The sequence below is a fragment of the Edaphocola flava genome (assembly GCF_004118155.1).
GTDB lineage: Bacteria > Bacteroidota > Bacteroidia > Chitinophagales > Chitinophagaceae > Edaphocola > Edaphocola flava.
The window spans coordinates 288,357-346,027 of the sequence record NZ_SAIQ01000002.1; the positions used below are offsets into that span (position 1 = coordinate 288,357).

A 57,671-nucleotide genomic window follows, 5' to 3' on the forward strand; every position below is an offset into this window, starting at 1 on the left:
TCAGCCTGTCTCAGGTTGATCGTTTGCTGACGGCTGTCTACCTGTGCAACAGTACCACCCTGGCTTACATAGCTACCCAGGTTGAAGTTTACAGAAACCAGTTTACCGCCAGATACCGCCATGATGTCCGCTTCGCGGTTAGGGATCAGGTTACCAGTTTTGGTCAGTGCATCAGTTACCATTTCTTTTGCTACAGTGGCTACTGTAACCGGAATAGCTACTTCAGATTTTACCTCAGGCTTATTCTTGTCGTCTATTTTCTTTTTATTCGAAGAAAGTTTCCAGCCGATCGCAACAGCTACTACGATCAGGATGAGTACAGGAAGGATGATTCTCTTATTCATAACTAAATGATGATTTGTTTTGTTTGTTTTAAGTATTGATTATAGTTGCTCAAAATATTCGTCTAAGGTTCCGTTCGCCTTCTTCAGTTCTATCTCGGCCAGGTAAAAATCCAGCAGCGACTGTATATAGTTGTTCTGTGCCTGCTGGTAAGAGTTTTCCGCATTCAGCAGATCGGTCAGTGTAGCGATACCTTCTTTATGTTGGGTCGAAACATTGGCATATACTTCGTTAGCCAGGTCCATATTAGCCTTATTGGTAGCGATGGTGCTTTGTGCACGGTTATAAGCCAGACCTGCATTCTGGTACGTTAGCGTTTGTTGCTCTTCGCTCAGTTTCAGGTTTTCTTCTGCATTTTTGTAGTCGATATCCGCCATTTTGTATTGGGCATCTCTTCTGAAACCGGTAAACAGGCTCCAGTTGAATTTCAACCCTACCACAGCAAAGTCATATAATGAACTGTATGCAGCACCAACGTTGTTGCCGAATCCGTTAGCCCCGTAGCGTGCATAAAAAGCAAGGGTAGGGTAGCGGCCATCGCGGATATTTTTACGGTTGATGTCCAGCAGGCTCAGTTGCGTCTGATTCAGCCGGTAATCAATCGTTTTCTTGTAATCAAATCCAGGAGCGCCACCGGCCAGTACGGTTTTCGGATTCAGCCATTTGGCCGTATCGCTCAGCAGCAGTTCTTCTGTCATTGCCTTACCCAGGTGAAACTTCAGCGTGTTCAGTGCCAGTTCATAAGAGTTGCGGGTTACAGAGATCTGTGATTCCGTATTGTTCAGGTTTACCTGTACCTGTTTTACATCAATCTTTTTTGATACCCCTTCCTTCGCTCTTAATTGTGCGATCGCCAGGGTTTTCTCCATGCGTTCTTTATTATCCTCCAGCAGATCCAGTTGCTTTTGGGTAATGATGATTTTATAATATGCAGTAGCAATATTATAGATCACGCCCTGGCGGTTCAGCTCTTCGTTCAGCGCAGCCATTGCAATATTGGGCTTACGTGCTTTCAGACCGGTAATCGCAGCCTGGTTGAAGATCGGTTGGTCCAGCTGTACACTATGAGTAGAGTTGTACTGGGTACCGAAGCTTACCTTCTGGGCCGGAGTACCCGGGCCAAATGTTCCGGCAGGAATAACAGTTACCGGAAGTTTCAGGTTATCGTCCAGTCCCGCATTAACATTTACCTGTGGCAGGTAAGTAGAGAGTGCTTCTCTGGCCTTTTGTTCTGCCTGCAGGCGGTTATTATTATAGATCGTAATGCTGCGGTTATGTTTCAGTCCGTATGCAATGCTCTCTTTCAGTGTAAAGGATTCTTGCGCATATGCGCCGGCTCCGGAGGCAAGTGTAGCTGCCAGGAGTAAGGTTTTGAAAGTTAGCTTCATCTTATTGGGTATAATTATGAATGTTTGATAGGTTGACAATGATGATCGTACTGTAAATCGGGTAGGCCGGCAATCATATTATCGGCCAGGGTTTTGAGGGAGCTTGTCAGCTGGTCCAGATCTGTAGTCGCTATTTCACGCAGCGTATGATCTACTTTATTGATCACTTCATTGATCAGGTGTACCGCATGTTCTCCTTCTTTGGTAAGGCTTACCTGGTTGGCACGCTTATCTACAGGATTGGGTTTGATGGTTACCAGGCCGTTTTTTTCCAGGTTACTGATGGTCCTCTTTACAGAAGCCTTATCTCTGCACAGGGTATTGGCTACCTCTTGCTGAGAAAGATTCTCATGAAGATAGATCGCCATAAATACCGGCAACTGATCTACCTGGATGGGTATCTGGGACTCGGAAATAAACTTGCTGGTCATCCTGTGAGAGGCTACCAATATTTTCCTGAGCTGCCCGAAGAACGAGTTCTCGAGGCCTTCCAGGAAATTTTTCTTAATACTATTCACGCTTGCAAAAATTTTCGCAAAGGTAAATTTGGTTGATATGTCAACCAAATTTATTTTATCCCTGAATAGGAAATGTTTTGTGTAAGGAATTGATTTTCAATGTAAAATTGAACATTCGACACTTTTTGAGTAAGTGTTTATAACAAAATATTATGATTTTGCCTTAAGGACGGACCAAAAGCTTTTCACATACCACTTTGCTGAATGTCTCCGGTGCATTACTGCCCACGGTCAGCTGCATACTGCCATCATAAGGTTCTATATGGTGCACGGTAATGAAATCGCCAAGTTTGATCTGCTTCGTATTCAGAAATTTAAGAAAATCGTCAGAAGAATGGGTTACAGCGCTTAATACTACCTTATCGCCTTCCTTGCACTCGCTCAGGTTTACATAAGACAGCCACTCGATCTCCCCGCTTTTATTAGGTATGGGAGAACCGTGCGGGTCCGCTTTCGGAAAGCCGAGCATAGCGTCCATCCGGTCAAAAAAAAGTGGTGCGTGCAGGTGTTCAATCTGTTCTGCTATTTCGTGTACCTCTTCCCACCCGAAGCCCATTTTATCAACCAGGAACATTTCCGTAAGGCGATGCTTGCGTATGATTAACGCAGCCTGTTTTTTCCCTTCTTTGGTCAGTTTTATGGGTTTGTAACTTTCGTATTCTACCAGTTTTTTCTCAAACAGCTTTTTCATCATACTGTTTACCGTGGGCATTTTAATATTCAGGTGCTTACTCAGGTCATTGACATTAACAGCACCCGATTCTCCGGCAATCAGGTATAAAGCTTTGAGATAATTTTCTTCGGCTAAAGAATACATGGCACAAAGATATAGATAATGGTACTAATTGTCACACAGTTGTGCAGCTTTTCGGTAAATAGCCCGGTTAATGCGGCCAGATCAATTATATTTGTGTATGCAATACGCATAAGTCTTGTATATGAAACAAAATATTAAAGTAGCCGTAGATGCCATCGTGTTTGGATACAGCAACAACCAGCTTATGGTATTGCTGATCCGGCGCAAGTATGGCGAGCAGAAAGGGCAATGGGCACTGCCCGGTGGCTTTGTTAAAGACGATGAGGGGCTGGATACAGCCGTGGTGCGCGAGTTGCAGGAAGAGGCAGGTATATCGGTCAGCTTCCTGGAGCAGTTATATACCTTTGGTGACCAGGTAGACCGTGATCCCCGTTTCCGGGTCATCTCTGTTGCTTATTTTGCCCTGGTCAACCCTTCCAGGCTGGTGCTGAAAGCGGATACTGATGCCGATGATGCACAATGGTTTCCGGTACAGGAATTGCCTGTACTGGCATTTGATCATGCAGACATCATCCGCATGGCAGTGGCCCGACTGCAGTCTAAATTAAAATACCAGCCCATAGGCTTTGACCTGCTGCCGGAACAATTCTTATTTTCTGATCTGGAACAATTGTATGCAACCATACTGAATCAGGACATAGACCGGCGCAACTTTCGTAAAAAAATACTGAGCCTGGGTGTAGTTGAGGAAACGACGCAGAAGGTACAGCAGCAAAGCGGCCGTCCGGCCATGCTTTTTCGCTTCAATAAACGTAAATACCAGAAGCTTCAGAAAGAAGGAATCTCCTTTGAAATTAAATTTGCGTAAAAATTACGCTAAATAATTTGGCAGTTCACTAAAAAGGTTTTTATATTTGTGTAGAAATTACGCAAACTAATGCATATGATACTTAATCTCGATAGTACATTCAGACCGGTAGCAGGACCGGAAATAGCAGCAGAGCGCAAAATATTCTCCGGCGGAGAGCCACATATCAGGATTATTACTGAAGTGCCCGCCGGTACTGCCGTAACGATCACACACCGGCTCAACTCTTTCGAAGCACTGGGCATGCTCTGCCTGGCTGTAGATGCCTTACAACGTATGGATGTGGTGATCAGCAAACTGATTATCCCTTACTTTCCTGCGGCCCGCCAGGACAGGGTTATGGTTCCGGGAGAGTCACTGTCGGTAAAGGTGTACGCCGATATCATTAACCGTATGTGTATACAGAAAGTAGTAGTCTTCGACCCGCATTCTGAAGTGACACCTGCTCTGCTGGACAGGGTGGTAGCCGTACCCAATCATGCTTTCGTAGCCAAGGTACTGGAACACATCACTGCACCGGTGCAGCTGGTAGCCCCTGATGGTGGTGCACTGAAAAAGATCTATAAACTCTCTGAATACCTTGGTGGCATTAATGTAGTAGAGTGCAGCAAGCGGAGAGATGTGAAAACGGGTAAGCTGAGTGGCTTTGAAGTGTTCGCAGAAGAGGATCTGAAGGGTAAAGACTTCCTGGTGGTAGATGATATCTGCGATGGTGGCGGCACCTTTCTGGGACTGGCGCAGCAACTGCGCAAGCATCAAGTAGGTCGTCTGTTCCTGGCGGTATCTCATGGCATTTTCAGTCATGGGGTGGAGGAACTGGCACAGTATTATGAAAAGATCTTTACGACCGACTCCTTCCGGGACATTAGCCATGAAAAAGTAGTGCAGATTGCCTTAAAAGATATTTTATGAGCAGAACATTAGTCATCGGTGATATACATGGAGGGCTCAGGGGCCTGGAGCAGGTTATGGATAGGGCAGCGGTAACAACCAGCGATACACTTATCTTCCTGGGCGATTATGTAGATGGCTGGAGCGAATCGGCACAGGTCATCCGCTTCCTGATGGCGGCTGGCAAACTGCAGCATTGCATCTTTATCAAAGGCAACCATGATGTAAAATGTGAACAATGGCTGCGTGGCGAGGTGGATATGAGCATATGGGCCAAGAACGGCGGACTATCTACCATAAAGAGTTATGAGCAGGTGAGTGATGCAGAAAAGCGGGAGCACCTGGAGTTCTTTGAACGGATGAAGCCCTATTATATAGATCAGGATAATCGCCTGTTTGTCCATGCCGGATTCACGGCCCAGTATGGTGTAGACCATGAGGCACATCAGTCTGCTTTTAATACCGATCGTACGCTGTGGGAGATGGTTGTGGTTATGGACCGCAGGGTAGAGCAGCACTCCGCCTTATATCCTAAGCGGCTGAAGCTGTACCACGAAATATATATCGGCCATACCCCTACACTGAACTATGGCCAGCGTGTACCTATGCAAGCGATCAATGTATGGAATGTCGATACCGGATCTGCATTTGACGGCAGCCTGAGCCTGATAGATGCCGATACCAAAGACTTCTGGCAGAGCGATCCTTTGCCCCAATTATACCCCGATGAGCGGGGCCGTAATGCCAAACCTTTTAACGAACAATAATTCTTCAAGCATAAAATTATTCTATATGAATCCTTTACTGATGACAGATGGGTATAAGGTGGATCACCGCAGACAATATCCTGAAGGTACTACGCTGGTATATTCTAACTGGACACCCCGCAAAAGCCGTATCGAAGGGGTAGAAGAGGTGATCTTCTTCGGGCTGCAGTATTTTATCAAGAAGTATATACTTGAAGATTTTGAAAGAGATTTCTTTAGTCAGCCAAAAGATAAAGTGGTGGCACAGTACAGCCGCAGGATCAATAATTATCTCGGCCCCAACAGTGTAGGTACCGAGCATATAGCCGCACTGCATGATCTGGGTTATATACCTATGGTCATCAAAGCACTGCCAGAAGGTGCTGCGGTGCCAATCCGGGTACCGATGTTTACCATGTACAACACACTGCCTGAGTTTTTCTGGCTCACCAATTACTTTGAGACATTAGTCTCCTCAGTAGTCTGGATGCCCTGTACCTCGGCTACTATAGCCCGCGCCTACCGCCGCATCCTGGATCGCTATGCCGCAGAGACCTCTGTAGCACCCGGTTTTGTGGACTGGCAGGGACATGACTTCTCTATGCGGGGTATGGCGGGCATAGAAGCAGCAGTACTTTCCGGCAGTGGACACCTGCTCAGCTTTTCCGGTACCGATACCATACCGGCTATAGACTTTCTGGAGCAGTATTATGGTGCCAATTCAGATCAGGAACTGATCGGGGGCTCTGTAGCGGCTACAGAACACTCTGTAATGTGTATGGGTACAACAGAGGGAGAGCTGCATACATTTAAGCGACTCATTACGGAAATATACCCTTCCGGCATCGTATCTATCGTGTCCGATACCTGGGACCTGTGGAAAGTATTGCTGGACTATCTGCCACAATTAAAACAGGTAATCCTGGACCGCGAAGGCAAGGTCGTGATTCGTCCCGATAGCGGAGATCCGGTCGATATTCTCTGCGGTAAGGCCGATGCTACTGAAGTTCATGTACGCAAAGGGGTGATAGAGCTGCTTTGGGACACCTTTGGCGGTGTGGTGAATGAGAAAGGATATAAAGAACTGGTGCCGCAGATAGGGGCCATATATGGCGATAGCATTACCCTGGAACGTGCGGTACAGATCTGTGAGCGGCTGAAGGCCAAGGGCTTTGCCTCTACCAATGTGGTATTAGGTATAGGCTCCTTTACCTACCAGTATAATACCCGCGATACCTTTGGCTTTGCGATGAAAGCTACCTATGGTGAAGTAAATGGTGAGGGCCGGGCTATATACAAAGATCCGGTTACGGATGATGGTACCAAAAAATCGGCCAAAGGCCTGATGAAGATTGTACGTACAGATGGCCGATACCAGTTGCAGGACGAAGTCAGCTGGGCAGAAGAAAAGACCGGCGAACTGAAAGAAGTATTTCGTGATGGTAAGCTGCTGATCGATGATACTTTAAGTGCTATAAGAGCCAGAGTGCGGGCTGCAGAGCAGGTATTGCAGGATTAATTAGTGTATTGTGGACACACGCGGGGCGCGTGCGTCATCAAAAGTATAATAAAAATGAATTGCCTGTTCTTAGTGTTCCTCGGGAGCACTAAGAACAGGCAATTTTGTCCCGCTAGCGCACGCGCCCTCGCGTGTGCCTGTTATATCCCCATCAACTTTACAAATCCTTTACCGCCACAATAATCGATAGCGCTGCTATACTTCCAGTGATGTGCTTCTGTTACATGACCTGCTGCAACAGGATTCTGATGCAGGTAATGCATCTTTTGTTCAAAAACAGCTGCACTAAATAACTCGACTGGCTTATTATGGTGTTGCCATAACATCCGATTGCTAACATTGCTTGTATTGGCAGCAGCATGCTTCATCATCCATAAGAGCCATTCTCTGCGGCTTTCACCCGGATGCTCAATAATGGTCTGTTGTAGTGATTTTGATGTGTAGGATTTAAAACGACCAAGTAACTGATCTGGTTGGCCGTTTTGGTCCCGGAAGATAAGGTGTATATGACTGGGCATAATACACCAGCCGAAAATCTCCATACCTTTCGATGTGTAAAAATTAAGATTGTTGACAATACATTGGTTATAATCTTCTCTTGTAAACAGATCGATCCAGTAAACGATCGCAAAACTGACGAAGTACATGCCATCGCCATTATGAAACTTATACTTTCGGCTCATAGATATTGGTTTAGAGTCTAAAAATAACATATTGCAATTGTTGGCCATGTACCGGATTAGTTAATGAATATTAAAGACACACGCGGGGCGCGTGCGCCAGCAAAGGATTTCTCGGCTCCGCTACGCTCCACTCGGAAGGACGGGAACACCCACTCAATTCATTTAAGGCACCAGCCAGGGTTTTGGCCACCACTCGTCATATCGACCGAAGCGTTAGCGTAGTGGAGATATCTCCTGATCGATTGAAGAATAGAGGAGATTTCTCGGCTCCGCTGCGCTGTGCTCGAAAAGACGGGAACACTCAATTTATTGAAGGCACGCGCCGGGATCGCGCGCCAGCCAGGGTTTTACCTTTCTACATAATTTAATGCCAATGTTTTGCGTTAGTGCAATGAAACAGCAGGAGCAGTATATGCTTTGTATTACTGCTACCGTATGTATCATTTATTTTATACTTTTGCGCACAAATGAATACTATGCCCCCACGTCTGGCCATTGTAATACCTTGTTATAACGAAGAGGAAGTACTGCCCGAAACCTCGAAGAGGCTTAAGGTTTTACTGGATGATTATATAGGCAAACAATTGATTGCTGTAAACAGTTATGTACTGTTTACAGACGATGGCAGTAAAGACCGTACCTGGGAGCAGATTGCCCGCCTGTACTCTTCACATCAGTACTTTAAGGGATTGAAATTGTCCCGCAATTTTGGCCATCAGAATGCTTTGCTGGCGGGGTTGTTTCATGCCGATGATGCTGATATTATTATCTCTATCGACGCTGATCTGCAGGACGATCTTAATGCCATGGAGGAGATGATACAGGCTTATCTTAAGGGCTATGATGTGGTATATGGGGTACGCGATGACCGCAGTACCGATACCCGTTTTAAACGCAATACTGCCCTGGCTTTTTATAAATTATTATCGGTGATGGGGGTAGAGTCTGTGTATAACCATGCCGACTACCGCCTGCTGAGCCGCCGGGCTATGGATGCTTTCAAGTCTTTTGAAGAAGCAAACCTGTACCTGAGGGGTATGGTACCCATGATTGGTTTCCGCCAGACCAGTGTGTACTATAAGCGTGGTGAACGATTTGCCGGAGAGAGCAAGTATAACCTGCGTAAGATGCTGTCTTTTGCCTGGAATGGTATATCCAGCCTGAGCATAAAGCCGCTGCGCTTTGTAACCTTCTGTGGCTTTATCATTTTTGCCATTACGATCTTATTGAGTATCTACGCACTGGTGGCCTATATGACGCACCATACCGCTACTGGCTGGGCATCTACCGTAATACCGATGTATTTCCTTGGTGGTATACAGTTACTGTGTATAGGGCTGATAGGTGAGTATGTAGCCAAAATGTATAAAGAGGTGAAACACCGCCCGCGCTTCATTATAGAAGAGCATTTACAATAAACTATCTTCCGTATCTTCTGATATATAGACCTGTACAGATAAGTCATCTGTACAGGTTTTTAGTAATTCCGATACGCTGAGGCCGGATACCGGATGCACATAATCAGCTGCAATATCGGCCAGCGGCTGCAGTACAAAGCGGCGCAGTTGCATCCACGGGTGCGGTATCTGCAGATCCGGTGTATGGATCACTTCGCGGTTGAAGAAAATAATATCGATATCGATTTTGCGGCTGCCCCATTGTATACTGCGGGTGCGGCCCAGCAAATGCTCGATCTCCAGCACATGCGTCAGTAATGTTGCAGCATCGAACTCCGTCTCCAGCTGTATCGCCTGGTTCAGGTGCGGAGGCAGGTCTTCCTTGCCCCAGGAGGCGGTTTCGTATAGCGGAGACAGGTTTATGATATGCCCCACCGTACGGCGCAGCATTTGTACGCATTGGTACAATGTAGCCTCACGGTTGCCCTCATTGCCTCCGATCAGCAGGTAAGCAGTATTCATCTGGTATATTAGTTCTGGTTTTGCAGTTGCGCGCCGAAAATGTCTTCAAAATGCTTCAGGAAGGTCTGTTTAACAGCCGCCTCATCTACAGGTCCGTTCAGCTCTTTCTGCATACTGGTTACGCCTTTGTCGGTAATGCCGCAAGGCACGATGAAGTTAAAGAAGTTAAGATCGGTATTCATATTGAGCGCCAGTCCGTGAATAGTGATCCAGCGGCTGCAACGCACGCCCATAGCACATATTTTACGGGCTTTTGCCGGATTGTCTGCATCAATCCATACGCCGGTAGCCCCTTCCAGTCTTGCGCCGGTAATGCCGTATTCGGCAATGGTACGGATCACGACTTCTTCCAGGGAGCGCATATACCAGCCCAGATCGGTTTTGAAGGCTTCCAGATCCAGTACAGGGTAGGCCACCATCTGGCCGGGACCATGATAGGTAATATCGCCGCCACGATTGGTTTTATAGAAGGTTACTCCCAGCGATTGCATATGCTGGTTGTTGATGAGCAGGTTTTCCACTGCGCCGCTTTTGCCCAATGTATACACATGCGGGTGCTCGCAGATAAAAAGGTGTTGCCCGATCTCCTTGCCCTGGGCCAGTTCCGGGGCAGAAACGCGCTCTGCTTTAATGTCCAGTCCCTGCTTCATGATCCGCTCCTGCATATCCCAGGCATCGCCATATTCTATATTGCCTAAATCCTTAAATTGTACGGAGACCATAACCTTTGTATATTTTAGTTTGCAAAATTCGGTAATTATTATGTAAAAAATAAGCGGGCAATATTGAAATTGCCCGCTTAGGTATAAAAAAGATTGATATTTTAGGGTGCTGTAGCTGTATCTTTCACACCGGTAAACTTACAGTGCTGTCTTTCGCCGGAAGCCAGTGTCAGAGATTCCAGGTATACATAGATCAGGTTACCATCGATCTGGATGGTTGGGTGAATGCTTACCACACCGTTATTAAAGGTATTGAAAGTAGTATTAGGATTATCGGCAATGCCTTCAAAACCAGCAATGGAAGTATTACCTGCATACATCACCAGGCTGATCTTGTTCGGATCCTGTACCAGTTTAATCTCTACGCTGTCGGCAGTAATAGGGAATACGACGTTGTCGTGTGTACAACGGGTTGTACCTCTGTACTTACCTACAAAGCGGCTTGCAGTCTTAATCTCACACTCTGCACCTTCATATCCTGTAGGGCATTGACACAGACCATCTGAACAGCTGCCACCGTTCTGACACAGCAGTGTAGTACATGGGTCCTGCTCGCAAGAGCTGCTTAATACCATACCACCGATTGCAAAGAAACCAAAGCCGGCTAATAATATAGATTTAATTCTTTTCATGTTTTTGGATTTGATCATACCACATCGATCCCGCCACGGGGATCAAAAGCTAAAGTTAAAATAATTTTTATAAAATCCTCTACTTAGCCCAGGAAATATTTTAACAGGTGGCATTGCTCTTTGGTCTGCAATTTGCAGATTGCTTTATCCTTAATCTGTCTTACACGCTCTCTGGTCAGTCCGAAATGTGCGCCGATATCTTCCAGTGACACTGCATGGTCATACCCGATACCGAAATACATTTTTACAACAGTACGTTGCTTGTCTGACAATACATTTAAAGTACGGTCAATCTCTGTTTTTAGCGATTGTTTGTTCGTGATCTCGTTATCTACAGATGAGGCATTTTCATTGGCCAGCACATCCAGCAGGCTACCATCTTCTGTGTCGGAGAACGGAGCATCTACGCTGACGTGGCGGGTAGATACACCTATTGTACTTTCCACCTCTTCGATGTCGATCTCCAGTAATGTGGCGATCTCATCTGCAGATGGTTCTCTTTCATATTCCTGCTCCAGTGCAGTATATGCTTTACCTATTTTATTGGTCAGTCCTACTTTGTTCAGCGGCAGGCGTACGATACGGCTTTGTTCTGCCAGCGATTGCAGGATAGACTGGCGAATCCACCATACTGCATAGGAGATAAATTTAAAGCCTTTAGTTTCATCAAAGCGTTGCGCGGCTTTAATGAGGCCAAGGTTACCTTCATTGATCAGGTCGCTTAAAGAAAGGCCCTGGTTCTGGTACTGTTTTGCAACAGAAACCACAAATCTTAAATTGGCTTTGGTAAGGCGTTCCAGCGCTTTCTGGTCGCCCTGCTTTATCCTGATAGCCAACAGCACTTCCTCCTCAGGAGTAATGAGCTGTACCTTTCCGATTTCCTGCAGATATTTTTCCAGGGATTGACTCTCCCTGTTCGTAATCGATTTGGTGATTTTAAGCTGGCGCATTGACATAATTGTGTATATTTTTATCTTATAACAGAACTGTTTTAAGGGTGATTTAAAGGATTTTTAACATATTACGATACCAAATTTAACGATTAGTTAATGTAATTCCAAAAAAAATATATAACAGTGCAAAAAAATGTTAGAGAAGTTCCAAAAATTAAAAAAATAAATGAAAGACTTGTTTATGTCGTTTTTTTTATTCTTATTGCAGAAACATTTTTCGCGTTTAATTTTTTTGTATGAGTAAAAAAAATCAATATACTATAGAGATACCAATACGTTGCAGTCCTAGTATTTTATATGAATTTTTGTCAACTCCAGCGGGTCTCCAGGAGTGGTTTGCAGATGAGGTGAATCAACGTGATCAATCTTTTTTCTTTAGCTGGAAGGGTGTAGAAGACGAAGCGGAGTTACTTGAAATGGCTGAGAACGAATTTGTACGTTTTCGCTGGGACTATTATGATGATGATGAATATTTTGAATTCCGTATTACCCAAAGCGATGTAACCAATGAAACGATTTTGCAGGTAACTGACTTTGCGGATAAGACTGATATCAAAGATCAGCAACAGTTATGGAATCGCCAGGTTAATGATCTGAAGCACCGTATCGGAAGTTAAGATATACCGATCATAATATTAATATCGCATTACAGGCCGTTATACAGGGGTAGCCCTTGTACGACGGCCTTTCTTTATAACGTTTACCCGTATTATTGGATTTCATCGCTAAGGGTAAGCATAGTATATTTGCACATCTATTCTGACAGATAATAATTTATGAACCTGGGGATCAAAAAACTGGATAAACTCATTCTGAAAAGCTTTATGGGGCCATATGTGGTCACTTTTTTCATTGTGTTGTTTGTATTCCTGATGCAGTTTTTCTGGCTGTACATGGATGATCTTATCGGCAAAGGCCTGTCCTTACAGCTGATCCTGGAGCTCATGATCTACATGTCTGCCACACTGGTGCCTATGGCCATGCCACTGGGTATCCTGCTAGCTTCTATCATGACATTCGGTGCCCTCGGTGAAAATTATGAGCTGGTAGCGATTAAGTCTTCCGGTATTTCCCTGTTCCGTTTTCTGCGACCGCTTACTTTATTTATTATAGGTGTGGTTATAGGTATGTTTCTATTCAGTAACTACATCATCCCTAAAGCTAACCTTAAGGCCTATTCCCTGTTGTATGATATGCGCAACAAAAAGCCTACCATGAGTATTAAGCCAGGGGTATTTAACCGCGGGCTGGGCAATTTTGTGATCCGTATAGGCAGTAAAAGCGAAGATGGAAGTACGATATCAGATGTGCTGATCTATGATCACAGCAAGGGGGGGGGTAATAATAATGTGGTTGCTGCAGAGAAAGGTAAAATGTACCTGAGCAATGATAAGCGCTTCCTGGTATTTGAACTGAACAATGGCTGGCGTTATGAATTTAAAAAGGACAGCGAAGGGCAGTATGAACAGCAGCGAATGTTCTTCAAAAAATGGAATAAAGTAATAGATGTATCCAGCTTCGGCTTCTCGCGTACCCGCGAAGACCTGTTTAAAAGCAGTGAAGAAATGCAGGATATTGCCATGCTGAACAAGAGTGTGGACAGTACATATAAACTGATAGGGAAGGACCTCCGTGAACTAAAGAAAAGCACGGGCTATTATATAAGTCTGTACAAGAAAGACGGCGACCTGAAAGACCTGGATGCTAAAATAAATGCGGCCATGAAGACCGACAAGCCTGTGTACAGCAAAGATCTCATCAGCCTGTTTGACCGGGAGCAGCGCAATGACATTTCCGGCAAGGTGGTCAATAATGCGCAGAGCATACAGCGCTACCTGTCTATCAATGCAACTAATAACGAAATCAACTATACCAAACTGAACCAGTATAATATGCAATGGCATAAAAAGTTTACTTATGCTTTTGCCTGCCTGGTACTGTTCCTGATCGGTGCGCCTATGGGCGCTATTATCCGTAAAGGAGGCCTTGGATTACCGATGGTTATATCTATCCTGTTTTTCGTAGTATACTTTATCCTGTCCTCTACAGGAGAGAAACTGGCGAAGCAGGGTAAAATGCCTGCCCTGGAAGGCATGTGGCTGGCTACGGTCTGCCTGATGCCTATTGCGATCATTATCCTGGTACAGGCGCGTAATGACTCACCTGTATTTAAGAAAGAAGCGTACATCAACCTTTGGCGCAAAATCAAAGGTATATTTGTTAAGGAACAAGCACAGCTTAAATAAATGTTCGACTTACTTCCGGTAGCCCCCGACAGCGCATTTGCCTGCAGTAAAAAGGGAGTGTATACCTTCATTCTTTGCTTTCTGACCTGGGTCGTGCTGGGTGGTATACTATTGCTGACATACGGCAATCTTCCCCTGTTTAAATGGGTGCATACGCATCATGTTCACCTTGGCGATATTTTCTTTAGATGCTATACCGCCATTGGTACCGCAGTGGTGATCATACCGGTATTACTTGCTTTATTCTGGTACCGTTACCGTAATCGTTATTTTCTCTTGCTGGTGATTAGCACACAGATCGGCTCTTTGCTGATCAACCAGGCTATGAAATTTGCATTTGCACATGCACGTCCGGTTGCCTTGTATGGAGACGAGCCCTGGTTTCATTATATCAGCGGAGAGGTATTGCATCGGGCGCATTCCTTTCCTTCGGGCCATACGGCAGGTGCTTTTGCCTTTGCTTTTCTGTTATCCTTACTGTCCCGCAGTCAGTCAGTATTAAAGGCCATTTTGCTATGTGTAGCAGCATTGTTGGTGGCTTATTCCCGTATGTACCTGGGCCAGCATTTCTTTACCGATATCTACATTGGCAGTATAGAAGGAGTGGTGGTGTGCAGCGCTGTGTTGCTTGCCTTTTACAAGGCAGGGTATTGTCGCTTTATATAATTGTAACTGACTATCCGCATTTAGGTAACTATTTTACTCGTCCTTTTGTCCGGCAACAAAAGGACCAAAAATGCCTTTGTTTTCATCAAGGCGATTGCGGAGCACCGCCATTTTGTACCGTTGCGTGCATTGATCGTTTGAGCTTAACGTGTGATCCGTTCACTGCTCAACGATCGCAGCTCCACTCCAAAATGGCTATCGCTGTGATGAAAACAATAAGCGATCCGTACTGTACAGATTGCTCGAAAGGCCTTATAAATCCGGCGTTCATAAAATCATTGGCTCGGTCGATAAAGTTGCAAACCACTGTCTGAACGAAGTGAGTCTGGTTTGCGACCGGCCGACACATTGATTTTTAGCCAGGGATTTATACAGCCTTGATTTTTTGGCGCTACCTTTTGCATCAAGGCAAAAGTTAGCCATAGAAATTAACGCGAGGAAAAAGGCAAATCTTTGTTTCCTGTAAGCGGATAATCAGTTAATTGTATTTTTCTATAAAAGAATGGCGCGCCGGTAACCGGCGCGCCATTCTTTTATAGAAAAATGTTCTTTAGAAATCAACATTGATCATGGCCGTCTGGCCGTCTGATTTTTTTACTTTGAAATAGGTTCTTTCCCCGGATTTGAATTTCTGTATGGTTATAAGATAGCTTTTGGCATTAAATACCGGGATGCTACCGATCTGTAATACTACATCACCCTCTTTAAAGCCCAGTTCAGACCCCTTGCCCGGAGTGTCTATACTGTATATATAAGCACCTCCTTCACGGGCATCCAGTTCGTTAATGCCCAGTCCCAGTACATCCTTTACAATAGACTTGGCACCTCTGTAATTAGGATCCGTAATAGGCGCATTGTTTTTCGGACCGGAAGGCCTCTTTACAGGTTTCTTAGCACTGGCAACAGGCTGGGTGGTGGTAGCGGTAGCCGGTTTCTGTACCGGACGCACCGGAGCTTTGGTTGCAGGCTCGGAGGCCACAACGGCTTTCTCAACAGACAGGTCCTTGTCGGTTACCGCAATTGTCTGACTGCTGTAGGAAGGTACTCCTGTTTTATTTACAGAGCCTATAACGCTCATGATATAACGGGTTACCGTTGCCATACCGGCAAAATTGATGCTGCTAACCTTGTCGGTCTCTGCAATAAACTGCTGGTTGTAACCGGTAGAGAATGATAAGGTGGGGATCTGCTCTTCTATGAATTTGGTATAAGATGCCGTATGCGGGTACTCTTCGCCTACTTTTGGATTGTACTCTGCAGAAACTCCTTTAATGGCCGGGGCAAAGGTTGCAGCAGTTCCTGCTCCGTTGATATAAATCTCGCTTCTTTCATTCAGCTTACCTACAGCGGTAATGTCGATGGCATAAGCAATCTTTGATTTAATGTTGGGAATATTAAGGAACGATTGCGCGCCCAAGGTGCCCATCTGACTGCCGGAGAAGGCCACAAATGCATAATTGTATTGCTTGTACTCCGGAGCTTTCAGCAAACTGGCCAGCTGCAGTAAGGTAGCTACACCACTGGCATTGTCATTGGCACCATTCAGTACCTCGCCTTTGTTACCGGCATATAACTGGTCATAATCGGCCATGATCACAATAGTGCTGGCTGCATTATTATTGATGGTGCCGGCTATATTATAGCCTTCTTTAAAGTCATTTCTGAATTTCGGGCTGCTGAATACTGGTGTGAAGTAGTCTACACCTTTAAAATAATCATTGTAAGCGGTCTTGGATATGATCCATACCGGAATCTTGATCTCCCGGTTGATGGGCAGATTGCAATAGGTCTTTATTGTCTTCAGGTCGATGCCGTTGTTGGAATCGTCATAAAGGTATAATGCAGTAGCACCGCGATCCTGTGCATTCAGGATCTTTTTGATGAGCGGTTGTATGCTTTTTTCATTAAACTCATGATTACCCGGCAGATCGAACAAGGGGGTCAGCCAGGCAGTATAATTGGCAATAGTGCCCGGGATAATATAGGAATTGTTATCTTCATTGGCACAGAAAGGAAGTGGTAACACATCTGTATTGATCACTACATTCTTATTATTGACCAGGAAACGGGACTCAACTGTCGCACTGCGGCCAGTCACATATTTGAATACTGATTTATAACCGATCGTACCATAGCGGGTCAGGCCGATCTCGCTCATGCGCTTTTCGATATGTGCTGTCACGTTATTGTACCCGGCCGTGCCTATAAGTCTGCCGGTATATTTATCCTGAGATAGTTCTGCAACATCATTGCGCAATGCCTGTATGAGGGGCTCATTGTTCGGAGCTGCGCTTTTATTGGTACTAAGTATATTTTTGAGCAACTGACCATGGCTTGTGGGGCTTACCGCTAAGAGCATGGCAGCAGTGATCAACTTTTTATATTGCATTAATATTTATTTTATAAGGAGTTACAAATCTACTGGAAGACATAGGTTTTGCAAAAATTATAACGTTAAAAAAAACGCTGTTGTTGTAGGACAGCAGCGTTTTTATAATTTCTTTTATTTTTCCCGGTTTCTCCTCTTCTTTAGCTTGACCTTCACTTTACTCTCATTACCGGTGAGTAATCGTTGTATATTTTTATGGTGTGTCAGCACTACCAGCAGGGCAGTGGCTACAGCGAACAGCATATAAGATGGTTCCTGACCTTTGAAGATAAATAATAATAAAAGGGGGAAGGCTACGCTGGCTGTAATAGAGCTTAAAGACACATATTTGGTCAGGATAAGCATGATTATGAATACAATAACCAGACAAACCGCTACAATCCATTGTATACCCAGGATCATACCAAACAGGGTGGCAATACCTTTACCGCCTTTAAAGCCCGCAAACAGGGGGAATACGTGGCCTATAACTGCCAGGAGGCCTAAGGCTACCTGCAGATTTGTAAATGCATTACTCATATCGTTATGAGAGTACATGGAAAGATAAGCCAGCTTTACAGCCACAAATCCTTTCAGCATGTCTACCAGCATTACTGCAATACCGGCGTTTTTACCTAATACCCTAAAGGTATTGGTTGCACCTGCATTACCACTGCCGTGTTCTCTGATATCGATTCCAAAAAACTTTTGACTTACCCAAACTGCAGTAGGTATAGAACCTAACATATACGCCAAAGCCAATAAAAAAACTATATTCATGTTTGTTTTTTCTGAAAAATAGCCTCAAAGATAGTAATATTTTTGAGAGCACATAATAATTTGTTAACTTAATGTTGTCGTATCGGCGTTAATTTTATCAAAAGTTTTGAGCCCTTTTATAAAATATTGTGCTACAATACTGTGGGGATGGATACCGGTTGTATTTCGGTTTTTTATCAATTGTTGTGCGGCTTTCCGCTTTTTGAACCACTTACCGAAGCTGCCGTAAAAATGAAAATGTGCCTTGGCTACAGCCCAGATATTTTTAACATCTCCTTTTAATAAAAATGGCAGACAGGCGACTCCATCCAGCACCAGGCGGAGCGGAATGAGCCAGAAGAGGCGGGAAGCCTTTTCGTTTTTCAGAAGTAAGACAAGGTTGTTGCGGAAATTGTAATAGGTTTTCTGCGGGCTGCCATAAGAGATAATGCTGCCTCCTACATGGAATACAGTTGAACCGCCGATGGCACCGATGCGGTAACCGGCATTTTTCAGCCTCCAGCAGAGGTCAATCTCTTCCATATGGGCATATAGATCTGCATCCAGGCCGCCTACTTCATGGTATTTCTGTGCATTGACCATCAGGCAACCGCCACTGGCCCAGAATACTTCTATGTCATTGTCATACTGATGGTGATCCTGCTCCAAAGTGCTGAAAATACGTCCGCGACAGAACATATAACCCCATTTATCCATGAAGCCACCGGCTGCACCGGCGTATTCAAAATAGGGACGATCTTTCCAGAAGCGGATTTTCGGCTGGCAGGCAGCCAGAGAAGGGTATTGCTGCATGGCCTGCAACAATGGGGGGAACCAGTTGTCTGTAACTTCAAAGTCAGAGCTGAGCAGGACATAATATTCGGCCTGAATTTGCTTCAGGGCCTGGGCATATCCCCATGCAAAGCCATGATTCTCTGTTAAACAAATCAGCTTCACCGAAGGAAATTCGTGCTGAATAAATTCAGACGTATTGTCCGGTGAAGCATGATCTACAACTATGACATCATAACCTGATGCCGACTGTTCAATAATTTTAGGTAAAAACAGTTTGTGCCACGCTATACTATTGTAGCTAAGAATGACTACTGCAGTGCTGGATTCACAAACGATCACAATGGGTCTTATTTATACTTAGGCTCGTATAAAGAACTTTCGTTAACAGGAACGTTGTCTTTCTGATTTACAAATTTATGCTTGTACAGGTTGTAACAACCTGACCATGCGAAAATGAAAAACCCAAGAAAGCCTAATACGAAGAAGAATCTGGACGTGTTTGGCTTATCTAATTGAATATCCAAATCGTTATCTAAAAGCTCTTCTTTATTTGTGTTATGGTTCTGATCCATTATGTTATAAATTTCTAAATAATTCCACGCAAAATTAATAGAAATAGATTCAATCTACAACTGTTTTGTAAAATAATTTTTACAGAGTATCTGCAAAGGCTCTCAGGGCAGTGATAGCACCGCTTTTGTCATTTGCTTTTGCTTTTTGTACTACTGTATTATACTTGTTTATACGGCTTTGCATTTTCGCCTCTACTGTAGCGTTTGGCCCCTGACTCAGCTCGCTTTTTGCTGCCGCAATTGCGGTACGCATCTGGCTTTGCAATGTTTTTAAAGCAGCATCACTGTTTGCGCCGTTTGCCTGCTCGTAAGCAGTGATATTAGCAGTGAATGAAGATTTACTCACAGTAGCTGTTGCAGCAGTATTATTTTGTTGTGCTATGCTTTGTGTATAACCGCCCAGGGTCAGTGACAAGGCGATAAGAGCAATTCTGATATTCATGATTATTAGTTTTTAAGTTCTCAAATATAAAATTAATTTATAAAAAATGTATCGTTTATTTAATATTGCTGTAAATGATGGTATAATTTAACGACTTCTGCCGCTTCCCGTACATCATGCACCCGCAAAATATCCGCACCATTCGACAATCCCCAGGCATGTAAAACACTTGTTCCATTCAGCGCATGTTCTGTATCTGTATCCAGCGCTCTGTATATCATCGACTTTCTCGAAACACCCATAAGCACCGGTTTGTTCAGTATACGGAATGCTTCCATATGCTTCAGCAGGGTATAATTGTGTTTCATAGTCTTGCCAAAACCGAATCCCACATCAAGCACAATGTCTTTAACACCATATTGCTCCAGGGTAGTGATACGCTCTGTAAAGAAATCCATAACAGCAGTCAGTACATTATCATATTCCGGATGCTGTTGCATATTACTGGGCGTGCCCTGGATATGTGTCAATATATAAGACACCTTCAAATCCCCAATGGTTTGAAACATAGCTTCATCCATAGTACCACCACTGATATCGTTTACGATAGCAGCACCCTTCGCCACCGCCTCACGGGCTACCGTAGCACGATACGTATCGACCGACAAAACAGCTTCTGGGAACGCCTTATATATGGCTTCTATAACCGGGACCACACGATCCAGTTCTTCCTGTTCACTCACCGGATCTGCCTTTGGACGCGTACTTACCCCGCCTATATCCAGGATGGAGGCTCCTGCCTGTAGCATAGCCGCAGCCTGATCCAGCAATCCACCGACAGAATTGTTTTTTCCTTTGGTGAAAAAAGAGTCCGGTGTCGCATTCAGGATGCCCATAACGAGCGGCTGATCCAGTGTAAGCAAGCGGCCACCACAGTTTAATGTATGTACCATGCTGCAAATGTAGGATTTAGGCCGATAGGCCGTAGGAGAAAATATTTAGTATAAGTTGTTTTTGTAAACAAATATCGTGTAGGAGGCTTAGGGATTTGTACTGATTATGTACTTTGCCCGAAAGTCAGGAGATTATTGTCCGGGTCGAGCAATGAAAATTCTTTTTGTCCCCAGGGTTTTGTCTGTAAGGGACCATTAGGGTGAATGGCTACTTCATGGTCCAGCAAGGACTGATACAAACCCTCTATATCATTTGTGCGGATATATACCTGTCCGTAGTTTTCTGTAGGGTCCAGTGCTGCGAATTCAAAAAAATGGAGTTCAATGTTGTCCTTTTCTATCATTAAATAACCCTCATAGTCTGCAGCACCACAATCCCGGAAGCCCAGTTTATTGATATAATAGTCTATGGTTACGGCCTTATCACGCATCGGCAGTTTGGGGTGAATGGTGGTGAGCATAGGTTGGGGTTTTAAACACAATTTATAGAAATTGTACAAATCATCAAAGAGGACATTAGGATCTGATCCGGAAATGGGTGCTTAACCCGATTTTTTTAACAGGGCATTAAACCTATTCCTTGTTTTGGCATCTATGCACTATAATCCCTTTAAACCCTGAATTTTATGAATAAGCATTTTATCAGAACCCTTGCCTTGCTACTGGTAGTAGCAGGCATCATCACCGGTCTAAGCTCTTGTACCAAGTATACTTTTATGAGCTATGACAAGAAAATAATGGGTCAATGGACCTTTGAGAAGGTGACACACAAAAGCGGCTTCCTGCAACAATCGGTAAACATTACCCGTAATTATGAGGGTTGGACGTATGATTTCAAAAGGGATTATACCATTTCGGCCATAAACAGCAATACCGGTGAGCGACTGACAGGCTACTGGAGAATAGATGAGTATACAGATTATTACTATGACGAAGATGGCGTAACCAGTACCAGTACAAATTACGTATTGCGGTTTAACCTGGATGATGGAAGACTGAATACCAATTATGTATGGAATATCGGTAGTATTACCTCTAACTATCTGAGAGCAAGCGAATATGTTGGCAATGAACGGTGGAATTATAAAATGGCAAGAGTACAGTAAGGTTGTAGCAATACAACCTTTTTTAATGCCCGCATCCCTGGAAGATTAGTCGGTAATATGCGTATGAATGCTGTATTCGGGGAGCACATCGGCCAGATATTGTTTAAAGAGGTCATGATCAAATCCGGGATGCACGGTGATACTTGCATGGATATGACTTCTCAGCACCGCATCTTTCTGAATGAATACATGCACTGTTTGGACAGCGCTGAATTTCCTGATCTGCTGTGCAATCATTTCCGGGTATACATTTAATCCGCCAATAACCTGCATCTGATCTTTCCGGCCTTTATAAAGCCAATAGCCCGCCTCATCAACCGAAATAATATCTCCTGTGCCTATAAATTCCCTTCCTGCTTCTCCGGCAGACCAGGTGCATTTTACCCATAATTCTTTGCCCTCCTGTTCCGGACAGTGGACAAATGTGTACCGGAGACCTTTTATAGGTTTACCCAGTGTACCGGGATTGTGCCGGAGCATTTCTGTTGTGGCAATAGCGCAGATACCAGTCTGGGAGGTGCCGTACAGGTTGTAAAGTTGTACATCTGTATCGTATAGGATTTGTTTGGCCCAGGTACATTCCAGCTGATCTCCACCCGAAATAATGGCTTGTGTACCCTGTAGCAATTGTTCTTTATGCCGGTATAATGCCGGAATCATAGAGGGCACGACAATCCAGCAGTCAATAGACTCCCGTTCCGATGCGTCATACAGTTGACCAGAACCATAAGCCGGATGGCAATAAATACGTTTTTCTAAGAAAATAGATAATAATACCGCGGCCAGACCATAACCATGTGAGAAAGGAACAGCGATATAGGTGCTGCGGTACTGCTGCAATTGCAGTTGTGTATATATATCACGAAACGGGCGATAATAACGCCATGCCCTTGTTGCTCTTGTATAAGGGCGGGGAAGACCCTGAGAACCGCTGCTCAGCACGGTCAGGTGACTCGTTTGCCCTGCTGCAGCATATCGTGGAGTTGTGGCAGGTATATTGTTTATGACTTCGGCCAGGTCAATTGCCCTGACAGGAAGGGAAGAGGTGTAGGTTCCTGTCAGCAATACAGCATCATATGCTTGTCCGGCAAGCCGGTCTTTAAGTGTCGTTTCGGTTAGCGCTGCACCCGCAAGTACAATGTCGCAGCCCAGGGCGGACAGCGCGAAGAGCATTGTCAGAAAAGGAATACCGTTAGGGCAGGCAAGGAGTACTCTTTGCCTGCCCTTAATATGATATTGATGATATAGTATATGTGCTGTTTGTAAGGCTTGTGTATACAGTGCCGGGTAGCTGATTTTTTGCTCACCATCATCAATAAAAGCATCTTCAGCACTGCTGTGTCGTACACTGTCGAGCAGGCTGATGAGGTTGTGCCCGTGCCTGGATACAGAACGGAGCAGGGTATATGCTTTTTTGATTTTCTGGTGCAGCTGCATATTTATCCCTTCGAGGATACCTTGACATAGCTATACTTATTCCAAAGGCGTTTTCCAAAAAAGCTGGCCGCTTGCGGCGCTACGCCCCACCACGGTTTTTGTGCGGGCTTGTTGCGGTATATAAGCCTGCATATACGGATAGCAGCCTGATCGGCTTCCATGGCCAGTGCATTAGCATACTTTGGATTCGGAGCGATCATCCTGGTTTTAACCAGCGGGTAATAAATGCTTTTAGCCGTAATGCCCATATGCTTCCATTCTGCCCAGTTACCCCTGAACCAGTTGTCAAAAGCTGTTTTAGATGCCTGGTAGGCACACCACATCGGTGCCGGTAGCAATAAAACAATCATGGAGGATACATTGATCACCGTTCCCTTGCTTTTGGCCAGCAGGGGGGTGAGGGCAAGGATCATCCTGGCCGGAGTCAGATAATTAAGGGCATTGGTACGGGTAATATCATGATAGCGATCTAAAGACCTTGCCAGGGAACGCATAATAGATTTGCCCGCATTGGAAATAAAGTAGTCAATTCTTTCGAGTTGCAATAACTGGTTGATGGTCTGCTCTATCTGTTCGTCATCATACAGGTCTGCGGCAATAATGGCTGCAGTAGATCCGTTGGCTTCAATTTTTTGCGCCAGTTCCTCCATCACAGATCTGGTACGGGCAACAAGGACTAGGTGCACATTATAATGTGAGAGCAGTAAACAGAGCTCAGAACCGATGCCAAAACTGGCCCCGGTCACAACAATTGTTTTGCCATTAATGGCATTGTTGAGTCTGGTTTTATTTATTTTTTTATGAGGAAACAGCACACTTTCCAATAATCGACGAAACATAATCTTGTTTTAAACTGTGATAATAGTGAATACCGCAATATTCAACCTGTTTACCGACAAAAAGCCCCCGGAGGATTACGTTGATTAAACGAATCCTTCAGATGCAGTCAAAATACCAAACATTTATTTAGAACAATAAAATTTGAGATTATGAAAAAGGTAATGATGATATTGGCGATTGCTTTTAGTCTGATCGGTACAACAACAACACAGGCACAGGCAAAATTACAAGTAAATATTGGAAATCAGCCGGGATGGGGTCCAACTGGTTACGATCATGTTGATTTTTATTACCTGCCGGAGCTGAATTGCTACTATGATGTGATCAGAGGACAGTTTATTGTTCTGACAAATAATGCCTGGATATACAGTAATACCGTCCCTTCAAGATACCGTGGTATAGATCTGTACCGTACCTATAAGGTTGTAGTCAACAATCCAAGACCGTACCAGTACAATGCCAGTCACATCAGACAATATGCCCGTTACAAAACCGATCATACACAAGTTGTGATTCGTAATAGTAAAGAATATAAATATTATCAGAGTGCCGGACACCCTAACCATAACCAATGGAAAGGAAATAATGGTTGGGCTGGAAATAACAGACAAGGTCAGGGGTATCAGAACCGTAATAATAGTAATCATAATACGGTAAGAACCAATCCTGGTACAACACGTGGTAACACACAACAATCTGTAAGAACAAACGATAATCGTAATAACGGCAACAGAAGATAGACCGGAAGAAGAGACTTTATGAGTGGAGTATTGAGTAATTAAAAAGGGCTGTCGAAAGACAGCCCTTTTCTTATTTAAGTAGTAAAAACCTTACAGTTTCTGCACTTTTTGTTGCCATACCTGGCCATTGTTATTGTTGAACTTGATGATGTACATGCCTTGAGCGAAGGCACTCAGGTCGATCTGCAGTGTTTTGCTGCCATCGGTTTCTCCTTCAGCCAGCATTCTGCCCAGGGCATCATATAATCTGTAATGATCACCTTTGATCAGACCTTCAATATTGATTAAAGTCTGAGTAGGGTTAGGATACATTTTGAAGCCCGGACGATTCGGTACATTTTTAATGCCGTTCGGGTTGATAGACATCATTAATGCATTACTGTATACGGTCTGATTTGCCGCACAGAAGTTGAAATTACTTGCATAAGCAGAGATTTCATCTCCGTGGTAGAAATCTGTACCGGCTACACCGCTCCAGGTTGCTGCAGTAGCACCAGGAATATCGATGCCGTTTTTGCGCCATTTAACCAGTGGGTTACTACCACCGTCTGTTACCAGTGCAGTAAAGGTTGTCGTCACACCAGAGTAAATAGTACCGCTCGGATTTCTGGTAATGAAAATACTTGGATCACTGCTGGCCGTTACATTCAGGTTCAGTGTTACCGTACTGTCACAACCGTTGGCAGATGGTGTTACGTAAGTCGCAATACCTTGTCCGCCGGTAGCAACCGATTGACCGTTCCATGTATAAGGCAGTTCTTCAGAACAGATCTCCAGTGTTTCTGTATACTGAGAGGTTGGTAATACCGTTACACTCATTGTCGCAGTAGTGTTACAGGAAGCACCACTTGTTGGCGTAAAGGTATAGCTGCCACTTGCTGTGTTACTTATGGTAGATGGTACCCACGTTCCGGTAATACCATTGTTTGAAGTCGTAGGTAATAAAGGCGCTGTAGTACCATTACACAGAGGCGCTACCGCAGTAAAGGTCGGAGTGATCAGACCGCTTACCGTAATATTCTGTGTTACGTTAACCGCACATTGGTTCGGAGCCGGAGTAAATACATAAGTACCACTTGCGGTGTTACTTACAGTAGACGGGTTCCATGTACCGGTAATGTTATTGGTAGATGTGGTAGGCAGCGTAGGCGCTGTAGCACCGCTACATAATGTTTGTGGTAATGTAAATGTTGGGGTGATCTGGATATTCGGGATCGCCACATCAACAGGTCCAACCCAGTCAGAGAAAGAACCACTGCCACAGTTAGTACGTACATACAGCTGATAGTTTACGTTAGGACCCATATAAGGGAACACGTAAGTATTCACGCCGGTACTACCCGTAATCGATACAATAGTACCATTATTGGCATAATAACCTGCAGGGCCATAGCTCACCTGGTAGTTTGTATTGGTTCCGTTACCCATCCAGGTCAGGGTACCGCCGGCACAGGTTACGTTACTGGCCGTTGGCATGCCTGGCAGAGGACATGTTTGTTTGGTATTCGGTACCACGCTCACCGCCAGGATGTTCATCACACCGGTTCCGCTGTGTGCAAAAGAGATACTGTCGATTTGTTTATTGCGGTTAGCCGTAAGGATGGTAATTGCAGAATCATGCAGGTATGGACCACCGGTACCTAAAGCATTAGAGCTGATGGTAATACGACCAACAGTCGAGGCTACGTTGTTACCGCTGGCAAACCAGTCAGGATAGCTTTGTGTAGCTGTTTGTGTTGTACCATCATTGAAGTAAACCGTTGCAGTATGCGTAGACGCACCACTTCCGCTTACACCCATTACATACACTTTATTTGCTCTTTTCGGAGCCAGGAAGCGTACCGTACCACTGTTTGTACCAGTCAGTCGCAGAGAGTTATTCTCAGAATAAGAGTTCAGTCTGTATTTTCTGAATGTATTCTGGATAATGCGGCTTACCGGAATAGACTGGGTAGGGAAGGCACTGCTGGATGTTGCCTGGAAATCGGCAGATACCAGGGCATAACCTGCACCATCCACATCATTGTTGGTAGAAGCAGAGGCATTACCGATGCCATTGGCAATTACGTCAAAGGCCAGTCCATTCAGAGATACCGGAGTAAGGGTATCGGTCAGTGTCGTAAAGGAGACAGACGTCCAGCTGCTGGTGTCACCCACGCTACAGAAAGTACGTGCATAGAAGCTATATTGTGTACCCTGGTATAAGTTGGTAAATGGCACACTGAATGCAGTGGTAGTACCGTTTGCTGCCAGACCGGTAGCACCCGATCCCGGAGCAGTACCATCCAGTCGCAGTTCATAGATATAGCTTGTCGGTGTATTACCTACCGGAGGTGCAGCATAGTTCACCGTTGCCCCCGTAAAGGTAATACCACTTGTTGTCAGGTTGATCGGGTTTACGCAAACACCGCTTACAGACAATACATTGAAGGTATAATCTTCAGCTTCACCATATTGGATGTTACCACAGGAGTTCATTGTATTGATATAGTATGCATTTCTTACACGCATACGGGTCGCGCCTACTGTTGCTGTCCATGGCACCATAAAGGAACCTGTTACCGTAGCGGCAGAAACAGCAGAGTAGATACCGGAATACACTTTTTCGGTAACTTCATCAAAAGCACCATCTTTGTTCCAGTCTATATAAATGGCACGATTACTAAAGCCGCTGCTGGTCGTCAGGGAGAAGTTTACCGTACCGCCCAGTGGCGCAGAAGCAGACATAGTCGCGCTGTAGTCATTGTAAGAAGCACTACCCGTACCGTTGTTCGTAATATTAGTTGTTCCTCCTGTAGTAGAGAAGCTGGTAATATAATACGAAGCAGGGGTAGTAGAGGTAGGTATACAATAACAGCTTGACGGAGCCGTTAAGGCCACATTGATCACATTAGAGATTGTAGAGTCACCGGTGCCCGTACATTTTACAATACATCTGTAGTATCTAGCAGCAGATTGTGTGGTTGCAAAAGTTGTGGTTGTACCACCTGCAATATCAGCAAAAGGACCTGCTACAGCTGCAGCAGATTGCCATTTGTATGTAATGCCAGGTGCAGCGGTAATACCAGTCAGGATCAGATTAAAGCTGATCGTTGGACAAACGGTAGCTACAGAAGAAGAAGCCACACCAACGCCAGGATTACCACCACATAAGGTAGTAAAGTCATTCACAAGGTTCCATGCACTACTGTCAGATGCAGAACATAAAGATTTTACATACGCATCGTAAGGCGTAGAAGAAGCCAGACCTGTAGCATTTACACTTGTACCTGTAGTGGTACCGGTTGCTACAGCAGGTGCAGTATTAGGGTTAGCACCATCTGCTACCACTAACCATCTGTAGTTTGCAGGGTTAGATGTAGAAGCAGTCCAGCTGATCGCAGCAGAGTTTGATGTAGGTACAGATGTAATGTTGGATGGAGGTAAACAGGTAGCGGCATTGGTCACAACAAGTTTATAATCCATGTACCGGCCATAACCATAACCGGTGCCGCAAGGTACCAGTCCGTTATTAGGACCGCCTGAGTTACCCCCTCTGCCCCAGATACGTAAACGGTAGTTACCGGCTGCTACTGATGGCGGAATGGTAATACTGCCCGTGTATGCAATAGTGCTTGCACTGGCATCATAGTTTGGGGTAAAGAGCAGCTCACCTGCATCTTCAAAATCATTGTCATTATTGAAATCGACCGCAAGTCCTACACCGCAGTAGCCTAATGAAGAAAGGCTTACATTGGTCGCTACACCAGCAGTCATAGGTATGTTCTGAGTGGTGTAATCCTGGTATTTCGTAGTGCTGTTACATGCAGGACTGTGGGTAAATGTACCAATGGTAACCTGATTAACGCCCCATGTAGTACATTGGTTGGCATAGGTAATGCTACAGTACGGAGCCTGAGCACTGGATCGTCCGGCAAGGCCGAGCGACACCATTAGTAACAATAGTGGAGCGTACCAGGGTCGTCCACTGATGGAGGGGTAAAAATTAAACTTCATCTTGCTGTTATTTAAGGTAAGTAATTGAATTGTTTTAACGCGTGAATTTACTTTTTATTCGGATGAAATGCAAGTGTTTGGCCGTAAATGAGGTTCGGTAAGATACAGAGAAGTATATTTGGTTTTAGCGAAGTAATGTTACATCGCCCTTAAGTGTCGCCGTTTTTCCTAGTTGGTCTGTGTACGTCAGGTAATAACAATATACACCTGTTTCCGCTTTTTTGCCTTTGAAATTTCCGTCCCAGCCTTTAATGCCGTTACTCTCAAATATTCTTTGTCCGTATCGGTTGTAAACCGTCATTTGCACCAGTTTTACGGCACATCTTGCCTTTGCTTCGAACAGATCATTACGGCCGTCACCATTGGGCGTAAAGGCATTCGGCAGCATCGGCACGCAGTCACAATCTATCGTTTTTACGGTTATCGTGTCTTTCAATATGCCACAAGGAGAATTTGCCGTAACGATATAGGTTCCTGCAGCAGATACAGTCAGTGGTGCAGATACAACACCGTTGTCCCATTGGTATTCTGGAAGAGTAGTTTCTACCGGAATGGTTACACTGGTACTCTGGCAGATTGTGGTGTCGGACTTCAGCACACTCAGGTAATCCGAACTGTTATAAATATTCACCGTATCGGAAATGGTACAACCGTTTTTGGTAATCTGTACAATATATTGTCCGGGCTGGCTCGCTACAAAAGTAGCTTGGGTACTTCCATCCTGCCACACATAGCTCGCCCCCGCAGTACTGGCATTCAGGGTAAGATTGGCACCCGGGCAGATCGCTTTATCATCACCCAGTATATTGGCCGCAGCCTCATTCAGCCTGGTAATATGGAAGGTGTCAATGCGTACTGCACAGGGAGACTGGCTTTTGACCCAATAGGTTCCCGGTGTCGCAGTTGTAATAGATGCCGTCGTAGCTCCGGTATTCCAGGTATAGCTATTTGCATTGGCACCTGCTGTCATCGTCAGGGGGGCGCAGATCGCATCGTTATGCGTGTAATATGCAATGTCTTGCTTGCGGACAGCTGCTTTCAGCCCCATTGAGTTGGACTGCCCGTTGGTCCAGGGCATTAAAATGGCATCCTGTACCAGATTACAGGCATTACCAGTGGCATTAGGGTTGTTGATCACTGTAAGGGTATGATCGGCATAGTTAATGGTTGAGGTATTGATATAGATTTTTCCATCCGGGCCCAGGCGGGTGCCCATAAACTTACGGTTGCTGCCTCCATTCGGAATCAGCTCTATCTTAGAAGCCTCAATAGCCGCTGCATTGGGATACAGACTGGCATCATACTGCCTGATGTAATAAGAGCCACCCGGAAGATAGAACTTAGACCCGTCGGGTGAAAATTCTATACCATAGTTGCCCGTTCCCGGTCCCCACCAGGTAGTGTTAATGGTAATGCGGTTGCTGATCAGACCCGTATTCCGGTCAAATGTACCCATTTCCATTAAATGTGTTTGAAAGTTCATCCAGGCAATGATTGTACCCGCAGGGTTGAACTTCATCTCGCCACCGTTGCTCTGCAGTCCCTGTGTAAGATGTACCCCCATGGCAGGGTCATGCGGACTGGCTACAGGCGGGTGAATACCAGTGGCATTAATTTTATAAGCTTTATATTCTTGGGTACTATAGTTGCGTACAACCAACCAGTAACCCTCACAGTTATCCAGGGGAAGGATGGCCATCTGCTCAGATATATGTGTTTCCAGCACGATGTTTTTCTGGCCCGGCATTACATCTCCCAGTCCGCCGTTCAGGCTCATATCTATGACGCTGTAGCGCAGGGTAGGAGTGCCATTGTAATATTGCTGGTAAGCCATGTCTTCCATAGTAAAGAGGTAATACTGGTTGGGATTGGCAATAGATTGTACAATACCGGTACCCTGGGAGGTAGATCCTCCCGAAGTATAGCCAATGATGCCGGCACCATTGGGCATAACATTGCCATTACGGTTCCATACCGACTCACTGTTGGAGTAGAAGAGCAGGTTTCCATTCTCATCGCAGACAGAGGCCGCGGATTCTGAGGAGGCGAGTGGCGTATTGTAAACGATTACCGGCGCACCGGAGTTAAAATCAAGTCCGTGGTGGTCTCCAAAGATCCATATATTATCCTGACCCTGGGAAAAGAGGTTTGTTGCAGCAGGGGCAATAAAGGAGCAGCACAGCAATAATAATCTGAGATAGAATGGTTTAGGGCTTGTCATGAAGAATATCGATATTACCTTCAAAGACAGGAGGTTCTGCCCGGTTGGTTTGCTGTTATGAAAAATAAAAAACCGGACTCTGTACAGAATCCGGTTTTTTATAAACACGCTTAGAAGCGGTATAATTATTTTTTGGCAACAACAGCCATACGTTTTTCTTTGATACGTGCTGCTTTACCGAAACGCTCACGTTGGTAGTACAGTTTCGCACGACGTACGCGACCTCTTTTGTTAACAACGATAGACTCGATGTTTGGAGATAAGATAGGGAATAAACGCTCAACACCAACACCGTCAGAAATTTTACGAACAGTGAATGTTGCCGTAGCACCAGTACCCTGACGTTTGATTACGTCACCTTTGAACGATTGGATACGCTCTTTAGTACCTTCAATGATTTTATAATTAACTGTGATATTGTCACCAGCTTTGAATGCAGGAACTTCTTTCTTTGTAGTTAATTGTTCGTGGATAAATGCAATTGCTGCTTCCATTTTAAATTATATTTATTGATGAACATCAAACAGTATGTACGAACTATTTTACAACAGCTCGCCATACAAGAATTATTTATTTAACCTCAGCTACTAAGCTTTTAAAGCTTTCTGGTTGATTCATAGCTAAGTCAGCCAAAACTTTTCTGTTCAGGTTGATTCCTTTTTCATTTAATTTATGCATGAAAACGGAATAGCTCAGACCTTCTTCACGAACGGCAGCGTTGATACGTGCGATCCACAAGCCGCGATAGCTGCGCTTTTTCAGTTTACGACCTACATATTTGTAGCCTAAACCTTTCTCTAATACGTTTTTGGCAACGGTATAAACGTTTTTACGCTTACCGTAGAATCCTTTCGCCTGTTTTAGGATTCTTTTTCTTCTTGCACGTGATGCAACTGCATTTACTGAACGTGGCATAATTTATAAAATTAAAATGCTGTTTTAAATAATGTAATTTAATAACATACCTCTTTTACAGAGGGAAAAATGGGGCTTAACGTAAGTTCAACATTCTCTTAACCAGTGGCAGGTTAGCAGAGTGAATCTCAGTGCTACCACGTAAGTGACGTTTACGCTTAGTTGATTTTTTTGTTAAAAGGTGACTTTTGTATGCTTTGAAACGGCGGATTTTGCCGGTACCAGTGATTTTAAAAGTCTTTTTAGCCCGTGAATGTGTTTTAACTTTTGGCATAATATTCAAATTTCGGATGGCAAAGGTATGATAATATTTTCTACTAACAATATTTTTTTAAAATAATTTCCTATAAACCGCTCCTAATGCAATATGGTCATGCATTAAGATTTTTTTGGTTTTGATTTTTTGGCCGTAACCAGTTGATAAGAGTGGAGAATTTCGCTCTTTACAGCGGCATTATCCAGTGCTCCATCCATTATTATGGTGTTCCAGTGCTTCTTGTTCATATGGTATCCGGGCAGCACAGAACTGCAGGATTCCCTGAGTTCAATGGCCCGGTCCGGATCGCATTTTACATTGATGCGTGCCGGCTGTTCATCCAGCGCCAGTAACAGAAATATCTTCTCATTGGCTTTAAATACCAACGTTTCTGCTCCGAAAGGGAAGCTTTCCGTTACATTTTCCTGGCTCAGGCAAAATGATCTGATGGATTCTATATCCATAATTTATACCGTTTTAGTTTTTGTATAACCCCATTCAAGCAGCCATTGCGCAATCTTTTGCTTATAGTCTCCCTGGATCAGGATCACCCAATCTTTAGCACTGCCACCGGTCCCGCATTTGGTCTTTAGTTTTTTGGCCAGTGCCTGAAAATCTTCTTCATTACCGGCAAAACCTTCTACCAGCGTTACAACCTTGCCGGCTCTTTGTTTTTTATCCAGGAGCACACGCAGCTTTTGTTGTGCGGGCTCCAGCGTATCAATATGTTCTTCCGGTTCGGATTGCATCGCCTCCGGGTTGGTCGAGAAAACCAGTCCACCCAGATCCGACAATCCCAGTTTCTTTTGCTTACTCATGCTAAATTGTTTAAATCGGTCAGTCAATACCGGTAAGTCGGGAGATGATACTCCTCACCGGGAAACGGTAATGTTGCTCCTGCAGCAGATTGTAATATTCCGTCTGCGGCCCAAAGCTAAGATAAAAATCGGCAACATTCTTCAGATCGGAGCCTTCGAAGTCCAGTTTAAGGGGCATGCCGGCATGTTGCTTAATGATAGCGTTAATGAAGAAATAGGTGGCCCTTGCCTTGCGTCCCTCCTCATTAGGAGCGCCCAGTACATAATAAAGCGCGTGACGGTCCTGTATCAGCAGTGCTGCAAACACCAGGCTGCCGGCCGCATTATATACACCGAAGGTACGACAACGGAAATGACTACTGTGCTGCTGCATCAGCCGGTCAAAACTGGCATAGCTTTTATCGTGCAGCTGGTTTAGCGAGCCATAAGCGGCCTGGTATAGAGCGACAACAGAAGCTATAGGAATGCCTTCTGTGATATGCAACGACTCATCTAGTGCCTTCCTGATATTCTTTTTCCCACTTTTGGTAAAGCCTTCATGCAATACCTCATAGGAGCGGTGCAGCGGAAGCACAAAATTGGTTCTTTGCCTGGTGGCATTTATGTCCAGGCTGTTTTCACTACAGCAGTAACGGATCAGCTTAAAGTGTGATCGTATAGCCTCCGTAATGGCCAGCCGTTCTGCCGGGGAAACGATACCTTCTCCGACAGAAAGATGAAACTGTTGTATAAAGGCCGGCATCTGCAGCCAACGGGCGTTCAGCCGCCGGTATACGGGCAGGGGCAGGCAGGCCTCATAATTGCCTAATATCAGCCCCTGCCATTCCGGGGCAAATGCGTCCAGGTAATTACTGTAGTTATACACCTTCGCCTGCTCATCCTGCCACACACAAGTGTCCCAGCGGGCGGTATCCAGTCCGGCAGAAGGGATAATGCGTATAGAGCGGAGTGCAGACATTTGATTAGCGGAATCTTAGGGCTTGTACAATATTTACTTTTCTTACAATCAGGCTGGGCAATATCATGATCAGGGTACAGAAAATCAGCGTTCCCAGGTCAATCAGTACCACATACCACCATTTGAGTTCTATAGGGGCGGCCTTCATGTAATAGGTATTTTCGTTGAGCTGTATCAGGTGTGTGTATTGCTGGAGCAGGCATAAACCGACACCCAGCAAAGTGCCCCATAAAACCCCTTTCAGCGCAATGCGGGCAGCATGGTAACTAAAAGTCCGCTGTATGGCTGCATTAGACATACCCAGCGCTTTAAGCACACCAATCATATGTGTACGCTCCAGGATAAAAATAAGCAGTGCCGTAGCCATATTAATCGCGGCAACAAGGCCCATAATGATCAGGATAATACGGGTATTGACATTCTGAAAGTCAAGCCAGGAAAAGATAAACGGATAGATATCTTTGATCGTAGATACAGACATCGGTGGTTGCAGATAAGATTGGTAAATGTCCTCACCGGTCTGTTGCGCCGTTCTGTAATCGGTCATGTTTATCTGTATTGCACTGATGTCATCAGCCGCCCAGTTACTTACCCTCCTCAGCAGGCGAATATCGCATATGCCAAAGCTCTTGTCTATTTCCTCCATTCCCGTATGGTAAGTGCCCACCACCGTCAGTTTACGTACGGGAGGTACTTCCGATTCCGGATCAAAGAATACAACCAGCACTGTGCCGCCGATCTTTAACCTGAGCCGGTCCATTGTAGATTGAGACAGGATGATCTCCTGTGCATAACCGGAATCCGGAAACTGTATCGGCCTTCCGGAGAAGCCGATCGCTGTATTGCTTTTCAGCGGATAATTAGCTTCTACGCCTTTTAGTTTTATACCCTCCAGGCTGTTATTTGCCTTTATGATTCCCGGCTTTACAATATAAGGATATACCGCCTGAATGCCTTTGTGGCTGCGGATCTGTTGTAAAAGTGCAGGATCTTTTCGGAAGGGCTTACTGGCAACCTGCGCGCTGGGGTTAGGGTCAAAAAGTGTCACCTGTGCATGTCCCCAGAAGATAAACATCTTGTCCCGGATCGTAGTTTTGAATCCCTGAACGATAGCCACTGCCATGATCATCACCGCTACACTCAGTATAGTAGCAGCAGTCGCAAGGCGGATGATGAACGATGAAAAGGTCGATTGTTTGTTCCGGGCTATTTTAGCGGCAATGAAATATGCTGTATTCAATGCAGGGTGTGTTTGAGACAAAAATAAGGTAAAGTGTTATGCTGTCATTAATTTTTTCTAAACATTTTTCTAATCCGTTTGTTTTTTCTTGCTTTGCTGATCGTTTTAAAATATTGAGATAAATGAAAAAAGCAGCCCTTTCTTTACTCATCTGTTTGGGTATGACCCATACTGATTATGCCCAAAAGAAAGATTATCAGATCAGTGCCGTTGCCTTTTATAACCTGGAGAATCTTTTCGATACTGAAGATGATCCTAAAAAGTTTGACGAAGAGTTTACCCCGACCGGTGCTAATCACTATACAGAAGCCATTTATGCCAAGAAATTGCAGAATATGTCCCGTGTATTATCTGAGATCGCAACAGAAAAGATACCGGAAGGCCCTGCGCTGATCGGTGTGGCGGAGATTGAAAATAAAAGAGTTTTGCAGGACCTGCTCCAGCAGCCCAAACTGAAAGACCGGGGCTGGAAGATCGTTCATTTCGAATCGCCAGATGCCCGTGGGGTAGATGTGGGTATGCTCTATAATCCTCGTTTGTTCAAAGTGCTGGATGCAGAAGCATTATTTGTAGATATTAAAGAAAACGGCAAGCAGCAATATACCCGTGATATCCTGCATGTAACCGGCATCCTGGGCGGAGATACCGTTACGGTATTCGTAAACCACTGGCCTTCCCGTAGTGGTGGTGAAGCGGCCTCTGCCTGGAAAAGACAGAAAGCGGCCAGCGTCTGTAAAGCCATTATAGATAAGAAAGTCGCAGAGAATCCTAATGCTAGAGTGATCCTGATGGGAGATCTTAATGATGATCCGGTAAGCCCAAGTGTAGCCGAGATCATCGGCGCTGGTGGCGATAAGGATAAGATAAAACCTGGCGGCATGTACAACCCATGGATGTCCTTCTTCAAAAAAGGTATTGGTACCCTGGGCTATGGTGACTCCTGGAACCTGTTCGATCAGATCATTCTTTCCTACGGATTGATAAATAAGAAAAATGCTGGCTGGTCTTTTTATAAGGCCGAGATTTTCAAACCAGCTTATCTCATCAGTAATTTCGGGCGTTATAAGGGATATCCGCATCGTTCCTTCTCCAACGGAGTATGGATCGATGGTTATGCCGACCACTTTCCGACCTATATTTACCTGATCAAGGAAGTGCAGCCTTAAAATAGGATTGCAATAAGATTATATAGCAATTGTATTATGGTGTACTGTCCGGGCAGTACACCATAATACTTTAGTACAGCATTATAGCCAATTTGTCCGTATCTTTGGCCTCGATTTGTTTTTACATTTTATAGAAATACCTAAAGCAATTAGTTTATGATAATAGAACCTAGAATGAGAGGGTTTATATGCCTTACGGCACACCCTGCAGGCTGTGCGCAGAACGTAGTGAATCAAATCAATTATGTAAAAGCGCAAGGCCCGGTCGAAGGCCCTAAGAGAGTATTGGTTATCGGAGCATCAACTGGTTTTGGCCTGTCTTCGCGTATTACCAGCGCTTTCGGTGCTAACGCAGCTACGATCGGTGTCTTTTTTGAAAAAGCCCCTCAGGAAGGAAAAACCGCTACTCCGGGATGGTACAACACTGCCGCATTCCAGGATGAAGCAGAGAAAGCAGGCCTGTATGCCAAAAGCATTAATGGTGATGCCTTCTCCGACGAAATAAAACAACAAACGATAGCGCTGATCAAGCAAGATCTGGGACAGATAGACCTGGTGGTATACAGCCTGGCTTCTCCAGTGAGAACGAATCCAAGAACCGGTGTTACACACCGTTCCGTGCTGAAGCCTATCGGTGCAACTTATACAAACAAAACTGTAGATTTTCATACCGGTGTCGTTTCTGAAATATCTATCGAACCTTGTAATGAGGAGGATATTAAGAATACCGTTGCCGTTATGGGTGGCGAAGACTGGGATATGTGGATGGATGCCATGATGGAAGCCGGTGTACTGGCTGAAAATGCGCTTACTGTAGCTTATTCCTATATCGGGCCAGTACTGACAGAACCGGTATACCGTAAAGGTACCATCGGTGCCGCAAAAGATAACCTGGAAGCGACTGCCTTTACGATCTCTGATAAATTGAAATCACTAAATGGACGTGCGATTGTGTCGGTAAACAAAGCACTGGTAACACAGGCCAGCTCTGCCATTCCGGTTATTCCGCTGTACATCTCCCTGCTGTACAAAATCATGAAAGAAAAAGAAATTCATGAAGGCTGTATCGAGCAGATGTATCGCCTGTTCAATGATCGCCTGTATAACGGCGGCACCATTCCTACAGATGAAAAAGGCCGCATCCGTGTAGACGATTGGGAAATGAGAACCGATGTGCAGGATGAGGTAGATGCATTATGGGCTAAAGCAACAACAGAGACTTTGCCGGAAATTGGTGATCTGAAAGGCTATAAATCAGATTTTCTGAGCCTGTTCGGATTCGGTATTGATGGCGTTGAATACGGCACAGATGTAAACGAATTAGTACAGATTAAAGGATTACAATAGTTTCCATTACATAAAAAAGATGCGCACCTAATCCGGTGCGCATCTTTTTTATGTAGTGATATGATTAAATCAGATTGTCTTTCTTGCCTGCAAGTAGGTACAGTACCGCCATACGCACCGCAACACCATTTTCTACCTGATCCAGGATGATGGATTGCTTACTGTCCGCAACATCAGAGCTTAACTCCACACCGCGGTTGATTGGTCCGGGGTGCATGATCACGATATCCTTCTTCACAGCATCCAGCAGGGATTTAGAGACACCGTAGTACATCGAATACTCTCTCAGAGAAGAGAACAGCGGCTTGTTCTGGCGCTCCAGCTGAATGCGCAGTACATTCGCCACATCACACCATTCCAGCGTTTTACGCACATCATAAGATACCTTTACACCCAGTGTTTCGATATGTTTGGGAATCAGCGTAGGAGGTCCGCATACGATTACCTCCGCACCCAGTTTGGTCAGGCAGTAAATATTACTCAGGGCTACACGGCTATGCATAATATCACCGATAATAGCGACCTTTTTACCTTTCAGATCACCCAGCTTTTCGGTCATAGAAAAGGCATCCAGCAATGCTTGTGTAGGGTGCTCGTTGATACCATCTCCGGCATTCACAATGCTGGCATTGATATGATTGGCCAGGAAATGCGGCGCACCGGTGGCAGAGTGTCTCATCACCACCATATCCACTTTCATGGACAGAATATTTTTAGCCGTATCGATCAGGGTTTCCCCTTTTGATACCGAACTGCCGGATGCTGCAAAATTGATCGTATCGGCACTTAAGCGCTTTTCGGCCAGTTCAAAAGAGATGCGTGTACGGGTTGAGTTCTCAAAAAATAAATTGACTATGGATGTATCACGCAGGGTAGGGACCTTCTTGATCGGTCTTTGCAGTACTTCCTTGAATTTTTCTGCAGTTTTAAGAATCAATTCGATATCTGATGGTAACAGATCCTTGATGCCTAAAAGATGTTTGACAGATAATGACATAATTTATTTTTCCTAAATATGTTTGCTGATATTAAAAACTTAAATCTTGTGCCGGAAATTACTTGGTGCCGATCATAACGACCTCATCCTTGCCCTCATGTTCTTTCCAGAGCACTTTTACTTTCTGGTTATTGATCACATCTACAGACATGCCCACATAATCCGGTTGGATCGGTACTTCTCTGCTGAATCGGCGATCGATCAGCACCAGCAGTTCCACATGTTCCGGACGGCCAAAGTCGAGCAGGGCGTCAAGTCCCGCACGGATACTGCGACCAGTGTACAAAACATCATCGATCAGGATCACTTTCTTGCCGGATACAGAAAAGTCCAGCTGGGTTTCCTGCGCCTGGTGTAATGATCCACCGGAATTAAAGTCGTCACGGTAAAAGGTAATGTCCAGTTTGCCGTAAGGTATACTTATCTCCGGTAGCAGTTGTTGCAGTTTCTGGTGTATTCTGTCGGAGAGAAATACACCGCGCGGCTGCAGGCCTATAATAACCGTATCGGAAAAGTCCAGGTGATTTTCGATCAGCTGATGCGCCAGACGGGTAAGCGTAATATCCAGTTCCTGTTGTGCGTATAATGATTTCATTACCGGGTATAATATTGTGATTAAGGTGCAATCCTGTACTGAGTCCAGGAGCTGCCTTCTTCTGTTTGTTCAAATACGATTCTGTCATGCAGGCGGCTTGCCCGGCCTTGCCAGAACTCTATTCTTTGCGGTTTGAGCTGGTATCCGCCCCAGTGTGCCGGTCTTTTCACGTCGCCCTGCGCTGCCACAGCTGCAAGAGATTGTTCCAGAACAGAACGGTCTGCGATGCGCTGGCTTTGCGGAGAGGCTATTGCACCGATCTGGCTGCCCAGCGGTCTTGAATAGAAGTACTCATCAGAGTAAGCAGGATCTACTTTTGAGATCAGCCCTTCTATACGGACCTGACGCTGTAGCTCGGGCCAGAAAAATACCATACTGGCATGTGGGTTAGCGGCCAGCTCATGCCCCTTGTCGCTATTGTAATTGGTAAAGAAAACAAAAGAACCGTTTTCCAGTCCTTTCAGTAATACAATACGTGCATGTGGTTTGCCACTTGCATCAACAGTTGCAAGGGTCAGGGCATTTACCTCTATACACTCAGCATGCTGCGCTTCTTCAAACCATCTGGTGAAAAAAAGAACAGGATCGTTACCGGTTTCACTTTCAGAAAGTGTGGCCTGGCAATAATCCTGTCTGATATTGGCAATGTTTTTTGAAAATGAATCCATTTTCTTAATGGTTGCTATTGGTGGTGAAATTATTTTAAATCAGAGGTGTCCAAATACTTGAACATAACCCAGATCAATAATATTACACCAAAAATAGTCAGCGCTAATGAAGTGAAATCACCAAATTTATCACCGATTTTATAAAAAGAGTTCAGTAATACAGATTGCATATCTAATTATTTTAAAGTCCTGCAAATTTAGTATTTAATTTCTATTTCTGAAAAAGAAAAAGCAGTATCTGTGGATACTGCTTCAAAAAACTTAAGGTTTCAACTTACCATCAATTGCCTGGTAGACTTTTTTATCCGTGCCACCGGTACTTTTATGTACAAAGGCTACTACATGAATATTGTCCAGGTTCCAGAATTTCTGCTTCAGATTTGTAGCATCATCCTTATTGATTTTTAATTTGTAATTCGTTACAAATACACGACCAGCCTCTTTGTTCGGGATGCTGTCCAGTACTGCAATACCGTTAAACGGAGTTACAGACTGGCGGAATACGTGGTTGTATTCGTAATCGTGAATTTCCGGTTCGATCTGCTCATCAACGATTTTGTCTTCCGTCAGATATATCGTCAGGAATTGCGGATCAGTAACCGCTTGTGTATAGGCCAGTTTAATGCGGATATTATATTCATCTTTAGTTGCATCGTACGTGGTCGTCAGGGACATATTAACCGGAGTACTGCTGTTTTGAGATTTAGCAGCAGCCAGCATAGCATCCCATTGGTCCTTATTACCCAGCAACACATTTCCTGATGCAACCGGCATTCTGTCAAAGCTGGCAGCAGGTTTGGCCGGATCGCCACCGTAGATCAGGTTGGTGATCAGCAGGCCGTCGCCCTCTCCGTTGATGCCGGAACGTAAATCCTGTTTGCTGACACCATCTTTAGGCGATGTAAGAGAACCGGCGTGGATGGTAACCAGCTTCAGTCTGCCCGGATTCTGTGACATCAGGTCCTCTAGCTTTAACGCACCCGCAGGACAGTTCGGACATCTTACACCAGAAAACTCTTCTATATAATAATTCTTGGTTTGTTGTGGTTCTACAGTAGTAACATAGGTAGAGTCTACAGCAGCCTCACCTGCAAAGATACCCACTGGCTGCTCTTTACAGGAGAACAGAAAAGATGCACCGATAAGCGCTGCAACCGCAGGAAAACGTTTTTGAAACATATGCGTTATGAAATTTATAGCTTTCAAAGTTAATTATAAATTAAGTTATTTGAAACTACTTTTTTTTAGCACGGATATTAGCTGTAATTTTATCGGTTATATATAAAAATCAACGCTGAACATGACGCAAGAGACTAAAAGACAAAGGCAGGTAGCACAGCTTATACAGGAAGAGATGAGCATGATCTTCCAGAAAGAGGGTATTAATGTGATAAAGGGTGGTATGGTATCGATCGCAAAAGTTTCGGTAACCCCCGATCTGCTGGAAGCGCGCATATATTTAAGTTTATTTAAGATAGAGCACCCGGACGTGTTGATGGACGAGATTAAAGCCAAAACAAGTGAGCTGCGTGGTGCGCTGGGTAATAAATTACGCCATCATCTGCGCAGAATACCGGAGCTGCAATTCTTCCTGGATGATACCCTGGATTATGTATTCAAAATGGAGGAGCTGTTCAAGCAGATCAACGACGAGAAAAAGCCTTCATCTGACACAGACGCTGAAGCTTAGTCCAGCTGATGAATGTTGCGTTTCATATTGCATTAAGATACTTTAAGGGAAAGAAGACTGCACAGGCGATCAATATCGTAACCTGGATCAGTATCGGAGCTATTGCCCTCGCAGCAGCGGCAATGGTGGTGCTGTTTTCGGTCTATAACGGACTGGAGCAGTATGTAAAGGGAATGTACACATCCTTCTATCCTGAAGTGAAAATCACGCCTAAAGAAGGTAAGTTTTTTACATTTACAGATGTTCAGAAAAGTGCCGTAAGTAAAGTAAGCGGCATCAGATATATCGGCTATGCTGCCGAAGATATGGCCCTGCTGGACGGCGTCGATCATCAGAAAGTAATTACCCTGAAAGGGGTAGATAACAACTGGTTTCTGGTCAATGATATGGCCCCTCATATGACCGTAGGTACGGCCGCCTGGCCCAATGAGAGTACAGACATCCCCTCCAATATAGGTGTAGACATTGTTGCCGAGATGGGCATTGAAGTCAGTAACCCCTTCAACAAGATCAGGATTTATTACCCTAAGGCTGATGGTCTGGGGGCAGGTGCCTTGAATGCAGAAGCTGCCGTAACCAGCCTGGATCTGGCGCCATATGCGGCATTCAATGTGCAACCCGAACTGGACGGACAATATTGTCTGGTGCCGATAACTGCGGCTCAGCATCTGTTCGGAGTGGCAGGACAGTATAGTTCTGTAGAAATCTCATTGACCTCCCCGAAGCTGGAAGCTGAAGTAATTGATCAGATAAAAGCGATACTGGGCAAGGATTTTAATGTTCAGAGCCGCCTGGAGCAGAACGCCACATTGTACATGGTTACCAAAACCGAAAAGTGGGCTATTTATGGCATTCTGTTGCTGGTACTGATTATTTCTTCGTTCAACATGGTCGGTTCCCTATCCATGCTGGCAATTGAAAAAAGGACAGATGTAGCCATTCTTAAATCTATGGGCGCAACCCCGGCACACATCCGCAAGATATTTATAACCGTAGGGCTTTTGCTCGCACTGGCCGGGGCGCTGATCGGGATGATCTTAGGTTTAATTATTTCCCTGATCCAGATACGCTTTGGTATTATATCTATGGGCGATGGTTTTATGGATGCCTATCCTGTGGCCCTTAAAGGGGCAGATTTTATACTGGTACTGATCACCGTACTCAGCATAGGTTTGATCGCAGCGCTGTATCCTGCCCGTAAAGCAGCACGGCAATTAATGATTTTCAGAGACGAATAAAACAGCCATATTTTGATCACTTCACTGCCCATTCATATCCAATCGCCGGAACCTTTAATTCAACACCAGGATAAACTGATGCTGATCGGATCCTGCTTTACCGAACATATAGGTAAGCGATTGAGCGATGCGAAGTTTCGTGTAGCGGAAAATCCGAACGGAATTCTCTTCAATCCGCTTAGTGTGGTGAAGAGTGTGCAAAGCTATATGAATGCAGAGATGATCGAAGCCTCAGATCTTTTTTACCTCAATGAAATATGGAACCACTGGGATTTTCATACCCGGTTTTCAGAAGTAGACCAGCAGCGTGCGCTGGACGAAATGAATGCTTCTATTCGCAATGCACATACCTTCCTGAAAGAGGCAGACTGGCTTATGATCACACTGGGGTCTGCCTTCCAGTATTTCCTCAATGAAGATGACCGTGATGTGGCGAACTGCCACCGGGCACCCGGACAATGGTTTGAGAAAAAGCTGTTATCCATAGCACAGATCAGTGCTGCGCTGGAAGAAATGATAGGCCAGTTAAAGGAGTTCAATCCCTATCTGAACATCATCTTTACCATCAGTCCTGTACGACATATTCGTGATGGCGTGGTGGAGAATAACCGCAGTAAAGCCAGGCTGATAGAAGCGGTGCATGAAATGGTGCAGCAATATGCGCACTGCCATTATTTCCCGGCTTACGAGCTCATTATAGATGTGCTTCGCGATTACCGCTATTACGATATTGATATGGTGCACCCCAACTTCGCGGCAACAGGTGCTGTGTGGGAGCAGTTCTATAAAGCTTATTTAAGCCCGGAGGCACAGTCGGTAGCGACAAAGATGCTGGAACTGAGTACTGCTGCCAATCATAAAGTACGTTTCCCGGAGACGCAGGCTTATGAAAAGTTTCGCAGCAGCCAGCTGCAGAAAATTGTCCGATACGAAAAGGATTATCCCTATATCGATTTCGGCAGAGAGAAAACAATCTTTAATGCGGAGTGATGCAAGCTTTTAGGAAGCTGCAATTTCCGGATCGGTATGAATAAGCTGGTGATATAAACCAGTCTGTGCCAGCAGGCTTTCATGCGTACCTTCTTCCATAATATTTCCCTTCTCCAGTACGATGATCTTATCTGCTTTGCGGATGGTCGATAACCTGTGTGCAATCACGATAGCCGTACGACCCTGGATCATTTGCTCAATCGCGTGCTGGATCAGGATCTCCGATTCACTGTCTATAGAAGAAGTTGCTTCATCCAGGATCAGGATAGAAGGGTTGAATAATAGTGTTCTGGCAAAGGATAATAGCTGTCTTTGTCCCTGAGATAAGGTATTACCTCTTTCCCTTACATTAAACTGATAGCCACCGGGCAGGCGCATGATAAAGTCATGAATACCCAGTGTCTTACATACATTAATGGCCTGTTCTGTGCGGATGGCAGGGTCTTTAAGGGTAATGTTGTCCAGTATCGTTCCGGAGAACAGGAATACGTCCTGGAGCACTACACCGATATGTTTGCGCAGGGAATAGATATCATAATCTTTCAGCTCTATATCATCAATATAAATATGCCCGTTCTTGATCGGGTATAATCTGCTGAGGATAGAGATGATTGAACTTTTTCCGGCTCCGGTATGGCCTACAAGGGCTACTGTTTCGCCGGCATTAACCGAAAATGATATATTGCGCAGCACCGGAATGCCTTCTTTGTACTCGAAATATACGTCTTCAAAACGGACATCTCCTTTTATTACTTGTGCTTGTATGGCACCATTTTCTTGTAAAAATTCCTTACTGTCCAGCACCTGCATGACCCGCTCACCAGCAATAAGGCCCATCTGTAAGGTATTGAACTTGTCTGCCAGCATACGCAACGGACGGAACATCAGGTTTAGGTACATATTAAAGGCAATAATCGTACCCTGGGTTACCTGGTAATTGAGCATACGGGTAGCACCCCACCAGACCAGCAGTCCCAGAGACACTGCCAGTATAATCTCTACAACAGGAAAGAAGATAGAGTAGGCCATAATGCTCTTGATATTAGCATCGCGGTGCTCTTTATTAATGGCGTTGAATTTCTTTTGCTCTTTTTGCTCAGCAGCAAAACTCTGTACAATATACATTCCGGTCAGGTGTTCCTGCACAAATGCATTTAGTGCAGAGATTGCATTCCGCACCCTTTTGAACGATTTGTTGACACTCTCCTTGAACCAGTAGGTCGCTAAGAGCAGCAGGGGAAATACAGCAAGGCTGACCAGGGTTAAACGCCAGTCAGTATATAACATAATCCCGATCAGTGAGAGAATGGTCAGCACATCGGCCAATATGGAAATAAAACCTTCGGAAAAGATATCGTTGATCGATTCAATATCATTGATGGTACGGGTGGTCAGTGTACCGATAGGCGTATTGTCATAATAGCTCAGGTTCTGGTAAATCACTTTTTCATGTACCTTACGGCGAATGTCATTGACCACTGTTTGTCCCAGCCAACTGGTAACAAACGAGAATATGAAACGTAGTGCCGTCTCCAGCAGTAAGAGTCCGAACTGGATTACGGCAATATAGATCAGGCCTTGCAACAGCTTGTTCTCTATATAATGGTCAATAGTGTACTGGATAAGGTATGGGCGGAATGGGGTAAGTACCGCCAGGATAATGCTCAGGCTTATACTGAGCCATAGCTTGGACTGATACGGTTTGCCAAAAGATAAAATACGGAGCAGTAAATTGCGGTCAAATTTCTTCTTCTTTCCTTCCAAAATCTTCTGTTTAGGGTGCAAAGATACTTCAATAAGCCTTTGCAAAATATTATCAATAAGCTAAAAAAAGCAGCGATAGTATCGCTGCTTTTTTGATAAAATAAAAAAAATTAAGATTGTATAGAATCATTCAGGTCATTATCAACCAGGATACGACCACAGTGCTCACATACGATGATTTTTTTGCGCTGCATGATCTCTGTCTGACGTTGAGGAGGAATCACGTTAAAGCATCCACCACAGCTGTCTCTCAGTACAGGTACTACAGCCAGGCCGTTTTTGTAGCTTTTACGGATACGCTCATAAGCGCTGAACAGACGGGCATCAACTTTAGATTTAGCGTCTTCAGAACGTTTTGCCAGTTCTGTTTCTTCTTTCTCTGTTTCTTTGATGATTTTTTCTAATTCGTCTTTCTTCTGAGCCAGCATGTCTTTTTTTGCATCCAGCAGATTGTTGTTCTGGTTACGTACTGCTTCACGCTCCTGTAATTCAACCAGTGCATCCTTTACGTTTTTATCGCAAAGACGCATTTCCAGGTTCTGCATTTCCACTTCTTTAGAAAGTGCTTCGAACTCGCGGCTGTTTTTTACATTATCCTGTTGCTTTTCGTATTTAGCGATAAGGGCTTCAGCATCTTTTTTCGCATCTTTACGGGAGGTAATATAATCATTGATCGTTTTTACCTCTGCTTCCAGGTTATTAATGCGTGTCTGTAAACCTTCTATATCATCTTCAAGGTCTTTCACCTCCATTGGTAATTCTCCCTTTAACGTCTGTAATTCGTCAATTTTGGAATCAACTTTTTGTAAAGAAAGAACTGCAACCAATTTTTCTTCAATAGAGAAGTCTTTTGCTACTGTAGCCATATTAGAAAAAATAATTTATCGGGTTTGTTTTTGTTGTCGACAAATAAACAGCAAAATTAGGAAATTTTTTATTTATAATAGCATCAAATATTTCCACGGTAAATTGTTCACTCTCATAGTGACCTATATCGGCAATAATAATCTTCTGTTCCGCCTCAAAAAACTGGTGGTATTTATAATCAGCCGTGATGAATATGTCGGCCCCTGCTGCAATCGCATCGGGTAAGAGGAAACTGCCGCTGCCCCCGCAAACTGCCACTTTACGGATTTTTTCCTGAACAATAGCGGTATGACGGATGCAGCTGACCTGCAACACATCCTTAATATGATGAAAAAAATCACCCCAGTCTGCCGGTTCGGCCAGCGTTCCGATCATTCCCGCACCAATAGTCTGGTTTGTATTGGCCAGTTGGATCAGTTCGTAAGCCACCTCTTCATAAGGATGGCTTTGTTGCAATGCTTTTAATATGGCCTGTTTAAGGTGTACCGGAACCAGTACTTCTATTTTTACCTCATCTACCACTTCTCTCGCGCCACCGGCAACACCGATAGCAGGGTTACTCGCTTCATTGCCTCTGAATGTTCCCCTTCCCTGCAGGTTAAAGCTACATTCCCCGTAATTGCCGATTTGTCCGGCACCGGCTGCAAACAGGGCATCTCTTACCGTATCTGCATGATCGTAGGGTACATAAGTGTACAGTTTATATAAGTTCTGGTTTGTCGGACGCAGGATCCTGCAATCGCTCAGTCCCAGCTTTTCTGCAATTTTACGGTTCACGCCAGCCTGCATATTATCCATATTGGTATGGGCAGCATAAAGCGTAATGTTATGGCTGATCGCTTGTATAATACAGCGTTCTACCATGTTCTTTCCCGTAATGCGTTTGATGCCGGAGAAGATCAGCGGGTGGTGTGCAACGACCAGGTTACAGTTCCGGCTCAGCGCCTCTTCAATAACTTCTTCTGTGATATCCAGCGCTAATAATACGCCGGTACATTCCTGTTGTATATTGCCGACCTGTACGCCGCAGTTATCATAGCTCTCCTGATAGGGGAGTGGTGCGAACTGTTCTATCTCCTGTATAATATCTTTAATTTGCATATGCTCGTTCGGCGGTAAATGGTGTAAAACGTAAATATATGAACATCAAAATTAAGGAAAACGCTTTATTGGCACGCATAGCCGCCCGTGTTTTGCGCAGCGAACGCATGGCTATTACCGTTGGATGCACCGTATATTTATGGAAAACAGATGCAGTAACCTTTCGCTCAGATTCTTGCTGGGTGCGGCATGAGCTGAAGCATGTTGAACAATATCTGCGTTACGGATGGATTCTTTTTCTGCTTTGGTACACCTGGGAATCATTGGTGCATGGCTATCCGAATAACCGTTTTGAGATAGAAGCACGCAATGCAGAAAATGAGGTAACCATCCTGGAAGGCTATCTTTTTAGTGCCTGATTTGGCTTTATTTTAACCTTTATACTAAGCTTTTTCACCTCATTTATACATATTTGTTGGTACAGCTATTTAAATTTACGTTAACTTTGGTAGGCTTTTTTGTCAAAGAGCTTCAATTATATAGACATAAGTTTTAAATAGTAAACATGAAATTTCAAATCTCCTCACTCCTGTTACTCTCTGGTATGATTGCCGGAGGTACTATGAGTCTGCATGCCCAGGATGGTAAAGCACCTGTTGCATTAAACAGTTCCATCGTGGTAAACAATGGTAAAGTTCTGACGTCTTTCAGAGGGCAGAATGTTACTGTAAAGGGACTGGAAAAGCAATTGACACAATTGCTGAACCTGCCTTCTGGTTACTCCTTTACAGAAGAAAAGACCACGACTGACCAGCTTGGCTTTACCCATACTGCATATCAGCAGTACTTCAGAGGGGTGATTGTAGATGGCGGATTATTGTTGGTACACAGCAAAGCTGGTATCCTTCAGTCAATCAACGGTTATGTGGCTACAGTATCTGATGTAGGTACCAACAGCTCTTTCGATGAGTTTAAAGCTGCTGATATTGCCCGTACCGCAATGGAAATTACAAGTCAGTTCCGTGCTTATCCAAGCCCGCTGACGATTGTGAGCATTGATCCTAAGCGTAATGAACAATATGCGCTGGCATATAAAGTACGCGTAGATGGTCGTTCCAAAAACGGTAACATCGTTATGAGCAATGTATATATTGATGCTAATTCAGGTGATGTGCTGGAAACAGAAAACCTGATTGCACACCAGGATGTGAATGCAGTAGCACATACATACCTGAGTGGCCAGCAGAATATTGTGGTGGACAGTGTAGGACCACATTATCGTTTGTTTGATAATGAGCGCCACATTACTACCCTGAATGCTGCCGGTTCTGAATATAATCAGAATGCCAATACTGGTGCTGACCTGTTCCCTCAGGCAAATGAGTACCGTGATACTTCCCTGACATGGTCTCCAAGACTTGCACTGATGACAGTGCGCCTGCAAAACGTAGCTAGCAGCAGCAACCTGTTTACCAATATCGGATGGGGCACCGGCGCATTCCCTGCAGGTATGGTTATGTCAGATGTAGCGACCAATCCATCTATGGCGGCATGGCCTGATATTAAATTCAACTCCACCACTTTACCTTTAATTACCCGTAACCTGTTCATTTATCCGGAAGCGGGTAAGACATATACTGGTATGTTCGGTAAGTTAAACCTGAATAACGGTAATTCTACAGATACTGTTTCCTTCAATATCAACATTACCGGTACCGGTTCATTCCCATGGAGTGATACCGCAAACAACAACGGTAGTTATATTACAGCAAATGTTGCCAATCCGGCACTGGATGCGCACTGGGGTATCGAACGCACATTTGACTATTACCAGTCAGTGTTCAACAGAACAAGCTATGATAACAATGGCGGACCAGTGGTTAATTATGTAAATGGTATCTGGCCGACTTCTTACACACAGAATAATGCAGCTGCAATGCCTTCTCCATATAACTCTATGGTGTATGGTATGGGTGATGGTGTATATACCAATCCATTTGTAGCTATCGACGTGACTGGTCACGAGTTTACCCATATGGTAGTAGAGCACAACGGTCATAATGGTCTGCGCTACAGAGGCGAGTCTGGCGCGTTGAACGAATCATTTGCCGATATCTTTGGTACCTGTGTAGAATTCTATGCAAAACCGGCAACGGCTAACTGGACTATCGGTGAGCAGGTATATATCAATGGTGATTATATGCGCTCTATGGCTAATCCTAAAATCAGAAATAATCCTGATACATACGGTGGTCAGTACTGGATGGATCCAACCAACCTGAATAATGATAATGGTGGTGTGCACTACAACAGTGGTCTGCAAAACAAATGGTTCTACCTGTTATGCCAGGGCGGATCTGGTACCAATGATAATGGTTACAGCTATAACGTAACGGCTATCGGTATGGAGAAAGCAGAAAAAATTGCCTACAGAAACCTGACCGAGTACATGACCAACAGAGCAGATTATGAAGATGCTTATAATGGTAGCTTACAAGCGGTACTGGATCTGTATGGTAATGATACTACCTCTACAGAGTATAAAAATGTAAGAGAAGCATGGTATGCAGTAGGTTTAGGCGCAGGCGGTCCTGTAGGCATCCGCAGCGTAGATGTAACCAACTCCAATATCAATGTATTCCCTAATCCGGCAAGCAGCAACCTGAATATCAATTCTACCCTGAATAAAGCAGTAGAAATGCAGGTGATGAATGCACTGGGCCAGCAGGTACGTACACTGCAAGTGAAGAACGGCAGCAATGCATTCGACATCAGCAGCCTGCCTAAAGGTATGTATATGCTGAACTTTGTAGTAGATGGTAAATCATATACACATAAAGTATCAGTTCAATAAGCACAGTTAAGAGTACACATAAAGAAGGCGGCCGCAATTTGCGGCCGCCTTCTTTATGTGTCAGTATTGGTATACTATTTCAATCTGGCTAATATCACAGAATCCTTTTTATACGGGTCGTTCAGGTAAATTACCTTTTGCAGGGCACTGTCTGCATTAACGGTAGTATACGTAATATACACCGGTATTTTAGGCGTAGGGAACTGACGGGTACGGTTCCTGGAAATTAATACATTAATAGAGTCCACTCCCACATTGCTTTCCTCCAGGATCAATGCTGCCAGTGTTTTAGGGTCTTTTACCCTTACACAACCATGGCTCAGGTAACGGTTCTTATTGGCAAACACATATCTGCCCGGAGTGTCGTGGAGGTAAATGTCCCATTGGTTCGGCAGGTTGAATTTAACGTAACCCAGCGCAGCTCTTGGTCCCGCAGGTTGACGCACGGTAAATCTGCGGTAGTTAGAGGCATTAACGGCACTGTTCGGTACGCGTTTGCCACCCTGGTAGACCTCATAGTAACTTGGTATGCGGCCACCATATTCTTTTCCTACAATAGATAATGGTAAAGTCCAAGGCGGGCAGATCACAATATTCTGCATCGGTTTCAGAATCGTCGGAGTACGGGTAATCTTTGCCCCTACAACAGAACGGTTATGAAAGAGATTATTACCGTCTTTAAAATAGTCAATCTCCGTTTGCGGAATGCTTACCCATATATAACGGCCTTCCATGGTATTAGGCAGCCAGCGCAACCTTTCCATATTGATCTTGAGCAGCTCCACGTATTCATCGGGAGATCGGTGTAATGCTTTGATGGTCTCCTCATCTATCTTCCCAGTTTTAGAAAGATGGTTCAGGTACTGATATGTTTTAACCATATCGGTATCAGATGCAGAAGATGCCAGCTCCTTTTGCATAATGCTAATGGCAACATCGGAAGCTGCGTTGCCTATAGCCGTTTTACTTTGCTGGTAAGTGGTATCGCTACGCAGTTTGTCCCATTTCTGCAGTTCCTTTTGCATCAGGGCATAACGCGGATTTGCCGGACGGTATTTCTGAAGACTAATGTCCTTAGGCGCTTTAGCCAGGTCATCGGCAGCAGTAAGCGTACTGTCATTGTCCGCATGCCATTCCTTGTCAATCTCTGCGGGGTTCAATACACCCAGGGTCAGGTCTCTGGCCGCACTCAGGTAAGAAGCGGTAAAGGCAAGTTCACCACTGGCCAGCGCTTCATCAGAAGCATCTTTTTGTGCAACTGCTTTTTTAAGTTCAGAAAGGCCATAAGTTTCAGGGTCCAGGCCATCCCATTTCAGGTCTTCAATTGCCTTGATCAGTTCCGTTGCCTGCTTGCCGAATTTTCGGCCCTCCAGCCATAATGGTTTGGTGCTGTTTTGAGCATATACACGATGCATTTGTGCATTCAGGTCACGCAGCGGATCAGCTTTTGCAGAATCACTTGACTGAGGATATTTTTCCTGCAGGATTTTATTGATGGTTTCTGGCGTTACTTCAGAAGAGAATGCTTCAGATATATTGTCGAATATACCCCCTCCTTCCCGGCTCTGACCGGAATTACAGGATACAGCCACAGCACCTGTGACTATAACCGTAGCGGCTAATACTTGTTTCGATAGGACTCGGATTTTCATTTAGGTAAAATGGATTTAGACACAAAGGTTAAATATTTCTTGGAGTCAAACAAATATAAGTAGTTTTCACTCAAGTGTGAAAACATGATCGTAAATGATGTGTTAAGCAACTGAAAAATAACGGATTGTAAAGGATTCCCCTTAAGAGTATATTAAATATGTATATTTGCACACAAATTTTTTATTCCAAGCTATGAGTAAGTTTTCAACTTTTGACTTTTCGGGCAAAAAAGCCCTGATCCGGGTAGACTTTAACGTGCCAATTAAGGAAGGTAAAATCACCGATGATACCAGAATTAAGGCTGCACTGCCAACAATTAAGAAAGTACTGAATGATGGAGGAAGTGTTATCCTGATGAGTCACTGGGGACGTCCTATAAAAGATATGGCCAAGAAACCCGAACTGACCAAAGCTGATTTCTCTCTTAGCCGCATCGTAGCGCACCTGTCTGAATTATTAGGTACAGAGGTACAGTTTGCCGAAGATTGCCTGGGCCAGGACGCAACTGCCAAAGCTAATGCCTTACAGGCAGGGCAGGTTTTACTACTGGAAAATGTGCGTTATTATAAAGAAGAAGAACAGGGTGATGCAGGATTTGCAGAGCAATTATCTAAATACGGTGAGGTATATGTAAATGATGCATTTGGTACCGCGCACCGTGCACATGCTTCCACAGCTGTGATTGCACAATACTTTCAGCCGGAGCAGAAAATGTTCGGCCTGCTGATGGAAGCAGAAGTAACGGCAGCACAAAAAGTACTGTCTCAGTCAGAAAAACCATTTACAGCCATTATCGGCGGAGCAAAGGTTTCTGATAAGATCCTGATCATCGAAAACCTGCTGGAAAAGGCTACTGACATCATTATTGGTGGTGGTATGGCGTATACATTCTACAAAGCAATGGGTGGTAACATCGGTAATTCTTTATGCGAAGAAGATCGTTTGGAAATGGCTAACGCTTTACTGGAAACCGCTAAGGCTAAGGGTGTAAACATTCACCTGCCTGTAGACAGCATCATTGCAGATAAATTTGCACCGGATGCTGCTACAAAAGAAGCCGATAATGTGAGCATCGAATCTGGCTGGATGGGCCTGGATATCGGACCTAAAGCAGTAGCAGATTTCAAAAATATCGTATCCAACTCCAAAACCATTTTATGGAACGGACCAATGGGTGTGTTTGAAATGGAAGCCTTCCAGAAAGGAACCAAAGCGATTGCAGAAGCAGTGGTAGAAGCTACAGAAAAAGGAGCATTCAGCTTAGTTGGCGGTGGCGACAGCGTTGCTGCAGTAAACAAATTCGGCTTTGCGGATAAAGTAAGCTATGTATCTACTGGTGGTGGTGCATTACTGGAATTCTTCGAAGGAAAAGTATTACCAGGTATTGCAGCGATTCAGTAATTACAGTTAAACATTATACTATATCTGACTATCCGCATGTAGTAACCTTTTTTCTTCGTCCTTTTGTCCGGCAACAAAAGGACCAAAAATGCCTTTGTTTTCATCAAGGCGATTGCGGTGCACCGCCATTTTGTACCGTTGCGTGCATTGATCGTCTGAGCTTAACGTGTGATTCGTTCGCTGCTCAACGATCGCAGCTCCACTCCAAAATGGCTATCGCTGTGATGAAAACAATAAGCGATCCGTACCGTACAGATCGCTCCAAATGGCCTTATAAATCCGGCGTTAAGAAAATCATTGGCTCGGTCGATAAAGTCGGAAACCACTGTCTGAGCGCAGCGAGTCTGGTTTGCGACCGGCCGACACATTGATTTTTAGCCAGGGATTTATACAGCCTTGATTTTTTTGCGGTACCCTTTTGCATCAAGGCAAAAGGTAGCAATAGATATAAATTGACTACTTAAATCATAATTTTAGACTTTGTTTCCTTTAAGCGGATACTCAGTATACTATAAATAGAAAGGACGAGGCAATGCCTCGTCCTTTCTATTTATTAATAATGTCTTTATTTATCACTCCGGTAATCACCCCTTTGAATTGCTTTATAGAATTCTGCCCATTTGAAAGGATTGAATAAACCGATAGGAGCCTGTTGTCCGTAATAAGTAGCTTTATTAGCCTGTTGCCCTTGCATAAAAGCCGCATTTTCACCAGCACTGTTTGGCATATTACGCATCATCATTTTCACCACTTCCTTGCTGGTATTCTCTTTGATCGCATCATACATATCACCATCGTATTGTTTATACCTCATGGCATAATCAAACTCTGCCGCATTCAGGTAAGGACGTACTATAGCCTCTTTCAGGTAAAAGGTATCCTGGAAGAAGTACTGTATGGTAGAGAAATAGTTCTGATCCAGATTAGCCGGAATAACAACTTCTTTGGAGCGGAAACCTATACGGTTGAATAATAAGGTATCACCCTTATAACACAGCAGGGAGAAGACCCCGTTCTCGTTAGTCAATGTTCCGGTACTTTTGTTTTTTACAAATACACCCATATATGGGATCACATCAGAAGTGTCTGACATCTTAGCCACACCGGTTACCTGCACCAGTTTGTCCTTATTGTCCTGCGCAAAAGAATATACACCCATGCATAAGCAAAGGAAAAGTATGGAGAAAAGTGTAAACGTGTTGCGGTTCATATAAAGCAAAAATACTGTTTTATCTCGTTTATTCATCATTAATTGTAGGCCTTTTAACCATTATTAAACTGTATTTGCCTCATATTTATTGTATATATAGACATAAGAAATTTCATTGCACTAAATCATGCATGCTGTTGCTGCGTAAATAGATTTGTTTTATGACATTATTTAGCATTAGTATGTTAAATCTGCATCCATTCTCACTCAGACAATGTAACTTTGCAGGCGAACTTATAAATAATAAATATATATATGATTACGGAAGCAGACGTGCTTAAGGCCCTATCCAATGTAGATGATCCCGATTTCGGAAAAGATATTGTTACCCTGAACATGGTAAAGGATGTAAAAGTAGAGGGTAAGCAAGTTTCGTTTACCGTTGAGCTGACTACACCTGCCTGTCCGATGAAAGATATGATCCATAAAGCATGTGTCAATGCGGTTAAGATCTTTATTGATAAAGAAGCAGAGGTTAATGTTACGATGACGGCCCGTGTACTGGGTGCTCGTAGTGCTGATGGCAGCGATGTATTACCTCATGTAAAAAATATTATTGCAGTAGGTTCTGGTAAAGGTGGTGTAGGTAAATCTACCGTAGCGACCAACCTGGCTATTGCACTGGCTAAAGAAGGCGCTAAAGTGGGCCTGATGGATGCTGATATATATGGCCCTTCTGCACCATTAATGTTTGGTGTACAGGGTGAGCGTCCTATGATGCGCGATGTGGATGGTAAAGGATATATTGAGCCTATCGAACGTTTCGGCGTGAAAATGATGTCTATCGGTTTGCTGGTTGATGAAAAGCAGGCAGTGATCTGGCGTGGACCCATGGCCACCTCAGCACTGAAACAATTCGTGACTGATGTATACTGGGGCGAGCTGGATTACCTGATCATTGATCTGCCACCGGGCACCGGAGATATACACCTGACCCTGGTACAGACTATTCCGATTACCGGTGCGGTAATCGTAACCACTCCTCAGAACATTGCCATGGCAGATGCTAAAAAAGCTATGATGATGTTTAAAAATGCCAATATCAGCGTACCTATCCTGGGTGTTGTAGAAAATATGGCTTATTTCACCCCCGCAGAATTACCTGAAAATAAATATTACATCTTCGGTAAAGATGGCGGAAAGAGCCTGGCAGAGCAGTTTGAAGTACCATTCCTGGGCGAAGTGCCATTGGTGCAAAGCATCCGTGAAGGAGCGGACAGAGGGTTCCCTGCAGTACTGAATGATGAACCGATATCGTTAAATGCCTTTACAGAGATTGCAAAGAAAGTAGCACGCAATGTAGCCATGCGTAATGCCAACCTTGATCCTACCAAAGTAATGACCATTGGGGTATAGTCCCGGTTGTATGCATAAAAAGCGATGGGGCACTGTATACAGTGCCCCATCGCTTTTTATATCTTTTTAAAGCTTATCTGGTCAACATTTAGTCTCCTGGCCACTTTCATGGGGTAGAGGATGAAATAAAAAATGATAAAAGCCAGCGAAGCAGCCAGTATGATTAAATTCAATACCACAGGCATTTCTGTATGCCGGGTAATATAGCTTTCAAAAAATCCAGCCATAATAACGATCGGGATCAGCGAGACAACAATCTTAATCCCGTCTTTGGCTCCCCGCACAAATGACTCCTTCCGGGTATAGGTACCGGGAAACAGGATGGCATTGCCCATAATGATACCGGCCGTTGCTTCTATGATCATACCGGAGATTTCCAGTGTCCCGTGCGTAAATACAACCAGTATAGATTTGAAGCCCAGGTTATGGGCAAAAAACATCTGTTCAAAAACACCCAGCATAAGACTATTTTTAAACAGCAGGTATATAGTGCCTACAGAACAGGTTATGCCCGCCAGGAAGAACATGAACATAACTCGGATATTATTCCAGGTAATCTGCAGGAACATACTGAACTCGCCCTGGTCTTTATACACCTTGAACGGATCACCGGAGGAGATATTGGCCATGGTCATATCCACATAATCATCTCCCAATACAGCACGTACAAAAGTCTGATCTCTCCAGCCTGAGAATATGCCCATAAGCATAAACACCAGGAAGAACAGGAATGTATACAGCAGCGTTTTGCGGTTGCGGTACATAATCAACGGCAGCTCTTCTGTAAAAAACAGTTTGAATTTATTGCCCTTTTCCTTCTTGTTCCTATAAATAGACAAGTAGATTTTTGCGGCAATACTGTTGATATACGTAATGGTATTGCTGTGGGGGTAATGGGTTTTGGCATAGCCCAGATCATCGACCAGGTATGCAAAGCGTTTGGCCAGCTCATCCGGATCATTGGTGTCATCCAGATAGCTGTCCCAGCGTTCTTTATTGATTTTGATAAAATGCCCTTCTCTCATAACAGGAAAAAAAACTGCCCGCAGGCAAGATGCCGTCCAAAAATAAGTTATTTTTATACGTAACACCAAAATACGAAAGATTTCAGATATGTACACTTCATTTTATATAGACGGACAGTTTGTAGATCTTGTACAGCGTACCTGTTACCCGGCCAGGGTAATCGTGCTGGATGGCAAGATACATGAGGTAATGCAGGTGCCCCAGGCACCTGCTCAGTATATCCTTCCCGGCTTTGTAGATGCGCACATACATATTGAAAGTTCCATGCTTACGCCTACAGCATTCAGCAGAGTAGCTACGGTTTATGGTACAGTCGCGACAGTATCCGATCCGCATGAAATTGCTAATGTTTGTGGTGTGGCCGGGGTGCATTATATGATCGAAAATGCTCGTAATGCCGCACTGAAGTTTAGTTTCGGCGCACCGTCCTGTGTTCCGGCTACAGGTTTCGAAACGGCCGGTGCGATCATCGATTCAGACCAGATCAAAGAGCTGCTGGCGATGCAGGAGATCCGCTACCTGGCCGAGATGATGAATTTTCCCGGAGTATTGTACGAAGATGATGAGGTGATGAAAAAGATCACCTGGGCAAAATATTATGG

At 44.4% G+C, this 57,671-nt stretch carries 56 protein-coding genes (2 of these 56 cut by a window edge); 20 read left to right on the forward strand and 36 right to left on the reverse strand.

Annotated features, from left to right (window positions below; translation table 11 throughout):
• From EMP01_RS07540 to EMP01_RS07555, 4 genes are all read right to left on the reverse strand, one after another.
• Positions 1-344 carry the beginning of an efflux RND transporter periplasmic adaptor subunit gene (locus tag EMP01_RS07540; protein WP_129020897.1) on the reverse strand. Its footprint begins 718 nt before the window's first position, so the window shows 344 of its 1,062 coding nt (coding positions 1-344); it begins with the start codon at positions 342-344; its stop codon lies off the left edge, out of view.
• 39 nt (positions 345-383) lie between these two features.
• Positions 384-1,730 carry a TolC family protein gene (locus tag EMP01_RS07545; RefSeq protein ID WP_129020898.1) on the reverse strand — a complete coding sequence of 449 codons (1,347 nt, stop codon included), beginning with the start codon at positions 1,728-1,730 and terminating at the stop codon, positions 384-386.
• Between the two features lie 14 nt (positions 1,731-1,744).
• Positions 1,745-2,248 (reverse strand): MarR family winged helix-turn-helix transcriptional regulator, encoded by a 504-nt coding sequence (locus tag EMP01_RS07550; RefSeq protein WP_129020899.1) that lies wholly within the window; start codon positions 2,246-2,248, stop codon positions 1,745-1,747.
• Positions 2,249-2,411: 163 nt separating this feature from the next.
• On the reverse strand, positions 2,412-3,065 hold the full coding sequence (locus EMP01_RS07555; RefSeq protein ID WP_129020900.1) for a metal-dependent transcriptional regulator: 654 nt from the start codon (positions 3,063-3,065) through the stop codon (positions 2,412-2,414).
• Positions 3,066-3,186: 121 nt separating this feature from the next.
• On the opposite strand from EMP01_RS07555, the gene EMP01_RS07560 reads away from it, so the two are divergent.
• The 4 genes from EMP01_RS07560 to EMP01_RS07575 all read left to right on the forward strand — a co-directional run bounded on the left by EMP01_RS07560 (position 3,187) and on the right by EMP01_RS07575 (position 7,029).
• Entirely contained in the window at positions 3,187-3,873 is a 687-nt protein-coding gene (locus EMP01_RS07560; RefSeq protein ID WP_129020901.1) for an NUDIX hydrolase, read from the forward strand.
• A 75-nt stretch (positions 3,874-3,948) separates the two neighbouring features.
• Complete coding sequence (gene prs, locus EMP01_RS07565; protein ID WP_129020902.1) at positions 3,949-4,785, forward strand: ribose-phosphate diphosphokinase; 837 nt, start codon at positions 3,949-3,951, stop codon at positions 4,783-4,785.
• Positions 4,782-5,531, forward strand: a complete 750-nt coding sequence (locus EMP01_RS07570; RefSeq protein WP_129020903.1) for a metallophosphoesterase — start codon at positions 4,782-4,784, stop codon at positions 5,529-5,531. Before prs ends, EMP01_RS07570 begins: the two co-directional genes overlap by 4 nt.
• A gap of 25 nt (positions 5,532-5,556) precedes the next feature.
• Positions 5,557-7,029, forward strand: a complete 1,473-nt coding sequence (locus EMP01_RS07575) for a nicotinate phosphoribosyltransferase (RefSeq protein WP_129020904.1) — start codon at positions 5,557-5,559, stop codon at positions 7,027-7,029.
• A gap of 140 nt (positions 7,030-7,169) precedes the next feature.
• Here EMP01_RS07575 and EMP01_RS07580 read toward each other — a convergent pair whose 3' ends face one another.
• Positions 7,170-7,712 carry an REP-associated tyrosine transposase gene (locus EMP01_RS07580; RefSeq protein WP_129020905.1) on the reverse strand — a complete coding sequence of 181 codons (543 nt, stop codon included), beginning with the start codon at positions 7,710-7,712 and terminating at the stop codon, positions 7,170-7,172.
• Positions 7,713-8,179: 467 nt separating this feature from the next.
• Between EMP01_RS07580 and EMP01_RS07585 the strand changes: the two genes are divergently transcribed.
• Positions 8,180-9,130, forward strand: a complete 951-nt coding sequence (locus tag EMP01_RS07585; RefSeq protein ID WP_202616023.1) for a glycosyltransferase family 2 protein — start codon at positions 8,180-8,182, stop codon at positions 9,128-9,130.
• Here the strand turns inward: EMP01_RS07585 and folK are convergent.
• The 4 genes from folK to EMP01_RS07605 form a co-directional block, all read right to left on the reverse strand.
• A complete protein-coding gene (gene folK / locus EMP01_RS07590) occupies positions 9,122-9,631 on the reverse strand; it encodes a 2-amino-4-hydroxy-6-hydroxymethyldihydropteridine diphosphokinase (protein ID WP_129020907.1) in 510 nt (169 codons plus the stop codon). The genes EMP01_RS07585 and folK overlap by 9 nt on opposite strands.
• A gap of 8 nt (positions 9,632-9,639) precedes the next feature.
• Positions 9,640-10,353, reverse strand: a complete 714-nt coding sequence (lipB, locus tag EMP01_RS07595; protein WP_129020908.1) for a lipoyl(octanoyl) transferase LipB — start codon at positions 10,351-10,353, stop codon at positions 9,640-9,642.
• A 101-nt stretch (positions 10,354-10,454) separates the two neighbouring features.
• Complete coding sequence (locus tag EMP01_RS07600) at positions 10,455-10,985, reverse strand: calcium-binding EGF-like domain-containing protein (RefSeq protein WP_129020909.1); 531 nt, start codon at positions 10,983-10,985, stop codon at positions 10,455-10,457.
• Between the two features lie 83 nt (positions 10,986-11,068).
• Positions 11,069-11,935: a sigma-70 family RNA polymerase sigma factor gene (locus tag EMP01_RS07605; RefSeq protein WP_129020910.1), complete on the reverse strand. Its 867-nt coding sequence runs from the start codon at positions 11,933-11,935 to the stop codon at positions 11,069-11,071.
• 239 nt (positions 11,936-12,174) lie between these two features.
• Here EMP01_RS07605 and EMP01_RS07610 point away from each other — a divergent pair, with 239 nt between their 5' ends.
• From EMP01_RS07610 to EMP01_RS07620, 3 genes are all read left to right on the forward strand, one after another.
• Positions 12,175-12,555 (forward strand): START-like domain-containing protein, encoded by a 381-nt coding sequence (locus EMP01_RS07610; RefSeq protein WP_129020911.1) that lies wholly within the window; start codon positions 12,175-12,177, stop codon positions 12,553-12,555.
• A 159-nt stretch (positions 12,556-12,714) separates the two neighbouring features.
• Positions 12,715-14,184: an LptF/LptG family permease gene (locus tag EMP01_RS07615; protein ID WP_129020912.1), complete on the forward strand. Its 1,470-nt coding sequence runs from the start codon at positions 12,715-12,717 to the stop codon at positions 14,182-14,184.
• Positions 14,185-14,850: a phosphatase PAP2 family protein gene (locus tag EMP01_RS07620; protein ID WP_129020913.1), complete on the forward strand. Its 666-nt coding sequence runs from the start codon at positions 14,185-14,187 to the stop codon at positions 14,848-14,850.
• Positions 14,851-15,400: 550 nt separating this feature from the next.
• Here EMP01_RS07620 and EMP01_RS07625 read toward each other — a convergent pair.
• The 6 genes from EMP01_RS07625 to EMP01_RS07650 form a co-directional block, all read right to left on the reverse strand.
• Positions 15,401-17,239 (reverse strand): M28 family peptidase, encoded by a 1,839-nt coding sequence (locus EMP01_RS07625; RefSeq protein ID WP_129020914.1) that lies wholly within the window; start codon positions 17,237-17,239, stop codon positions 15,401-15,403.
• Between the two features lie 114 nt (positions 17,240-17,353).
• Complete coding sequence (gene plsY, locus EMP01_RS07630; protein ID WP_129020915.1) at positions 17,354-17,998, reverse strand: glycerol-3-phosphate 1-O-acyltransferase PlsY; 645 nt, start codon at positions 17,996-17,998, stop codon at positions 17,354-17,356.
• Positions 17,999-18,061: 63 nt separating this feature from the next.
• Positions 18,062-19,111 (reverse strand): glycosyltransferase family 2 protein, encoded by a 1,050-nt coding sequence (locus EMP01_RS07635; protein WP_161971254.1) that lies wholly within the window; start codon positions 19,109-19,111, stop codon positions 18,062-18,064.
• A 312-nt stretch (positions 19,112-19,423) separates the two neighbouring features.
• Complete coding sequence (locus tag EMP01_RS07640; RefSeq protein WP_129020917.1) at positions 19,424-19,786, reverse strand: hypothetical protein; 363 nt, start codon at positions 19,784-19,786, stop codon at positions 19,424-19,426.
• Between the two features lie 59 nt (positions 19,787-19,845).
• On the reverse strand, positions 19,846-20,679 hold the full coding sequence (gene folP / locus EMP01_RS07645; RefSeq protein ID WP_129020918.1) for a dihydropteroate synthase: 834 nt from the start codon (positions 20,677-20,679) through the stop codon (positions 19,846-19,848).
• 104 nt (positions 20,680-20,783) lie between these two features.
• Positions 20,784-21,140, reverse strand: a complete 357-nt coding sequence (locus EMP01_RS07650; RefSeq protein ID WP_129020919.1) for a bleomycin resistance protein — start codon at positions 21,138-21,140, stop codon at positions 20,784-20,786.
• Positions 21,141-21,305: 165 nt separating this feature from the next.
• Here EMP01_RS07650 and EMP01_RS07655 point away from each other — a divergent pair, with 165 nt between their 5' ends.
• Positions 21,306-21,785, forward strand: coding sequence for a hypothetical protein (locus EMP01_RS07655; protein ID WP_129020920.1), 480 nt, complete (start codon positions 21,306-21,308; stop codon positions 21,783-21,785).
• 45 nt (positions 21,786-21,830) lie between these two features.
• On the opposite strand, the gene EMP01_RS07660 is transcribed toward EMP01_RS07655, so the two are convergent.
• Entirely contained in the window at positions 21,831-23,222 is a 1,392-nt protein-coding gene (locus EMP01_RS07660; RefSeq protein WP_129020921.1) for an AMP-binding protein, read from the reverse strand.
• Positions 23,223-23,224: 2 nt separating this feature from the next.
• A complete protein-coding gene (locus EMP01_RS07665) occupies positions 23,225-24,061 on the reverse strand; it encodes an SDR family NAD(P)-dependent oxidoreductase (protein WP_129020922.1) in 837 nt (278 codons plus the stop codon).
• 150 nt (positions 24,062-24,211) lie between these two features.
• Here EMP01_RS07665 and EMP01_RS07670 point away from each other — a divergent pair, with 150 nt between their 5' ends.
• Positions 24,212-24,802, forward strand: coding sequence for a hypothetical protein (locus tag EMP01_RS07670; RefSeq protein WP_129020923.1), 591 nt, complete (start codon positions 24,212-24,214; stop codon positions 24,800-24,802).
• Positions 24,803-24,892: 90 nt separating this feature from the next.
• On the opposite strand, the gene EMP01_RS07675 is transcribed toward EMP01_RS07670, so the two are convergent.
• From EMP01_RS07675 to EMP01_RS07715, 9 genes are all read right to left on the reverse strand, one after another.
• Entirely contained in the window at positions 24,893-28,798 is a 3,906-nt protein-coding gene (locus EMP01_RS07675; protein ID WP_129020924.1) for a GEVED domain-containing protein, read from the reverse strand.
• Between the two features lie 124 nt (positions 28,799-28,922).
• Positions 28,923-31,019 (reverse strand): gliding motility-associated C-terminal domain-containing protein, encoded by a 2,097-nt coding sequence (locus tag EMP01_RS07680; protein WP_129020925.1) that lies wholly within the window; start codon positions 31,017-31,019, stop codon positions 28,923-28,925.
• A 125-nt stretch (positions 31,020-31,144) separates the two neighbouring features.
• Entirely contained in the window at positions 31,145-31,513 is a 369-nt protein-coding gene (gene rplS, locus EMP01_RS07685) for a 50S ribosomal protein L19 (protein ID WP_129020926.1), read from the reverse strand.
• Between the two features lie 76 nt (positions 31,514-31,589).
• Positions 31,590-31,934 carry a 50S ribosomal protein L20 gene (gene rplT, locus EMP01_RS07690; RefSeq protein ID WP_129020927.1) on the reverse strand — a complete coding sequence of 115 codons (345 nt, stop codon included), beginning with the start codon at positions 31,932-31,934 and terminating at the stop codon, positions 31,590-31,592.
• A gap of 76 nt (positions 31,935-32,010) precedes the next feature.
• Entirely contained in the window at positions 32,011-32,208 is a 198-nt protein-coding gene (gene rpmI, locus EMP01_RS07695) for a 50S ribosomal protein L35 (protein WP_129020928.1), read from the reverse strand.
• A 104-nt stretch (positions 32,209-32,312) separates the two neighbouring features.
• Entirely contained in the window at positions 32,313-32,654 is a 342-nt protein-coding gene (locus tag EMP01_RS07700; RefSeq protein ID WP_129020929.1) for an MmcQ/YjbR family DNA-binding protein, read from the reverse strand.
• Positions 32,655-32,657: 3 nt separating this feature from the next.
• Positions 32,658-33,008, reverse strand: coding sequence for a translation initiation factor (locus tag EMP01_RS07705; protein WP_129020930.1), 351 nt, complete (start codon positions 33,006-33,008; stop codon positions 32,658-32,660).
• A 19-nt stretch (positions 33,009-33,027) separates the two neighbouring features.
• The gene (locus EMP01_RS07710; RefSeq protein ID WP_129020931.1) at positions 33,028-33,966 is read right to left on the reverse strand and encodes a hypothetical protein; all 939 of its coding nucleotides are present in this window, start codon (positions 33,964-33,966) and stop codon (positions 33,028-33,030) included.
• A 4-nt stretch (positions 33,967-33,970) separates the two neighbouring features.
• Complete coding sequence (locus EMP01_RS07715) at positions 33,971-35,206, reverse strand: ABC transporter permease (RefSeq protein ID WP_129020932.1); 1,236 nt, start codon at positions 35,204-35,206, stop codon at positions 33,971-33,973.
• 122 nt (positions 35,207-35,328) lie between these two features.
• Between EMP01_RS07715 and EMP01_RS07720 the strand changes: the two genes are divergently transcribed.
• Together EMP01_RS07720 and fabV are read left to right on the forward strand one after the other, a co-directional pair.
• Positions 35,329-36,372: an endonuclease/exonuclease/phosphatase family protein gene (locus tag EMP01_RS07720; protein ID WP_129020933.1), complete on the forward strand. Its 1,044-nt coding sequence runs from the start codon at positions 35,329-35,331 to the stop codon at positions 36,370-36,372.
• Positions 36,373-36,528: 156 nt separating this feature from the next.
• Positions 36,529-37,719 (forward strand): enoyl-ACP reductase FabV, encoded by a 1,191-nt coding sequence (gene fabV, locus EMP01_RS07725; protein ID WP_129020934.1) that lies wholly within the window; start codon positions 36,529-36,531, stop codon positions 37,717-37,719.
• A 64-nt stretch (positions 37,720-37,783) separates the two neighbouring features.
• Here the strand turns inward: fabV and EMP01_RS07730 are convergent, their stop codons facing one another.
• The 4 genes from EMP01_RS07730 to EMP01_RS07745 all read right to left on the reverse strand — a co-directional run bounded on the left by EMP01_RS07730 (position 37,784) and on the right by EMP01_RS07745 (position 41,158).
• Positions 37,784-38,716 carry an aspartate carbamoyltransferase catalytic subunit gene (locus EMP01_RS07730; RefSeq protein WP_202616024.1) on the reverse strand — a complete coding sequence of 311 codons (933 nt, stop codon included), beginning with the start codon at positions 38,714-38,716 and terminating at the stop codon, positions 37,784-37,786.
• A 58-nt stretch (positions 38,717-38,774) separates the two neighbouring features.
• On the reverse strand, positions 38,775-39,311 hold the full coding sequence (pyrR, locus tag EMP01_RS07735; protein WP_129020936.1) for a bifunctional pyr operon transcriptional regulator/uracil phosphoribosyltransferase PyrR: 537 nt from the start codon (positions 39,309-39,311) through the stop codon (positions 38,775-38,777).
• A 20-nt stretch (positions 39,312-39,331) separates the two neighbouring features.
• Positions 39,332-39,979 (reverse strand): pyridoxamine 5'-phosphate oxidase, encoded by a 648-nt coding sequence (gene pdxH, locus EMP01_RS07740; protein ID WP_129020937.1) that lies wholly within the window; start codon positions 39,977-39,979, stop codon positions 39,332-39,334.
• 261 nt (positions 39,980-40,240) lie between these two features.
• Complete coding sequence (locus EMP01_RS07745; protein WP_129020938.1) at positions 40,241-41,158, reverse strand: Omp28-related outer membrane protein; 918 nt, start codon at positions 41,156-41,158, stop codon at positions 40,241-40,243.
• 121 nt (positions 41,159-41,279) lie between these two features.
• Here EMP01_RS07745 and rbfA point away from each other — a divergent pair, with 121 nt between their 5' ends.
• The 3 genes from rbfA to EMP01_RS07760 are packed head-to-tail and all read left to right on the forward strand — an operon-like array spanning position 41,280 to position 43,897.
• The gene (rbfA, locus tag EMP01_RS07750; protein ID WP_129020939.1) at positions 41,280-41,669 is read left to right on the forward strand and encodes a 30S ribosome-binding factor RbfA; all 390 of its coding nucleotides are present in this window, start codon (positions 41,280-41,282) and stop codon (positions 41,667-41,669) included.
• A gap of 8 nt (positions 41,670-41,677) precedes the next feature.
• Positions 41,678-42,907, forward strand: a complete 1,230-nt coding sequence (locus EMP01_RS07755; RefSeq protein WP_129020940.1) for an FtsX-like permease family protein — start codon at positions 41,678-41,680, stop codon at positions 42,905-42,907.
• 12 nt (positions 42,908-42,919) lie between these two features.
• Positions 42,920-43,897, forward strand: a complete 978-nt coding sequence (locus tag EMP01_RS07760; RefSeq protein WP_237559498.1) for a GSCFA domain-containing protein — start codon at positions 42,920-42,922, stop codon at positions 43,895-43,897.
• Positions 43,898-43,906: 9 nt separating this feature from the next.
• Here EMP01_RS07760 and EMP01_RS07765 read toward each other — a convergent pair whose 3' ends face one another.
• The 3 genes from EMP01_RS07765 to EMP01_RS07775 all read right to left on the reverse strand — a co-directional run bounded on the left by EMP01_RS07765 (position 43,907) and on the right by EMP01_RS07775 (position 47,629).
• Positions 43,907-45,661: an ABC transporter ATP-binding protein gene (locus EMP01_RS07765; RefSeq protein ID WP_237559499.1), complete on the reverse strand. Its 1,755-nt coding sequence runs from the start codon at positions 45,659-45,661 to the stop codon at positions 43,907-43,909.
• A 110-nt stretch (positions 45,662-45,771) separates the two neighbouring features.
• Positions 45,772-46,527 carry a zinc ribbon domain-containing protein gene (locus EMP01_RS07770; protein ID WP_129020941.1) on the reverse strand — a complete coding sequence of 252 codons (756 nt, stop codon included), beginning with the start codon at positions 46,525-46,527 and terminating at the stop codon, positions 45,772-45,774.
• Between the two features lies 1 nt (position 46,528).
• Complete coding sequence (locus EMP01_RS07775; RefSeq protein ID WP_129020942.1) at positions 46,529-47,629, reverse strand: Nif3-like dinuclear metal center hexameric protein; 1,101 nt, start codon at positions 47,627-47,629, stop codon at positions 46,529-46,531.
• A gap of 38 nt (positions 47,630-47,667) precedes the next feature.
• Here EMP01_RS07775 and EMP01_RS07780 point away from each other — a divergent pair, with 38 nt between their 5' ends.
• Together EMP01_RS07780 and EMP01_RS07785 are read left to right on the forward strand one after the other, a co-directional pair.
• On the forward strand, positions 47,668-47,988 hold the full coding sequence (locus tag EMP01_RS07780; RefSeq protein ID WP_129020943.1) for a DUF4157 domain-containing protein: 321 nt from the start codon (positions 47,668-47,670) through the stop codon (positions 47,986-47,988).
• Between the two features lie 146 nt (positions 47,989-48,134).
• Positions 48,135-50,423, forward strand: coding sequence for a M4 family metallopeptidase (locus tag EMP01_RS07785; RefSeq protein ID WP_129020944.1), 2,289 nt, complete (start codon positions 48,135-48,137; stop codon positions 50,421-50,423).
• A gap of 74 nt (positions 50,424-50,497) precedes the next feature.
• Here EMP01_RS07785 and EMP01_RS07790 read toward each other — a convergent pair whose 3' ends face one another.
• The gene (locus EMP01_RS07790) at positions 50,498-52,075 is read right to left on the reverse strand and encodes a L,D-transpeptidase scaffold domain-containing protein (protein ID WP_129020945.1); all 1,578 of its coding nucleotides are present in this window, start codon (positions 52,073-52,075) and stop codon (positions 50,498-50,500) included.
• Positions 52,076-52,268: 193 nt separating this feature from the next.
• Between EMP01_RS07790 and EMP01_RS07795 the strand changes: the two genes are divergently transcribed.
• Entirely contained in the window at positions 52,269-53,477 is a 1,209-nt protein-coding gene (locus EMP01_RS07795) for a phosphoglycerate kinase (protein WP_129020946.1), read from the forward strand.
• A 565-nt stretch (positions 53,478-54,042) separates the two neighbouring features.
• Here EMP01_RS07795 and EMP01_RS07800 read toward each other — a convergent pair.
• On the reverse strand, positions 54,043-54,726 hold the full coding sequence (locus tag EMP01_RS07800; protein WP_129020947.1) for a carboxypeptidase-like regulatory domain-containing protein: 684 nt from the start codon (positions 54,724-54,726) through the stop codon (positions 54,043-54,045).
• A 216-nt stretch (positions 54,727-54,942) separates the two neighbouring features.
• On the opposite strand from EMP01_RS07800, the gene EMP01_RS07805 reads away from it, so the two are divergent.
• A complete protein-coding gene (locus EMP01_RS07805) occupies positions 54,943-56,043 on the forward strand; it encodes an Mrp/NBP35 family ATP-binding protein (protein WP_129020948.1) in 1,101 nt (366 codons plus the stop codon).
• A 56-nt stretch (positions 56,044-56,099) separates the two neighbouring features.
• Here EMP01_RS07805 and EMP01_RS07810 read toward each other — a convergent pair whose 3' ends face one another.
• On the reverse strand, positions 56,100-57,068 hold the full coding sequence (locus tag EMP01_RS07810; protein WP_129020949.1) for a stage II sporulation protein M: 969 nt from the start codon (positions 57,066-57,068) through the stop codon (positions 56,100-56,102).
• A gap of 88 nt (positions 57,069-57,156) precedes the next feature.
• Here EMP01_RS07810 and ade point away from each other — a divergent pair, with 88 nt between their 5' ends.
• A protein-coding gene (ade, locus tag EMP01_RS07815) for an adenine deaminase (protein ID WP_129020950.1) crosses the window boundary here: on the forward strand, positions 57,157-57,671 show its start. The gene runs 1,138 nt beyond the window's last position; the window shows 515 of its 1,653 coding nt (coding positions 1-515); it begins with the start codon at positions 57,157-57,159; its stop codon lies off the right edge, out of view.

Coding starts and splice junctions, on each gene's coding strand:
- EMP01_RS07545 (WP_129020898.1), bottom strand. CDS start 1,730: ATGAAGCTAACTTTCAAAACCTTACTCCTGGCAGCTACACTTGCCTCC.
- EMP01_RS07555 (WP_129020900.1), bottom strand. CDS start 3,065: ATGTATTCTTTAGCCGAAGAAAATTATCTCAAAGCTTTATACCTGATT.
- EMP01_RS07560 (WP_129020901.1), top strand. CDS start 3,187: ATGAAACAAAATATTAAAGTAGCCGTAGATGCCATCGTGTTTGGATAC.
- prs (WP_129020902.1), top strand. CDS start 3,949: ATGATACTTAATCTCGATAGTACATTCAGACCGGTAGCAGGACCGGAA.
- EMP01_RS07570 (WP_129020903.1), top strand. CDS start 4,782: ATGAGCAGAACATTAGTCATCGGTGATATACATGGAGGGCTCAGGGGC.
- EMP01_RS07575 (WP_129020904.1), top strand. CDS start 5,557: ATGAATCCTTTACTGATGACAGATGGGTATAAGGTGGATCACCGCAGA.
- EMP01_RS07580 (WP_129020905.1), bottom strand. CDS start 7,712: ATGAGCCGAAAGTATAAGTTTCATAATGGCGATGGCATGTACTTCGTC.
- EMP01_RS07585 (WP_202616023.1), top strand. CDS start 8,180: ATGAATACTATGCCCCCACGTCTGGCCATTGTAATACCTTGTTATAAC.
- folK (WP_129020907.1), bottom strand. CDS start 9,631: ATGAATACTGCTTACCTGCTGATCGGAGGCAATGAGGGCAACCGTGAG.
- lipB (WP_129020908.1), bottom strand. CDS start 10,353: ATGGTCTCCGTACAATTTAAGGATTTAGGCAATATAGAATATGGCGAT.
- EMP01_RS07600 (WP_129020909.1), bottom strand. CDS start 10,985: ATGAAAAGAATTAAATCTATATTATTAGCCGGCTTTGGTTTCTTTGCA.
- EMP01_RS07605 (WP_129020910.1), bottom strand. CDS start 11,935: ATGCGCCAGCTTAAAATCACCAAATCGATTACGAACAGGGAGAGTCAA.
- EMP01_RS07610 (WP_129020911.1), top strand. CDS start 12,175: ATGAGTAAAAAAAATCAATATACTATAGAGATACCAATACGTTGCAGT.
- EMP01_RS07615 (WP_129020912.1), top strand. CDS start 12,715: ATGAACCTGGGGATCAAAAAACTGGATAAACTCATTCTGAAAAGCTTT.
- EMP01_RS07620 (WP_129020913.1), top strand. CDS start 14,185: ATGTTCGACTTACTTCCGGTAGCCCCCGACAGCGCATTTGCCTGCAGT.
- EMP01_RS07625 (WP_129020914.1), bottom strand. CDS start 17,239: ATGCAATATAAAAAGTTGATCACTGCTGCCATGCTCTTAGCGGTAAGC.
- plsY (WP_129020915.1), bottom strand. CDS start 17,998: ATGAATATAGTTTTTTTATTGGCTTTGGCGTATATGTTAGGTTCTATA.
- EMP01_RS07640 (WP_129020917.1), bottom strand. CDS start 19,786: ATGAATATCAGAATTGCTCTTATCGCCTTGTCACTGACCCTGGGCGGT.
- folP (WP_129020918.1), bottom strand. CDS start 20,679: ATGGTACATACATTAAACTGTGGTGGCCGCTTGCTTACACTGGATCAG.
- EMP01_RS07650 (WP_129020919.1), bottom strand. CDS start 21,140: ATGCTCACCACCATTCACCCCAAACTGCCGATGCGTGATAAGGCCGTA.
- EMP01_RS07655 (WP_129020920.1), top strand. CDS start 21,306: ATGAATAAGCATTTTATCAGAACCCTTGCCTTGCTACTGGTAGTAGCA.
- EMP01_RS07660 (WP_129020921.1), bottom strand. CDS start 23,222: ATGCAGCTGCACCAGAAAATCAAAAAAGCATATACCCTGCTCCGTTCT.
- EMP01_RS07665 (WP_129020922.1), bottom strand. CDS start 24,061: ATGTTTCGTCGATTATTGGAAAGTGTGCTGTTTCCTCATAAAAAAATA.
- EMP01_RS07670 (WP_129020923.1), top strand. CDS start 24,212: ATGAAAAAGGTAATGATGATATTGGCGATTGCTTTTAGTCTGATCGGT.
- EMP01_RS07675 (WP_129020924.1), bottom strand. CDS start 28,798: ATGAAGTTTAATTTTTACCCCTCCATCAGTGGACGACCCTGGTACGCT.
- EMP01_RS07680 (WP_129020925.1), bottom strand. CDS start 31,019: ATGACAAGCCCTAAACCATTCTATCTCAGATTATTATTGCTGTGCTGC.
- rplS (WP_129020926.1), bottom strand. CDS start 31,513: ATGGAAGCAGCAATTGCATTTATCCACGAACAATTAACTACAAAGAAA.
- rplT (WP_129020927.1), bottom strand. CDS start 31,934: ATGCCACGTTCAGTAAATGCAGTTGCATCACGTGCAAGAAGAAAAAGA.
- rpmI (WP_129020928.1), bottom strand. CDS start 32,208: ATGCCAAAAGTTAAAACACATTCACGGGCTAAAAAGACTTTTAAAATC.
- EMP01_RS07700 (WP_129020929.1), bottom strand. CDS start 32,654: ATGGATATAGAATCCATCAGATCATTTTGCCTGAGCCAGGAAAATGTA.
- EMP01_RS07705 (WP_129020930.1), bottom strand. CDS start 33,008: ATGAGTAAGCAAAAGAAACTGGGATTGTCGGATCTGGGTGGACTGGTT.
- EMP01_RS07710 (WP_129020931.1), bottom strand. CDS start 33,966: ATGTCTGCACTCCGCTCTATACGCATTATCCCTTCTGCCGGACTGGAT.
- EMP01_RS07720 (WP_129020933.1), top strand. CDS start 35,329: ATGAAAAAAGCAGCCCTTTCTTTACTCATCTGTTTGGGTATGACCCAT.
- fabV (WP_129020934.1), top strand. CDS start 36,529: ATGATAATAGAACCTAGAATGAGAGGGTTTATATGCCTTACGGCACAC.
- EMP01_RS07730 (WP_202616024.1), bottom strand. CDS start 38,716: ATGTCATTATCTGTCAAACATCTTTTAGGCATCAAGGATCTGTTACCA.
- pyrR (WP_129020936.1), bottom strand. CDS start 39,311: ATGAAATCATTATACGCACAACAGGAACTGGATATTACGCTTACCCGT.
- pdxH (WP_129020937.1), bottom strand. CDS start 39,979: ATGGATTCATTTTCAAAAAACATTGCCAATATCAGACAGGATTATTGC.
- EMP01_RS07745 (WP_129020938.1), bottom strand. CDS start 41,158: ATGTTTCAAAAACGTTTTCCTGCGGTTGCAGCGCTTATCGGTGCATCT.
- rbfA (WP_129020939.1), top strand. CDS start 41,280: ATGACGCAAGAGACTAAAAGACAAAGGCAGGTAGCACAGCTTATACAG.
- EMP01_RS07755 (WP_129020940.1), top strand. CDS start 41,678: ATGAATGTTGCGTTTCATATTGCATTAAGATACTTTAAGGGAAAGAAG.
- EMP01_RS07770 (WP_129020941.1), bottom strand. CDS start 46,527: ATGGCTACAGTAGCAAAAGACTTCTCTATTGAAGAAAAATTGGTTGCA.
- EMP01_RS07775 (WP_129020942.1), bottom strand. CDS start 47,629: ATGCAAATTAAAGATATTATACAGGAGATAGAACAGTTCGCACCACTC.
- EMP01_RS07780 (WP_129020943.1), top strand. CDS start 47,668: ATGAACATCAAAATTAAGGAAAACGCTTTATTGGCACGCATAGCCGCC.
- EMP01_RS07785 (WP_129020944.1), top strand. CDS start 48,135: ATGAAATTTCAAATCTCCTCACTCCTGTTACTCTCTGGTATGATTGCC.
- EMP01_RS07790 (WP_129020945.1), bottom strand. CDS start 52,075: ATGAAAATCCGAGTCCTATCGAAACAAGTATTAGCCGCTACGGTTATA.
- EMP01_RS07795 (WP_129020946.1), top strand. CDS start 52,269: ATGAGTAAGTTTTCAACTTTTGACTTTTCGGGCAAAAAAGCCCTGATC.
- EMP01_RS07800 (WP_129020947.1), bottom strand. CDS start 54,726: ATGATGAATAAACGAGATAAAACAGTATTTTTGCTTTATATGAACCGC.
- EMP01_RS07805 (WP_129020948.1), top strand. CDS start 54,943: ATGATTACGGAAGCAGACGTGCTTAAGGCCCTATCCAATGTAGATGAT.
- EMP01_RS07810 (WP_129020949.1), bottom strand. CDS start 57,068: ATGAGAGAAGGGCATTTTATCAAAATCAATAAAGAACGCTGGGACAGC.